The sequence below is a fragment of the Telluria sp. ZB2R32 genome (genome assembly GCF_059685715.1).
The window spans coordinates 56,023-113,142 of the sequence record NZ_JCASIG010000007.1 but is presented as its reverse complement, the minus strand read 5'-3'; the positions used below and the strand labels follow the sequence as shown (position 1 = coordinate 113,142).

The 57,120-nt window shown below is 65.6% G+C and carries 48 protein-coding genes (1 of these 48 only partly in view); 26 read left to right on the top strand and 22 right to left on the bottom strand.

Going from position 1 to position 57,120, the window contains the following annotated elements; all coding sequences use genetic code 11:
- The 5 genes in view from AC56LG_RS19945 to AC56LG_RS19925 are tightly spaced (at most 55 nt apart) and all read left to right on the top strand, a layout consistent with a single transcriptional unit that may run on beyond the window.
- Positions 1–1,059 carry the 3' portion of a TolC family protein gene (locus AC56LG_RS19945; RefSeq protein WP_497167813.1) on the top strand. Its footprint begins 411 nt before the window's first position, so only the last 1,059 of its 1,470 coding nucleotides appear in the window; its start codon lies off the left edge, out of view; the stop codon is at positions 1,057–1,059.
- A gap of 17 nt (positions 1,060–1,076) precedes the next feature.
- A complete protein-coding gene (locus tag AC56LG_RS19940) occupies positions 1,077–1,853 on the top strand; it encodes an efflux RND transporter periplasmic adaptor subunit (protein WP_497167812.1) in 777 nt (258 codons plus the stop codon).
- Between the two features lie 55 nt (positions 1,854–1,908).
- Positions 1,909–8,739 (top strand): tandem-95 repeat protein, encoded by a 6,831-nt coding sequence (locus AC56LG_RS19935; protein WP_497167811.1) that lies wholly within the window; start codon positions 1,909–1,911, stop codon positions 8,737–8,739.
- Between the two features lie 12 nt (positions 8,740–8,751).
- Entirely contained in the window at positions 8,752–10,143 is a 1,392-nt protein-coding gene (locus tag AC56LG_RS19930; RefSeq protein ID WP_497167810.1) for an efflux RND transporter periplasmic adaptor subunit, read from the top strand.
- Positions 10,144–10,145: 2 nt separating this feature from the next.
- Entirely contained in the window at positions 10,146–12,266 is a 2,121-nt protein-coding gene (locus tag AC56LG_RS19925; protein WP_497167809.1) for an efflux RND transporter periplasmic adaptor subunit, read from the top strand.
- 9 nt (positions 12,267–12,275) lie between these two features.
- Here AC56LG_RS19925 and AC56LG_RS19920 read toward each other — a convergent pair whose 3' ends face one another.
- The 6 genes from AC56LG_RS19920 to AC56LG_RS19895 all read right to left on the bottom strand — a co-directional run bounded on the left by AC56LG_RS19920 (position 12,276) and on the right by AC56LG_RS19895 (position 18,547).
- On the bottom strand, positions 12,276–12,608 hold the full coding sequence (locus AC56LG_RS19920; RefSeq protein ID WP_497167808.1) for a zinc ribbon domain-containing protein YjdM: 333 nt from the start codon (positions 12,606–12,608) through the stop codon (positions 12,276–12,278).
- A 169-nt stretch (positions 12,609–12,777) separates the two neighbouring features.
- Entirely contained in the window at positions 12,778–14,385 is a 1,608-nt protein-coding gene (locus AC56LG_RS19915; RefSeq protein WP_497167807.1) for a methyl-accepting chemotaxis protein, read from the bottom strand.
- Positions 14,386–14,607: 222 nt separating this feature from the next.
- A complete protein-coding gene (gene scpC, locus AC56LG_RS19910; RefSeq protein WP_497167806.1) occupies positions 14,608–16,119 on the bottom strand; it encodes a succinyl-CoA:acetate CoA-transferase ScpC in 1,512 nt (503 codons plus the stop codon).
- Between the two features lie 48 nt (positions 16,120–16,167).
- On the bottom strand, positions 16,168–17,100 hold the full coding sequence (locus AC56LG_RS19905; protein ID WP_497167805.1) for a bestrophin family protein: 933 nt from the start codon (positions 17,098–17,100) through the stop codon (positions 16,168–16,170).
- 228 nt (positions 17,101–17,328) lie between these two features.
- A complete protein-coding gene (locus AC56LG_RS19900; RefSeq protein ID WP_497167804.1) occupies positions 17,329–17,907 on the bottom strand; it encodes a lipocalin family protein in 579 nt (192 codons plus the stop codon).
- Between the two features lie 130 nt (positions 17,908–18,037).
- Entirely contained in the window at positions 18,038–18,547 is a 510-nt protein-coding gene (locus AC56LG_RS19895; RefSeq protein ID WP_497167803.1) for a host attachment protein, read from the bottom strand.
- Between the two features lie 400 nt (positions 18,548–18,947).
- Here AC56LG_RS19895 and AC56LG_RS19890 point away from each other — a divergent pair, with 400 nt between their 5' ends.
- The 5 genes from AC56LG_RS19890 to AC56LG_RS19870 all read left to right on the top strand — a co-directional run bounded on the left by AC56LG_RS19890 (position 18,948) and on the right by AC56LG_RS19870 (position 26,426).
- Positions 18,948–19,370 carry a hypothetical protein gene (locus AC56LG_RS19890; RefSeq protein WP_497167802.1) on the top strand — a complete coding sequence of 141 codons (423 nt, stop codon included), beginning with the start codon at positions 18,948–18,950 and terminating at the stop codon, positions 19,368–19,370.
- Positions 19,371–19,398: 28 nt separating this feature from the next.
- Positions 19,399–19,599, top strand: coding sequence for a DUF2905 domain-containing protein (locus AC56LG_RS19885; protein WP_497167801.1), 201 nt, complete (start codon positions 19,399–19,401; stop codon positions 19,597–19,599).
- A 212-nt stretch (positions 19,600–19,811) separates the two neighbouring features.
- Positions 19,812–22,466 (top strand): TonB-dependent receptor, encoded by a 2,655-nt coding sequence (locus AC56LG_RS19880; RefSeq protein ID WP_497167800.1) that lies wholly within the window; start codon positions 19,812–19,814, stop codon positions 22,464–22,466.
- Positions 22,467–22,669: 203 nt separating this feature from the next.
- The gene (locus AC56LG_RS19875) at positions 22,670–25,111 is read left to right on the top strand and encodes a family 20 glycosylhydrolase (protein ID WP_497167799.1); all 2,442 of its coding nucleotides are present in this window, start codon (positions 22,670–22,672) and stop codon (positions 25,109–25,111) included.
- A complete protein-coding gene (locus tag AC56LG_RS19870) occupies positions 25,104–26,426 on the top strand; it encodes an MFS transporter (RefSeq protein WP_497167798.1) in 1,323 nt (440 codons plus the stop codon). The genes AC56LG_RS19875 and AC56LG_RS19870 overlap by 8 nt, the downstream gene beginning before the upstream one ends.
- Here AC56LG_RS19870 and AC56LG_RS19865 read toward each other — a convergent pair.
- The 5 genes from AC56LG_RS19865 to AC56LG_RS19845 all read right to left on the bottom strand — a co-directional run bounded on the left by AC56LG_RS19865 (position 26,413) and on the right by AC56LG_RS19845 (position 29,903).
- Positions 26,413–27,324 (bottom strand): helix-turn-helix domain-containing protein, encoded by a 912-nt coding sequence (locus AC56LG_RS19865; protein WP_497167797.1) that lies wholly within the window; start codon positions 27,322–27,324, stop codon positions 26,413–26,415. The genes AC56LG_RS19870 and AC56LG_RS19865 overlap by 14 nt on opposite strands.
- 544 nt (positions 27,325–27,868) lie before the next feature.
- Positions 27,869–28,732: a CAP domain-containing protein gene (locus AC56LG_RS19860; RefSeq protein WP_497167796.1), complete on the bottom strand. Its 864-nt coding sequence runs from the start codon at positions 28,730–28,732 to the stop codon at positions 27,869–27,871.
- 87 nt (positions 28,733–28,819) lie between these two features.
- Positions 28,820–29,314 (bottom strand): hypothetical protein, encoded by a 495-nt coding sequence (locus tag AC56LG_RS19855; protein ID WP_497167795.1) that lies wholly within the window; start codon positions 29,312–29,314, stop codon positions 28,820–28,822.
- Positions 29,315–29,438: 124 nt separating this feature from the next.
- Positions 29,439–29,570, bottom strand: a complete 132-nt coding sequence (locus AC56LG_RS19850; protein ID WP_497167794.1) for a hypothetical protein — start codon at positions 29,568–29,570, stop codon at positions 29,439–29,441.
- Between the two features lie 18 nt (positions 29,571–29,588).
- On the bottom strand, positions 29,589–29,903 hold the full coding sequence (locus AC56LG_RS19845) for an EthD family reductase (protein ID WP_497167793.1): 315 nt from the start codon (positions 29,901–29,903) through the stop codon (positions 29,589–29,591).
- Positions 29,904–30,111: 208 nt separating this feature from the next.
- Between AC56LG_RS19845 and AC56LG_RS19840 the strand changes: the two genes are divergently transcribed.
- Positions 30,112–30,276: a hypothetical protein gene (locus AC56LG_RS19840; protein ID WP_497167792.1), complete on the top strand. Its 165-nt coding sequence runs from the start codon at positions 30,112–30,114 to the stop codon at positions 30,274–30,276.
- Here AC56LG_RS19840 and AC56LG_RS19835 read toward each other — a convergent pair.
- Complete coding sequence (locus tag AC56LG_RS19835) at positions 30,260–31,246, bottom strand: LysR family transcriptional regulator (RefSeq protein WP_497167791.1); 987 nt, start codon at positions 31,244–31,246, stop codon at positions 30,260–30,262. The genes AC56LG_RS19840 and AC56LG_RS19835 overlap by 17 nt on opposite strands.
- A gap of 168 nt (positions 31,247–31,414) precedes the next feature.
- Between AC56LG_RS19835 and AC56LG_RS19830 the strand changes: the two genes are divergently transcribed.
- The 3 genes from AC56LG_RS19830 (at position 31,415) to AC56LG_RS19820 (ending at position 34,371) form a co-directional block, all read left to right on the top strand.
- Positions 31,415–32,506 carry an alkene reductase gene (locus tag AC56LG_RS19830; RefSeq protein WP_497167790.1) on the top strand — a complete coding sequence of 364 codons (1,092 nt, stop codon included), beginning with the start codon at positions 31,415–31,417 and terminating at the stop codon, positions 32,504–32,506.
- 144 nt (positions 32,507–32,650) lie between these two features.
- On the top strand, positions 32,651–33,082 hold the full coding sequence (locus AC56LG_RS19825; RefSeq protein ID WP_497167789.1) for a DUF2231 domain-containing protein: 432 nt from the start codon (positions 32,651–32,653) through the stop codon (positions 33,080–33,082).
- Complete coding sequence (locus tag AC56LG_RS19820) at positions 33,079–34,371, top strand: PQQ-dependent sugar dehydrogenase (protein WP_497167788.1); 1,293 nt, start codon at positions 33,079–33,081, stop codon at positions 34,369–34,371. Before AC56LG_RS19825 ends, AC56LG_RS19820 begins: the two co-directional genes overlap by 4 nt.
- An 87-nt stretch (positions 34,372–34,458) precedes the next feature.
- On the opposite strand, the gene AC56LG_RS19815 is transcribed toward AC56LG_RS19820, so the two are convergent.
- The gene (locus tag AC56LG_RS19815; RefSeq protein WP_497167787.1) at positions 34,459–34,929 is read right to left on the bottom strand and encodes a hypothetical protein; all 471 of its coding nucleotides are present in this window, start codon (positions 34,927–34,929) and stop codon (positions 34,459–34,461) included.
- Positions 34,930–35,126: 197 nt separating this feature from the next.
- Here AC56LG_RS19815 and AC56LG_RS19810 point away from each other — a divergent pair, with 197 nt between their 5' ends.
- Positions 35,127–36,278, top strand: a complete 1,152-nt coding sequence (locus AC56LG_RS19810) for a branched-chain amino acid ABC transporter substrate-binding protein (RefSeq protein ID WP_497167786.1) — start codon at positions 35,127–35,129, stop codon at positions 36,276–36,278.
- Between the two features lie 151 nt (positions 36,279–36,429).
- Positions 36,430–37,569: a glutathione-independent formaldehyde dehydrogenase gene (locus AC56LG_RS19805; protein ID WP_497167785.1), complete on the top strand. Its 1,140-nt coding sequence runs from the start codon at positions 36,430–36,432 to the stop codon at positions 37,567–37,569.
- Between the two features lie 113 nt (positions 37,570–37,682).
- On the opposite strand, the gene AC56LG_RS19800 is transcribed toward AC56LG_RS19805, so the two are convergent.
- On the bottom strand, positions 37,683–38,255 hold the full coding sequence (locus AC56LG_RS19800; RefSeq protein WP_497167784.1) for a PEP-CTERM sorting domain-containing protein: 573 nt from the start codon (positions 38,253–38,255) through the stop codon (positions 37,683–37,685).
- Between the two features lie 258 nt (positions 38,256–38,513).
- Positions 38,514–39,095, bottom strand: coding sequence for a PEP-CTERM sorting domain-containing protein (locus tag AC56LG_RS19795; protein WP_497167783.1), 582 nt, complete (start codon positions 39,093–39,095; stop codon positions 38,514–38,516).
- 226 nt (positions 39,096–39,321) lie between these two features.
- Here AC56LG_RS19795 and AC56LG_RS19790 point away from each other — a divergent pair, with 226 nt between their 5' ends.
- Positions 39,322–42,618: a DEAD/DEAH box helicase gene (locus tag AC56LG_RS19790; RefSeq protein ID WP_497167782.1), complete on the top strand. Its 3,297-nt coding sequence runs from the start codon at positions 39,322–39,324 to the stop codon at positions 42,616–42,618.
- Between the two features lie 2 nt (positions 42,619–42,620).
- Here the strand turns inward: AC56LG_RS19790 and AC56LG_RS19785 are convergent, their stop codons facing one another.
- Positions 42,621–43,298, bottom strand: a complete 678-nt coding sequence (locus tag AC56LG_RS19785; protein WP_497167781.1) for a type 1 glutamine amidotransferase domain-containing protein — start codon at positions 43,296–43,298, stop codon at positions 42,621–42,623.
- A gap of 142 nt (positions 43,299–43,440) precedes the next feature.
- Between AC56LG_RS19785 and AC56LG_RS19780 the strand changes: the two genes are divergently transcribed.
- Positions 43,441–43,956, top strand: coding sequence for a YgjV family protein (locus AC56LG_RS19780; RefSeq protein WP_497167780.1), 516 nt, complete (start codon positions 43,441–43,443; stop codon positions 43,954–43,956).
- A 40-nt stretch (positions 43,957–43,996) separates the two neighbouring features.
- On the opposite strand, the gene AC56LG_RS19775 is transcribed toward AC56LG_RS19780, so the two are convergent.
- Together AC56LG_RS19775 and AC56LG_RS19770 are read right to left on the bottom strand one after the other, a co-directional pair.
- Complete coding sequence (locus tag AC56LG_RS19775) at positions 43,997–44,227, bottom strand: hypothetical protein (protein ID WP_497167779.1); 231 nt, start codon at positions 44,225–44,227, stop codon at positions 43,997–43,999.
- A 216-nt stretch (positions 44,228–44,443) separates the two neighbouring features.
- On the bottom strand, positions 44,444–45,079 hold the full coding sequence (locus AC56LG_RS19770) for an NAD(P)H-dependent oxidoreductase (RefSeq protein WP_497167778.1): 636 nt from the start codon (positions 45,077–45,079) through the stop codon (positions 44,444–44,446).
- A gap of 95 nt (positions 45,080–45,174) precedes the next feature.
- Here AC56LG_RS19770 and AC56LG_RS19765 point away from each other — a divergent pair, with 95 nt between their 5' ends.
- The gene (locus AC56LG_RS19765) at positions 45,175–46,092 is read left to right on the top strand and encodes a LysR family transcriptional regulator (RefSeq protein WP_497167777.1); all 918 of its coding nucleotides are present in this window, start codon (positions 45,175–45,177) and stop codon (positions 46,090–46,092) included.
- Between the two features lie 266 nt (positions 46,093–46,358).
- Positions 46,359–47,450 (top strand): GGDEF domain-containing protein, encoded by a 1,092-nt coding sequence (locus AC56LG_RS19760; RefSeq protein ID WP_497167943.1) that lies wholly within the window; start codon positions 46,359–46,361, stop codon positions 47,448–47,450.
- 219 nt (positions 47,451–47,669) lie between these two features.
- On the opposite strand, the gene AC56LG_RS19755 is transcribed toward AC56LG_RS19760, so the two are convergent.
- From AC56LG_RS19755 to AC56LG_RS19745, 3 genes are all read right to left on the bottom strand, one after another.
- Entirely contained in the window at positions 47,670–48,662 is a 993-nt protein-coding gene (locus tag AC56LG_RS19755) for a PEP-CTERM sorting domain-containing protein (RefSeq protein ID WP_497167776.1), read from the bottom strand.
- 148 nt (positions 48,663–48,810) lie between these two features.
- Complete coding sequence (locus AC56LG_RS19750) at positions 48,811–49,176, bottom strand: VOC family protein (RefSeq protein ID WP_497167775.1); 366 nt, start codon at positions 49,174–49,176, stop codon at positions 48,811–48,813.
- 34 nt (positions 49,177–49,210) lie between these two features.
- The gene (locus tag AC56LG_RS19745; protein WP_497167774.1) at positions 49,211–49,378 is read right to left on the bottom strand and encodes a DUF2256 domain-containing protein; all 168 of its coding nucleotides are present in this window, start codon (positions 49,376–49,378) and stop codon (positions 49,211–49,213) included.
- A 137-nt stretch (positions 49,379–49,515) separates the two neighbouring features.
- On the opposite strand from AC56LG_RS19745, the gene AC56LG_RS19740 reads away from it, so the two are divergent.
- From AC56LG_RS19740 to AC56LG_RS19720, 5 genes are all read left to right on the top strand, one after another.
- On the top strand, positions 49,516–51,378 hold the full coding sequence (locus tag AC56LG_RS19740; RefSeq protein ID WP_497167773.1) for an ABC transporter ATP-binding protein/permease: 1,863 nt from the start codon (positions 49,516–49,518) through the stop codon (positions 51,376–51,378).
- A gap of 84 nt (positions 51,379–51,462) precedes the next feature.
- Positions 51,463–52,590 (top strand): toxic anion resistance protein, encoded by a 1,128-nt coding sequence (locus tag AC56LG_RS19735; protein WP_497167772.1) that lies wholly within the window; start codon positions 51,463–51,465, stop codon positions 52,588–52,590.
- A 59-nt stretch (positions 52,591–52,649) separates the two neighbouring features.
- The gene (locus AC56LG_RS19730; protein WP_497167771.1) at positions 52,650–53,237 is read left to right on the top strand and encodes a TerD family protein; all 588 of its coding nucleotides are present in this window, start codon (positions 52,650–52,652) and stop codon (positions 53,235–53,237) included.
- A gap of 26 nt (positions 53,238–53,263) precedes the next feature.
- The gene (locus AC56LG_RS19725; protein ID WP_497167770.1) at positions 53,264–54,133 is read left to right on the top strand and encodes a hypothetical protein; all 870 of its coding nucleotides are present in this window, start codon (positions 53,264–53,266) and stop codon (positions 54,131–54,133) included.
- Positions 54,134–54,444: 311 nt separating this feature from the next.
- The gene (locus AC56LG_RS19720; RefSeq protein ID WP_497167769.1) at positions 54,445–55,023 is read left to right on the top strand and encodes a hypothetical protein; all 579 of its coding nucleotides are present in this window, start codon (positions 54,445–54,447) and stop codon (positions 55,021–55,023) included.
- A gap of 60 nt (positions 55,024–55,083) precedes the next feature.
- On the opposite strand, the gene AC56LG_RS19715 is transcribed toward AC56LG_RS19720, so the two are convergent.
- Entirely contained in the window at positions 55,084–56,049 is a 966-nt protein-coding gene (locus AC56LG_RS19715) for a GlxA family transcriptional regulator (protein ID WP_497167768.1), read from the bottom strand.
- Between the two features lie 115 nt (positions 56,050–56,164).
- Here AC56LG_RS19715 and AC56LG_RS19710 point away from each other — a divergent pair, with 115 nt between their 5' ends.
- Complete coding sequence (locus AC56LG_RS19710; protein ID WP_497167767.1) at positions 56,165–57,055, top strand: MBL fold metallo-hydrolase; 891 nt, start codon at positions 56,165–56,167, stop codon at positions 57,053–57,055.
- Positions 57,056–57,120 lie beyond the last annotated feature (65 nt).

Here is a 57,120-nt window from a genome sequence, read left to right as displayed (position 1 = left end):
TACTACGGCGCCAAACAGTCGGCCAGCCGCGTCGGCATCGCCGCCGAACGCCGCCGCAAGGCGATGCACGTGCTGATCCAGGACGTGCGCTCGGCCTTCTGGCGCACGGTCAGCGCGCAGACGCTGCGCGACGACGTGCGCAGCACCATCGCGCTGGCCGAGGCGGCCCTGAGCGACGCGCGCAAGGTCGAAGCCGAACGCCTGCGCTCGCCCGTCGACACGCTGCGCTACCAGCGCCAGCTGCTGGAAAACCTGCGCCTGCTCGAGAGCATCGAACAGGAACTGGCCAGCGGCCGGGTCGAACTGGCCGCGCTGATCAACACGCCCCAGGATGCGCAGTTCGAGGTGCAGGAGCCGGCCGACAGCGCCGACCCGAGCCTGCTCGAAGTGACCGGCCAGCAGCTCGAAGAGATGGCGGTGACGCAGAACGCCGACCTGCGCGAGCATTTCTACAATACCCGCATCGCGCTCGACGAAACCCGGCGCACGATGGCGCGCCTGTTCCCGAACCTGTCGTTCAACTACGACCTGCGCTACGACGCCGACAAGTACCTGATCAACAACCGCTGGAACGAGGCCGGGCTGCACCTCTCGTACAACCTGATGAATTTGTTCACCGGTCCGGCCGCGAAGCGCCTGGCCGAGGCCGGCGTCAAGCTGGCCGACCAGCGCCGCGTCGCCGCCCAGATGACCGTCGTCACCCAGGTGCACCTGTCGCGCCTGCAGTACCAGATCGCCTACCGCCAGTACCTGCGCGCCGACCAGATCTGGCAGGCCGACGCCAAAATCGCCGAGCACGTCAAGAACCGCGAAGCGGCCGAAGCCCAGAGCAAGCTCGAACAGGTGGCCAACAGCACCACCGCGATCCTGTCTCTGCTGCGCCGCTACCAGTCGCTGGCGCAGCTGCAGGGCGCGGGCAGCCGCATGCAGGCGACGATCGGCCTCGAGCCGGCGCTCGGCAGCGTGACCGAACTGTCGCTCGAGCAGCTCACGCGCGAAGTCGGCACCTCGCTGCGCAACTGGAACAAGGCGCTCAACCAGCCGGCCGCCGCCAAATGACCCACCGGGAGAACGCGATGCACCTCATGACCCGCCTGCTCGCGCTCGGCGCGCTGCTGGCCGCCACTGCCACCGTCGGCGCCGCCCCGGCACCGGCGCCGGCGCCGGCCCGTGCGGCCCTGGAAAAGCAGGATATCCGCGCCCAACTGTCGCCGCGCCGCTTCACCACCATCGGCGCCGAGATCGGCGCCAAGGTCAGCCGCGTGACGGTGGCCGAAGGCGCGCGTTTCCGCGCCGGCCAGACCCTGGTCGCCTTTGATTGCTCGCTGCAGCAGGCGCAGCTGCAAAAGGCGAAAGCCGTCCTCTCCGGCGCCGAGCGCACCTTCAGCGCCAACAAGCGCCTCGAGGAGTTGCGTTCGGTCGGCAAGGTCGAACTGGAAGTGTCGGAAGCCGAAGTCGCCAAGGCCAGGGCCGAACTCGCGGCCAACGGCGTACTGCTGTCGAAATGCGCGATCGCCGCGCCGTTCTCCGGCCGCGTGGCCGAACAAAAGGTGCGCGAGCAGCAGTTCGTGCAGCCGGGCCAGGCGCTGCTCGACATCCTCGACGACTCCGTCCTCGAACTCGAATTCATCGTTCCCTCGCGCTGGCTGGCCTGGCTGAAGGCCGGCTATGCCTTCCAGGTCCAGATCGACGAGACCGGCAAGACCTATCCGGCCAGGGTGCAGCGCATCGGCGCGCGCGTCGACCCGGTCAGCCAGTCGGTCAAGCTGTCGGGCGCGATCGCCGGCAGCTTCCCCGAACTGATCGCCGGCATGAGCGGCCGCGTCTTCCTGGCGCCACCAAGCAGCCAGTAGCAGGGCAGACCAACACCATCAGCAGCATCCCAGAACAATTCAATCGTACCGCTTCATGAACAATCCACGCCTGCCCGCCGCCATCCTCGACTCGAACCTTCAGCATGAGGCGGCGCCGCGGCGGCGCCTGCAACGGCGCGCCCCGGCGACGCTGGCGCTGGAACAGCGCGTGATGTTCGACGGCGCGGCGGTCGATGCGGTCGTGCGCGGCGCCGTGGATGCCGGCGCGGCTGCCGCCGGCGCCGACACGGCCACGCGCGGCGGCGAGGACAGCGCCACCCATACGCCGGTGGCGCTGGCCCCGGCCGCGCGCGCCATCCACGCCGATGCGCGCCGCGAGATCGTTTTCGTCGAAGACAACCTGCCCGACTACCTGCGGCTGGCCGCCGGGGCATCCGCCGGCGCCGAAGTCGTCGTGCTCGACCATACCGGCGACGGCCTGCAGCAGATGATCGCGGCCCTGCAGGGACGCGAAGTCGATGTCATCCACCTGGTGACCCACGGCGCCAACGGCCAGATCGACCTCGGCAGCCAGCGCCTGTCGGTGACGAACGTCGACGCCGCCGCCGGCCAGCTGGCGCAGCTGGGGCAATCGCTCGCCGCCGGCGGCGACCTGCTGCTGTACGGTTGCGACGTGGCCGGCGGCGCCGGCGAACAGTTCGTCGCGCGCCTGGCGCAGCTGACCGGCGCCGACGTCGCCGCTTCGACCGACGCCACCGGTTCCGCCGGCTTCGGCAACTGGACGCTGGAAGCGGCCAGCGGCAGCATCGAGACGGACGTACAGCGGCTCGACGCCGCCGGCTGGCAGGGGGCGATGGTCACGACCGTGTTCGATGCCCAGCAGCGCCAGCTGAGCTTCGCGGGCGCAGTCAAGGAGAACCCGGCATCGACCGCCACCGGCGTCAACAGCGGCGACGTGATGCGTTTCACGAACATCATCGAGATCGACGGCCAGAAAATCGATGCGATCGTGACCACCGCCACCGACCGCCTTACCATCGGTACCTACGACTCGCCCAACCAGCCGGGCGCCACGCCGGAAGCGGCCAAGTTCTTCCAGCCGCTTACCACCGTCAACAGCGCCGGCGGCAGCGCCAGCTTCCGTTTCGATTTCGTCCTGTCCGGCACCACGACCCAGGTCACGCTGCAGAATTTCGTCGTCAATTCGTACGACATCGACAGTTCGGGCGACAACAAGGTCGATCGCCAGTTCCAGGAATTCAAGGGTTTCGCGCGCTACGAACTGGCCAAGAGTACCCAGCTCAAGGCCGACGTGCGCGAAGACGGCTCGGTGATCTTCCAATACAACGCGGCCGTCTCCACCAATTACCAGGGCGACCTGTACACCGACCCCTACCGCGTGCAGGTGTACTACGATTCGGCCAGCTCGATCCAGATCCGCAGTGGCGCGAATGGCTATAACAACGGCACGTTCACCAACGCGGCGGCACACTTCTCACTCGAATTTAAGTTCCGCGCCTGGCAAGGGGAAACGAACATCATCGGCAGCCCCGCGCCGGGCCTGCGCTACAGCACGACCACCTTCGCCGAAAGGGCCGCGAACGACGGCGGCATCACGGCCACCTCGACCATTACCCTGGACAACGGCACCTTCAGCGGGGTCGATGGAGAGGCGCTGGCCGGCGTCAGCTTCGCCAGGTTGCCAGCAGGCCTGGGCGCTACCGTCGTGCGGCTCAGCGCCAACACGGCCGAACTGCGTTTCAGCGGCGCCGCACTCGCGCACACGAACGCGGACGACGTCACGAACTTCGGCGTTACGTTCGCCAACGCCGCCTTCGCCAGCAACAACGCCGGCGCGGTCACCGGCGCCGTGCGCGGCGATTTGGTCATCGACTTTGCCGACGACACGACCGCGCCGGTGTTGGGCGCGGGCCAGGCATTCAACTATGCCGAGAACAGCGCCGCCGGTACGCTAATCGGCACCGTCAGCGCCAGCGACGCCCAGGGCGTGACCGGCTTTCGCTTCGTCGGCGGCGCCAACGGCAACAGCGCCGATGGCCGCTTCGCCATCGGCGCGGACGGCGCGATCCGCCTGACGACGACCGGCGCCAGTGGCGCCAGCAACGATTACGAGGTGCAGCCGAATGCCTTTATCTACGGCGTGCAGGCCGGCGACGCCGCCGGCAACTGGTCGACGGCGCAGAACGTCACCCTGAACGTCACCAACCGCGACGACACCGCGCCGGTCTTCACCTCCGGCGCCGGCGCAGCGGTGGCCGAGAACCAGGCCCTCCTGTACACGGCCCAGGCCAACGACAGCGTCGACTACACCGACCGCGTCGTCCACTACGCGCTGCAGGCGGGCGGCGACGCCGGCCTGCTGCACATCGACACCGTCACCGGCGCCGTGCGCCTGGCCACGGGCACCCTCGACTTCGAGACCAAGCGCAGCTACAGCTTTACCGTCGTCGCCACCGATGCCAGCGCCAACGCGCGCCTGCAGGCCGTCACCGTCGCCGTCACCGATCTCGACGAAATCGCGCCGCAGGTGACGATGATTGGCGACCGCACGGCCGTCAAGGCGGGCGAACACGTGGTGCTGTCGTTCGCATTCAGCGAAGACATCGGCGCCAGCTTCACGCTGGACGACATCGTGGCCGACTCGGGCACGCTCGACAACCTGGTGCGCGTGAATGCCACCCATTACACGGCGCGCTATACCCCGGCCGAGAACGTATCCGGCAGCGTGACCGTCGCGTTGCGCGCCGGCGCCGTCAGCGACCTTGCCGGCAATGCCAACGCCGTCGGCGCCGCGCTGAGCCTGAGCGTCGACACCGCGGCGCCCGTCATCACCGGCCCCGGCAGCACCATCAATGTCGCGGAAAACCAGGCGGCGGTGTTCGGCTTCAGCGCCGACCAGCCCGTGACCTGGTCGATCGCCGGCGGCGCCGATGCGGCGCAGTTCCGCATCGATGCGCTCGGCAACCTGCGTTTCGATGCCGCGCCCGATTACGAACAGCCCCGCGATGCCGGCGCCGACAACCTCTATCAGGTGCAGGTGCAAGCCCTCGACAGCGCCGGCAACGCCACGCTGCAGACGGTGAACGTCAGCGTCGCCAATGTCAACGAAGCGCCGACCGCGGCGCCGGCCGCCGTCGTCACGCTGGAGGACACACCGTTCAGCGGCGTCCTGCCGGCCTACGCCGATCCCGACGGCGACAGCGCCACCTATTACCGCGTGGCGCAGCCGCTGCACGGCAGCGTGCAGGTGGCCACCGACGGCAGCTATACCTATACCCCGGCCGCCGACTTCTTCGGCAGCGACCGCTTTACCTATTCGATCGAGGATGGCCACGGCGGCAGCAACCAGTACCGCGTCGACATCACGGTCACGCCCGTGAACGACGCACCGGTCGCCGCCGACCTCACGATCGGCACGGTCGAGGACACGCCGGTCAGCGGCAACTTGCCGACGGCGCGCGACGCCGAAGGCCAGCCGGTCCACTACACGCCTGGCACCGCCCCGGCCCACGGCACCCTGGTGCTCGGCACCGACGGCCGCTACACCTACACCCCGCACGCCGACTTCCACGGCAGCGACAGCTTTACCTATGTCGTCAGCGACGGCGACGCCGGCACGGCCCACACCGTGACGATCGAGGTCGCCGCCAGCAACGACAACCCGGTCGCCGCCGACGCCGCCATCGTGACGGGCGAGGACACGGCCCACGCCGGCCAGCTGCCGGTGGCCATCGATGCCGACGGCGATGCCGTCGCCTATGCGCTGGCCACCGGCCCCGCCCACGGCCAGGTCACGATCGATGCCGACGGAAGTTACGTGTACGCGCCGGGCGCCAATTTCAACGGCGCCGACAGTTTTGTCTACCGCGTCAGCGACGGCCACGGCGGCTCGAACCTGCACACGGTGAACGTCACCGTCACCCCGGTCAACGATGCCCCGACCGCTGCGGACGTGCATGTCACGACGCTCGAGGACGAAGCCGTCAGCGCCAGCCTGCCGCAGGCGCACGACATCGACGGCGATGTGGTCGTCTACACCTTGGACGCCGCGCCGGCGCACGGCAGCGTCGTGATCGAAGCCAACGGCCGCTATACCTACACGCCGGGCGCCAACTACCACGGCGCCGACAGTTTTACTTATCGCGTCGGCGACGGCAACGCCGGCACGACCTATACGGTGACGATCGGCGTCGCGGCAGTCAACGACAACCCGGTTGCCGCCGCTGCGGCCATCGTCACCCTTGAAGACACGGCGTACGCCGGCCAACTGCCCGCTGCCTCCGACGTCGACGGCGATGCGGTCGTCTATGCGCTCGCCACCGGCCCGGCCCACGGCCAGGTCACGATTCGCGCCGACGGAAGTTACCTGTACACGCCGGTCGCCGACTTCAATGGCGCCGACAGCTTCACGTATGAAATCAGCGACGGGCAGGGCGGCGCGAACCTGTACACGGTGCAGGTCACCGTCACGCCGGTCAACGATGCCCCGACCGCTGCCGACACCACGATCGCGACCCGCGAGGATGAAGCCGTCAGCGGCTCGCTGCCGCAGGCAAGCGACATCGACGGCGATACGGTCGGCTATACGCTGGACCTTGCGCCGACCCACGGCAGCGTGCAGATCGAAGCCGATGGCCGTTATACCTACAGGCCGAATACCGATTATCACGGTGCCGACAGCTTTACCTATCGCGTCGGCGACGGCAGCGCCGGCACGACCTACACCGTGACGATCGGCGTCGGGGCGGTCAACGACAACCCGGTTGCCGCCGACACGGCCATCGTCACTGCGGAAGACACGGCGCACGCCGGCCAGTTGCCGGCTGCATCGGACGTCGACGGTGATGCCGTCACCTACGCTTTGGCCACTGGCCCATCGCACGGTCGGGTCGCCATCGCGGCCGACGGCAGTTACGTCTACACGCCGTCCGCCGATTTCATTGGCGCCGACAGCTTCACCTATACCATCGGCGACGGCCAGGGCGGTACCGGCCTGTACACGGTGAACGTGACCGTCACGCCCGTCAACGATGCGCCGACGGCGGCCAACGCCACGGTCGCGACGCGCGAAGATGAAGCCGTCAGCGGCAGCTTGCCGCAGGCGCAGGACATCGACGGCGACGCCGTCGCGTATGCGCTCGCCGACGGACCGGCGCACGGCAGCGTGCGCATCGGCGCCGACGGTGCTTATACCTATACCCCGGACGCCGACTACAATGGCGCCGACCGCTTCGGCTACACCGTGGCCGACGGCAAGGGCGGCAGCAACGCGTATATCGTCGAGGTCACGGTCGCACCGGTGAACGACGCACCGCTCGCCGGCGCTGGCGCCAGCGGCACGGCCACGCTCGGCGAACCGATGGCGCCGCTGGCAGCGGCGCCGTTCGCCGACATCGACAGCGTTGCCATCACCTACACCGCCACGCTGGCCGGTGGCGCCGAACTGCCGGCCTGGCTGCGCTTCGATCCGGCCATACTGACCTTTACCGGCACGCCGCCGGCGGGCAGCCTCGGCCGCCTGGAGATCGTCGTTGCCGGCACCGATGGCGCACTCACGGCCACCACCGGCGTGACGCTCGCCATCGGCAATCCGGCCACCCCTGGCCAGCGCCTGACCATCGACACGATGACGCGCGACAGCGGCAGTTCGGCGAGCGATTTCATCAGCGCCGACGGCGGCGCCGGGCGCAGCGTCAGCGGTATGCTGGCGGCGCCGCTGGGGCGTAATGAAATCGTCGAAGTGTCGTTCGACGGCGGCGCCAGCTGGCAGGCGGCCAGCGTCGACGGCGCCGGCTGGAGCGCGCTGGACGCCAATGCCCACGACAGCGGCTGGACCATCGCCGCGCGCGTCACCAACAGCGTCGCCGGCCTGTCCGGTCCCGAGGCGGCGCGCAGCGTCGTGCTCGACCGCGAAGCGCCGGTTGCGCCGACGGCCGACGACATCAATACCGGCAGCACGGCGCCGGTATTGAGCGGCACCGCAAAGGTGGCGCCGGGCGAGACCTTGCAGGTGAGCGTGAACGGCAAGACCTACACGGTGGCGGCGCAGGATGGCCGCTGGTCGCTCGACCTGGGCGTTGCCGATCCGGGCGCGCCGCTGGTGCCGGGCCAGACCTACGACGTGGTCGCCACCGTCACCGATACCGCCGGCAACAGCCGCAGCGGCGCCAGCGCCGGCCGCGTCAGCGTCAGCGCACCGGTGCTGGCACCGGCCCCGGCCGCGGCGCCCGCGCCTGCGGTGGTGGCGCCTGAACCCGCGCCATTGGCGGCGTCGCCGGTGGCCGCGCCGGCGCCGTTGCCGGCCGTGCGCGAGAGCGTCGTGCCGGGCAGCGTGGTCGGCGGCGATGCGCTGGTGCTGAGCAGCGGCTTCGGCACGCGCGCCGCCGCGCTCGATTTCGCCAACGTGCTGCGCGGCGCCGAATTGTCGGACGTGTACACCCGCTCCGAAGGCTTCCGCACCGTGGTCGCCAAGGCCGACGAACCGGCGCTGGTGCTGTTCCAGGGCGTGCCCGACCAGTTCGTCGACAGCGGCGCGCGCCTGGCGGTGACGATGCCGGCCGACGCCTTCGTGCACACGCAGCCGAAAGCCACGGTGCGCCTGGCCGCCGTGCTGCAGGATGGCCGTCCGCTGCCGGGCTGGGTCACGTTCAACGGCCAGACCGGCCAGTTCAGCGGCGACGTGCCGAAGGGGCTCGCGGGCGAACTCAAGATCAAGCTGATCGCGCGCGACCTGAACGGCCGCGAAGCGGTAGCCTTGTTCCGCCTGAACGTGGGCCAAGTGCGCGGCGCAGCAGGGGAGGGCGAGGGGGGCAAGCCTGTCGCCACCGGCAAGGCCGGCCTGAGCGAACGCCTGGGCCAGGCCGGTCAGGGCGCCAAGTCGGCAGCCCTGCGCGGCCGTCCGTAACGAGAGAAGGGAATGAAGACAGACGTGGATATCGACACCGGCACAGGCAAGGCGCACGACCCGCTCGCGACCCTGCTCGACCTGGCCCAGCGCGCACGCCACGTCGCCGATCCGGTCGAACTCGACTTCCTGGCCGTGAACGGCAGCCACGCGCTGGCGCCGTACCGCCAGGCGGCGCTGTGGTTCGGCGACCGCGGCGTGTGCGCGCTCTCGGGCGTGGTGCAGATCGAAGCGAACGCGCCGTATGTGCAGTGGCTCGAAAAGCTGTGCAAGGCCTTGGGCGATGGCGGCCCGGCGCAGGTGAGCGCGCTCGATGCGCCGGACGGCTTCGGCGCCGAATGGGCCGAGTGGCTGCCGGCGCACGCGCTGTGGCTGCCGCTGGCGGCGGTGGCGGGAGCGCAGGCTGCGGCCGGCGGCTTGCTGCTGGCGCGCGAACAGCCGTGGAGCGACGACGAACAAGCCTTGCTGGCCGAATGGGCCGACATCCTGCGCCACGCCTGGTTGATCCGTCCGCCGGCGCCGCGCTACACGCCGGGCGCGTTGCTGGCGCGCCTGCGCCTGCGCCGCGAGCACGAACGCGCCGCGCGCCTGCCGTGGTGGCGCCGGCGCATGGTGCAGGCCGGCGCGGCGGCCTTGCTGCTGCTGTGCTGCCCGGTGCGCCTGACGATCCTGGCGCCGGGCGAACTGGTGCCGGCCAATCCGGCCGCCGTGCGCGCGCCGCTCGACGGCGTCATCGAACGTTTCCACGTGCGCCCGAACCAGACAGTAAAAGCGGGCGCTCCGCTGTTCGATTTCGACCAGGCGCAACTGGCCAGCCGGGCGGCGGTGGCCGCGCAGGCGCTGGCGACGGCCGAAGCCGAATACCGGCAGGCGCTGCAGCAAGCCCTGAACGACGGCAAATCGAAGGGCATGCTCGCGACCCTGCAGGGCAAGATCGAGGAGCGCCGCGCCGAAACCGGTTTCTTGCGCGGCCAGGAAGAGCGCGCCCGCGTACTGGCGCCGCGTGACGGCATCGCCCTGTTCGACGACCCCAGCGAATGGATCGGCCGCCCGGTCGCCACCGGCGAGCGCGTGATGCGCATCGCCGCGCCGGGCGACGTCGAGATCGAAGCCTGGCTGCCGCTGGGCGACGCCATTCCGCTGGCGCCGGGCGCCGGCGTCACCCTGTACCTGGCCTCGGACCCGCTGGCGCCGGTGACGGCGGCGGTGCGCTACGTAGGCTATGAAGCGCAACAGCGGCCCGACGGCAGTTACGCCTACCGCGTGCGCGCCAAACTGGACGGCGCCGCCGGCGCGCGCGTCGGCCTGAAGGGCACGGCGAAACTGTCCGGCCCCTGGACGCCGATGGCCTACTGGATGCTGCGCCGGCCGCTGGCGGCGATCCGCCAGACGCTCGGCTGGTGACGATGGCGGCACAGCCTCACTCGGTGCTGCCGGCCCTGCGCGAAGAGCTCGGCCTGCACGCCGGTCCCGCGCTCGCCAGCGGCGAACCCAGCTGGACGCTGGAGGACCCGGTGCGCAACCAGTTCTTCCGCATCGACTGGATGACCTTCGAGATCCTGCGCCGCTGGACGCTCGGCACGCCGGATGCCGTGGCGCGCGCGGTGAACGCCGCCACGCCGCTGGACGCGGGCGGCGAGGACGTCGGCGCGGTGCTGCGCTTCCTGCGGGAGAACCAGCTGGTGCGTCCCGATCCGCTGGCCTCGAACCGTGCACTGGCAGCGCGCCACAAGGCCGCCGCCGGCTCGTTCACCACGCGCCTGCTGCACCATTACCTGTTCTTTCGCATCCCGTTAGTGAAACCCGATGCCTGGCTGACGCGCGTAACTCCCTCGTTCGACTGGCTGTTCGGGCGCGGTTTCCTGCGCCTGACGCTGCTGGCGCTGCTGCTGGGCGCGACCCTGGTCTGGCGCCAGTGGGACACGTTCCGCTCCACGTTGGCCGATTCGTTCACGCCGGGCGGCATGCTGGCCTATGCGCTGGCGCTGACCTTCGTAAAATGCGCGCACGAACTCGGGCATGCGCTCACCGCGAAGCGCTTCGGCTGCCGGGTGCCGACCATGGGCCTGGCCTTTCTTGTCCTGTGGCCGGTGCCCTACACCGACACCAACGACGTCTGGCGCCTGGCCGACCGGCGCCGGCGCCTGGCGGTGGCCGCCGCCGGGGTGCGCACCGAACTCTTGATTGCGGTCTGGGCGACGCTGGCCTGGACCCTGCTGCCCGATGGCCTGCTGCGCTCGATGGCGTTTCCATTGGCGACCACGACCTGGATCGCGACGCTGGCGATCAACGCCAGCCCGTTCATGCGCTTCGACGGCTATTTCGTGCTGTCGGACTGGCTCGAGATGCCGAACCTGCATGCGCGCGCGTTTGCGCTGGCGCGCTGGGACTTGCGCGAGCGCCTGTTCGCCCTGGGCGATCCGCCGCCGGAGTATTTTCCGCGCCGCCGCCACTGGGGCCTGATCCTGTTCGCCTGGGCGGTGTGGATCTACCGCCTGGTCCTGTTCCTCGGCATCGCGGTACTCGTGTACCACTTCTTCATTAAACTGGTTGGCATTCTTTTATTCTGTGTCGAAATGAGCTGGTTCGTCCTCCGTCCGATCCGCGCCGAACTGCAAACCTGGCGCAGCCTGGGGCCACGCCTCAAGAACAGCCGCCGTGCGCGCCGCAGCGCCGGCCTGGCCTGCCTGCTGCTGGTGCTGTGCGTCGTGCCCTGGCCGACGCGGGTCCAGTCCGGCGCCATGCTGCGTCCGAGCCAGGTGTTCCCGGTGCACGCGCCAGAACACGCGCAGGTGAGCGCGCTGCCGCTGCGCGAGGGCCAGCGCGTGGCGCCCGGGGCGGCGCTGATCGAGTTCGCGTCGCTGGACATCGGCAGCCGCCGCGAAGCCGTGCAGGCGCAAGCCGAACGGCTGCGCTGGCAGTTGGGCGCGTCCGGATTCGACGCCGAACAGCGCGCCCAGAGCGGGGTGCTGCGCGAGCAGCTGGCCACGCTGGAAGCGCAGCTGGCGCTGTTGACCGAGGAAGAAGCGCGCTACCATCCGCGCGCGCCGTTCGCCGGCGTGCTGCGCGACGTCGAGCCGGAACTGGCGCCCGGTGTCTGGGTCGGCAAGAACGAAAAGGTGGCGGTGCTGGTGGGCGAAGGCGTGCACGAAGGCAGCAGCTACCTGGACGAAGAAGCGGTGCGCCGCGTCGCCGTCGGCGACAGCGCCCGCTTCTATCCCGACGGGCAGTCCGGCCCGGTGCTGCGCCTGCGCGTGAGTGGCATCGACCGCGACGCCACCCGCGTGCTGCCGGGTGGCCAGTGGGCGGCGCCCCAGGGCGGGACGGTGCAGGCGCGCGAGAAGAACGGCGCCTGGTATCCGGAGCAGGCCGTGTACCGCGTCAGTTTCTCGGTCGACGAACCGGCCGGCGCACTGGCCGGACGCGCCTGGCGCGGCAAGGTGGTGATCGATGGGCGCTGGGAAGCGCCGGGCGCGCGCTTCGTGCGCAGCGCCGCGGCACTGTTGCGGCGTGAAGGAGGGTTTTAAAGCGCCGAATCAGACCTTGCGCACGAACTCCGTCTTGAGGCTCATGGCCCCGAAGCCGTCGATCTTGCAATCGATGTCGTGGTCGCTGTCGACCAGGCGGATGTTCTTGACCTTGGTTCCCTGCTTGATGACGCCGCCGGAACCCTTCGGTTTCAGGTCCTTGATGACGGTGACGGTATCGCCGTCCTGCAGGATGGTGCCGGAGGCATCGCGGTAGACGCGCGCCGTCTCGGCGACGGCCGCTTGCGCCGACCATTCGTGGCCGCATTCGGGGCAGACCAGGTTGGCGCCGTCTTCGTAGGTGTAGGTGGAGTGGCAGGTGGGGCAGGGAGGAAGGGACATGGTGGCAGACTCCGACGAAACCGTGAAGTATACCGGTGAAGCGATGGACGGGCCACGATTCGCGGCGCCGTTATTCAACGGGTGAAGGTGGGCATGCCCACCCTGCATCACCCCGGTTTTTGTAGGGTGGGCATGCCCACCTTTACGTCTCTCCGCACACTACCGCAGCTCAAGCCGCGTGCTGCAAGGCCAGATGACGCGCCGCCGGCACCGCCGGACGCACCGCGCGCTCATCGAACCGGAACGTCGACACCACCTGCGCCAGCGCCTGCGCCTGTTCGCGCATCGCATCCGACGCCGCCGCCGCTTCCTCGACCAGGGCCGCGTTCTGCTGGGTCACCTGGTCCATCTGCGCGATCGCGCCATTCACCTGTTCGATGCCGGCCGACTGCTCCTGGCTGGCCAGGGCGATCTGCGCCATGATCGTGGTCACGCGGCCGATGCTGTCGACGATCTCGTGCATCGTCGCGCCGGCGCTGGCGACCAGGCGGCTGCCTTCTTCGACCTTGCCGACCGAGTCGCCGATCAGTTCCTTGATTTCCTTGGCCGCGCCGGCCGAGCGCTGCGCCAGGTTGCGCACTTCGGAGGCGACGACCGCAAAGCCGCGGCCCTGTTCGCCGGCGCGCGCCGCCTCGACCGCCGCGTTCAGGGCCAGGATGTTGGTCTGGAACGCGATGCCGTCGATGACGCCGATGATGTCGGCGATCTTCTTCGACGATTGCGCGATCGCTTCCATCGTGTCGACCACGCGGCCGACGGTGTCGCCGCCGCGGCCGGCGACCTGCGAGGCCGACTGCGCCAGGGCGTTCGCTTCGCGCGCATTGTCGGCGTTCTGGCGCACGGTCGAGGTCAGTTCTTCCATCGACGATGCCGTCTCTTCGAGCGAGCTTGCCTGCTGCTCGGTCCGCGCCGACAGTTCCAGGTTGCCCGCCGAGATCTGGTCGGCCGCTTCGGCGATGGCGCCGGTACCGCCGCGTACCTGGCTAACGATGTCGACCAGGTTGGCGTTCATGTCGCGCAGTGCGCCCATCAGTGCGCCGGTCTCGTTGCTGCCCTGCGCTTCGATGCGGCTGGTGAGGTCGCCGCGGGCGACGGTCTGCGCCACGGCCACCGCGGTCACCAGCGGGGCGCCGATGCGGCGGCCGATCCACCATGCAAAGCCGATGCCGGCGAGCAGGGCGGCCACGGTTAATACCACCTGCAAGCGCTTGCTGGCGGCGAATTCGCCCTGGAGCTGGGTCGCGTCCTTGGCCACGGCGCCTTGCTGGTAGCTCACCATCGCACCGACGGCGTCGTTATAGGACTGGACGCGCGGCACCATCTCGGTGTCGAGGAACTTGCGTACGCCGTCCAGGTCGCCGGCGGTCTTCTTCGCCAACACGGCCTTGCGCGCGCTGCGATAGGCTTCGCGTTGCTGGTTGACGGCTTCGAACAGGGCCATGGCTTGCCGGTCGCCCTCGATGCTCTCCTTGATCGCCTTGTGCAGCACGTCGGACCGCTTGGAAGAGGTGCTGATCGCGTCGAGGAAGAATTTCTCGTCGGCGGGGTCGGCCAGCTTGATGGCGGCCAGGGTGCGCGCGGCATTGGTTTCGATGATTGCCTGCCACTCCTGCAGCATCGAGGCGCGGTGGAAGCTCTCGCTGGTGAGCTTTTCGGTGAGCGCATCCGCCTTGTGCATCTGGCCCAGGCCCAGGGCGACCAGCAATACCATCACCGTCAGGATCATGCCGAAGCCGGCCAGGAGGAGCGTGCGTATCTTGAGGTTATCGAATTTCATGAGTGTAGAAAGTTCTGGAAAAGGACAGCCATGCCGGCAAATGGTATTGCCATGTGGAAATGACTTCATTTTCGCAGAATTTCTGTAGGACAACTCCTATACTTGCATTTCTTCTAAAACCTTTTTAATCATCTGTGGCGCGAGACGCACGGTTTCGGGGATATTGAACAAAGGCGGGCATGGCCTCCCGCTGCCCCGCAGGCAGCAGGAGATGCATGCGCCTTATGCGTCAGTCTCCAGCATCGACCCCGTCTTGCGGTAGCGCGCATGCCAGGCGAACGCCTCTTCCAGCACGTGCGGCGTTTGTCCGCCGCGCTGTTGCGCCTCCTGCACGTAGGCGCGCAGCATGTCCTGGTAGGGTGCGGCCACGCAGTTGGCGATGATGACCTCGGCGCGCTCGCGCGGCGCCAGCGCGCGCAGGTCGGCCAGGCCGTGCTCGGTGACGATGATGTCGACGTCGTGCTCGGTGTGATCGACGTGGCTCACCATCGGCACGATCGACGATACCTTGCCGCCCTTGGCGGTCGACTTGGTGGCGAAGATCGACAAATACGCGTTGCGCGCGAAATCGCCCGAGCCGCCGATGCCGTTCATCATGTGAGTGCCGCTGACATGGGTCGAATTCACGTTGCCGTAGATGTCGGCCTCGAGCGCGGTATTGATGGCGATGATGCCGAGCCGGCGGATGACTTCCGGATGATTCGAGACTTCCTGCGGACGCAGCACCAGGCGCCCCTTGTAGCGGTCGAAATCGCCGAACACCTGCGCGCTCTTTTCGGGCGAGAGGGTGATCGAGGAACCCGAGGCGAAATCGAGCTTGCCGGCGTCGAACAGGTCGAACGTGGAATCCTGCAGCACTTCCGAATACATCGTCAGGCCTTCGAACGGGCTGTCGCAAAAGCCGGCCATGACGGCGTTGGCGATCGTGCCGATGCCTGCCTGCAGCGGCAGCAGGCGCCGCGTCAGGCGGCCGGCCTCGATCTCGGCCTCGAAGAAGCGCACCAGGTGGGCGGCGATGGCGGCGGTGTCTCCGTCCGGCGGCAGGATCGACGACGTGCTGTCGGGCTGGTCGGTGATGACGATGGCGGCGATCTTCTCCGGCGGGATCTCGATGGCAACCGTGCCGACCCGGCCCTCGGCCGACATCAGCGGGATCGGCTCGCGCATCGGGCGCTTCTTCGGAATCCAGATGTCGTGCACGCCCTCGAGCGCGCGCACCTGCGCCAGGTTGATCTCGACGATCACCTTGTCGGCCAGGATGGCGAAGCTGGCGCTGTTGCCGACCGACGTGGTCGGCACGATGGCGCCGGAATCGAGGATGCGCACCGCCTCGATGACGGCGATGTCGACCGGTTTCATGTGGCCGGCGCGCAGCACTTCGACGGTTTCGGACAGGTGCTGGTCGATGTACATCACCTCGCCGCGGTTGATGGCCGCGCGCAGCACCGGGTCGACCTGGAAGGGCATGCGCCGCGCCAGGGCATTGGCTTCGGTGAGCAGCTTGTCGGTGTCGTTGCCGAGCGAGGCGCCGGTGACGAGGGTGATGCGCAGCGGTTCGCGCCGCGCCCGTTCGGCCAGTGCGGCCGGCACCAGCTTGACGTCGCCGGCGCGGGTAAAGCCGCTCATGCCGACGGTCATGCCGTCGCGGATCAGGGAGGCCGCATCGGCGGCGCTGGTGACACGGTCGCGCAGCTGCGCGCAGCCGATGCGGTCCTGGTAGCTTTCAATAGTCATGGGTCGGTTCGCTTCTGTGGGCCGCGTGGGCCCGGGGTTGCGGCCGCGTCAGCGCAGCCAGTAATTCACGGGAAGGAGCGGTGGCGGCAGGTCGGTTTCGCCGAGCGCGTCGCGCAGGTCGATCTCGATGGCGCGGCAGATGGCGTCGAGCGGCAAGTCGTTGGGCGACAGGCCGAACGGTTCCTCGATCTCGTCGCCGAGCGCGTCGAGTCCATAAAAGGTGTAGGCGACGATGGCCACCACCAGCGGCGTCATGAAACCGATCGCATCGACCAGGCCGAACGGCAGCAGGAAGCAGTACAGGTAGGCGGTGCGGTGCAGCAGCAGCGTGTACGAAAACGGAATCGGCGTGTTCTTGATGCGCTCGCAGGACGCGGCGGTGGCGACCATCGCGCACATGGTGTTGTCGAGGGCGGTGGCGCGCATGCTGTCGACCAGGCCGGCCTTGCGGCAGCGCGCCAGGTCGGCGCCCATTTCCAGCATCAGCGCCTGGCTCAGGTTGACGCGGCCCTGCAGCGCGGTCCATTCGGTCGGCTGCAGGTGCGCGCTGACGTCGGCGGCGGCGTCGCTGCGCCGCAGCTGGTGGCGCAGCGCATGCGAAAACGCGATGGCGCGCCGGATCATGCGCGTGCGCAGGTGGTCGGCAGTCGGCGTGGACGGATCGTCGTCGATCAGGCTCAGGCACTGGCGCGCAAAATTCCGGTTGCGCAGCACGAGTTCGCCCCACAGCTTGCGGCCTTCCCAGAAGCGGTCGTAGGCGGAGTTGTTGCGAAAGCCGAGGAAGATCGCCAGCGGCAATCCCATCAAGGTAAACGGGATGATGGTCAGCTGGATCTTGGTATGCCACAGCTGGCCGTGGCTCCAGGTGACGACCACCGCCAGCAGCGTGGTGATGGCGAGGCTTTTCCAGATGCTCGGCAAGACCGAGCCGCGCATCGTGAGGAACAGGCGCAGGCCGTTGGGGCGGTCGCGCACGATCATGACGCGCCTCCGGGTGAGGGGTCAGGAACGCGTGCGATCGGGAAGCTCATGCTGGAAATGGAACTCGGCAGGTAATGAAGCAGCCGCACCGCGGCAGGGATGCCCGGTGCTGGTCTGGCGGCCATTCTGGCGCCTGCATTGAAAAATGCCCAATTCACATTCCCGATTGCGGTTATTAACAATGTGAATACTTATCTATGCGGTAATACCGATATGAATAGTGGAGGCTCATTCCTGCGGCGTACGCACCAGCTTGCGCACGTCGAGTCCCTGGCCCGACAGGCGCGCCACCAGCGCGTCGTAGGCCGGTTTGCTGACCGTCGGCGTGCGCGCCAGGATCCACAGGTATTCGCGGCCCGGTTCGCTGACCGCGGCCAGCCCATAGTCGCGGTCGAGGTCGATGATCCAGTAATCTCCCCAGACCATCGGAATGAAGGACAGCAGCGCCGGCGCGAAGCGCACTTTCAAGCGCGGCGAGGTCGCCGGCCCGACCTGGCGCGCGACGCCGATGACGCTGTCGGTGCTGCCGTCGGCCAGCTTGCAGCGGTTCTCGACCTGCACCCGGCCGTCGGGCAGGGCGGAATAGGTGGCGGTGGTGAAGCCGGCGCACTTGCGCTGGAACCGGTTGGGGAACTTGGCGATCTCGTACCAGGTGCCGAGGTAGCGCGGCAGGTCGAGCGCGGGAATCGTCGCCAGGTCGCTGCGCGGGTTGGCCTCGTTGCTGGCCGCCCAGGCCTTCATGCCCACCAGTACCACGGAAGCCAGCAGCGTTCCCTTGATCAGGGTCGGGGTCAAGCGCTTGTTCATGGGGTGTCCTCGTTCGTCGATACCGTCATGGTAGGGCGCAAGCGCAAATCCAGCCGCACAGATCGCCAGCGCATAAAAAAAACGCCAACCGCGAAGGGTTGGCGTGACGATCAGTGAAGCGAGATGCGTCTTATTCTGCGGACTTGGCCTGCGCCGCCTGCAGCTGTTCGCGCAGCTGGTGAACGGGCACCTGCGTGTAGTCCTTGTTGAGTTCATGCTTGATCGCCGCCTTGACGTGCTGGTCGAGGTTCAGGCGCAGCGTGCCCAGGAATTGCGGCGAGGCCGAGATGACCAGGCTCTGGAAGCGGCCTTCCTGCTGGGCTTTCAACAGGTATTGCGAGATCTCCTTCGCAAACAGTTCGGTCTCGTGCTCGGCCGGCGTCTGGTTCGGTTCGTACTGGCTGTTCGGCTGGCCGGCGCCCGCGTTGTGCGCCGCGGCGACGCCCTGCGTGCCGCCCACGTTGTGGGTGGTCTTGCCGGCGGCGAGGATGCCGTGCTTGTCGGTCTCGGCTTCGTTGGCGCGCAGTCGTGCGCCATTGTTGATCATGTCTTCCATTTCCTGCAGCGGCTCCGATGGACCTTCCTCGGAGAAGAAGCGTGCGCGGCCGGCATTGGCCGTGATAATCCAGGTCGTTGGCATGCTACCCCCTGTCAATAATGAATCGTGGATGATGTGAGATCCCGCAGCCAGGCGATGTTCGGCCCGGCCCGGGCGCAAACGCGAAAGACCGGCGATCGCATACAGATGAGCCTTGTCGGGGTCCGCCGACGCCTGCGCATGCCCGTCCTGGGCACTACGCACACCATCGGCCGGCCGCCGCCGTAAAGGAGGGCGGAACACGGATTCCCAATCAGCGCGACCCGATCCATCTGCATTCGATCGTCGCGTAAATCCAGTATAGCACCGGGGTTCGCTACCCCGACGCACCCCATGAATGCCCCGTGCGTACCCTTTTGCGCGCCGCTTCCGGGCGGCTTTCGGCAGAATGAAGGACCAGGATGCAGTCACTCGGGTCATATCCAACGGAGGGAGAACGAGCATGGCAAACGAACAGGAAAACAAGGCTGGCGCCACGCGCGCCGACACGCTGGCCGAGCAGGGCGCGCAGCCGGTGCAGGGCCAGGAACGGCCGGTGGGCGCCGACATCGCCGGCGCGGCCGGCGGCACCGATGCCGCTGCCGGCGCGCAGATGTCGGGCAGCCGCGGCGGTCCGGGCGGCGAAGGCTTGCGCCAGAAAACCGACACCGAGAATGCGCCCGGCGCCGCCGGCGGCGCACCCGGCGCCGGCGCGATGGCCGCGGGCGGTACCGGCCTCGGGCAAGCCGACACGGCCGACGACACCCGCACCGGCACCGGTTCCTCGACCGGCCAGGGAACCTCGGTCGCGGCCGGCGGCGACCCGAGCGGCGGCAATACGCTGGCCGGCAAACCGGGCAGCGGTACCCAGGGCGGCCAGCACTGAGCCTGCGCCACCGTCCGCCGACGCCGCCATGCAGCGCACGCTGATCGTCCTCGGCCTGGCCATCGCCGCCATCGGCGTGGCCTGGCCCTGGCTGCGCCGGTTGCCGTTCGGCCGCCTGCCGGGCGACATCCACGTCGTGCGCGAAGGCTTCAGCTTCAGCTTTCCGATCGTGACCTGCATCGTGGTGTCGATCGTCATCTCGGTCCTGCTCTGGATCTTCCGGCGCTGAGGCCAGCTCGTGCACAGCGAGACGCCACCTGCGGGTGGCGTTTTTTTTGTGGGCGTGCCGCAAACGCGACGCCTGCCCACGCTCAGCAAGATTTGACAAACATGGCCACAAAAATAACAACACAATGCGCTCCATACGAACAGAGAGGTGCCGCCAGCACCCACGGATTCGAAGCGGGTTTGGCGGGCCCGTCCAACCACAATGGAGACGACATGAACCAATCGATGGCAGGGCAGGGATACCGGGTGACGGCGATTGCCGCCGCGGTGACGATTCTGACGATGACCACGGCGCCCGCCGTGCGCGCCCAGCAGGCCGCGGATGCGGACAACGCCGGCATGCAGCAGGTCGTCGTCACCGGCGTGCGCGCCGCGCTCGAGCAGTCGCTGCGCCAGAAACGGAATGCCGATGCGGTCGTCGAGGTCGTGACCGCCGAAGACATCGGCAAGATGCCCGATAAAAACGTGGCCGACGCCATCCAGCGCCTGCCGGGCGTGAACACGCAATCCTCGGCCGGCGGCGAAGGCGGCTTCGGCGAGAACGACCGCGTCAGCCTGCGCGGCACCAGTCCCAGCCTGCAGCAGACCCTGTTCAACGGCCACGCCATCAGTACCGGCGACTGGTTCCTGCTGAACCAGATCGGCGGCAACGTCGGCCGCTCCAGCAGCTTCTCCCTGCTGCCGTCCGAACTGGTGGGGTCGATCGTGGTCCAGAAAAGCCCGACCGCGGACCTGGTCGAAGGCGGCGTCTCCGGCGCCATCAACGTCATCACGCGCCGCCCGCTCGACTTCCGCCAGGCGCTGACCGTCGAGGGCTCGATCCAGGCCAACTACAACGATTTGTCCGGCAAGACCGAGCCGCATCTGTCCGGCCTGGTGGCCTGGAAGAACCCGGCCAATACGGCCGGCTTCCTGCTGCAGGGCTTTTCCGAAAAGGCGGCCGTGCGCCGCGACGGCCAGGAAATCCTCGGCTACACGCCGATCAATGCCGGCAGCGCCGCGGCCCTGGCCAATCCGGCGCTGGCCGGCGTATTGGTGCCGACCTTCATCGGCGCCACCCTGTTCGAGCAGACCAAGAAGCGCAGCGGCGGCGCCTTCGACGTCGAGCTGCGGCCGATGCGCTCCCTGACCCTCGACCTCAACGGCTTTTATTCCGAACTCAAGGCGCCGCACCAGAACACCAACTGGCTCGCCGCGCCCGCCAATTCGATCAACAGCGCCAACCAGGTGCCGCAAAATCCGGTGGTGCGCAACAACACCCTGGTCGGCGCCGGCTTCGCCGTCAACAACGGCGAAGTGGACAACATCTACCGCCCCAACGCCGGCGGCGAATCCTGGTACCTCGACTTCAACGGCAAGTTCAAGGTGAACGACGACCTTACCGTGTCGGGCAAGCTCGGTAAGACCCATGGCGTCGGCTACGACCGCGACGATGTGTTTTACCAGAACAACGTCGATGGCGGCATGGTGTATGCCCTGAATGGCTTGTCGCCGGCCAGCGTCAGCTACCCCGGCGGTAACACCACCGCGCCCGGCAGCACCGCGTGGGCCGGCGGCGGCGAAGCGCAATCGGTCGACCAGGAAAAGTATGCGCAGGTCGACGCCGACTGGCGCGTGCGCGATGCATTGGTCACCGCATTGCGCTTCGGCGCGCGCTTCACCGACCACCGGCGCACGGCCGAACACCCGCTGGAAACGCGTCCCGGTCCGCTCGGCTTCAGCAATCCCGGCCCGGTGTGGAGCGGCCAGATGTATCCCTCCGACTTCGCCAACGACCTGGGAGGCAACCTGTCGTCGAATTATTTCAAGTACGACGGCGCGGCGCTCGGCGCCTGGGGTGCGCTGCCGGGCAACCGCCTGCTCGACTACACGCTGCGCCACAACTGGATGGACGAATTCCGGGTCGGCGAAAAGACCTCGGCCCTGTACGGCATGATCGAAGCCGGCGGCGAGCGCTGGAGCGGCAACCTCGGTGTGCGCGCGGTGGAAACGCGCCAGACCACGGTGGTGAACCTGCCCGGCGGCCCGAGCCCGATCACCGGCTCCGCCTTCGGCCCCTATACGCCGACCACTTATAAACGCACCTACCGCGATTACCTGCCGAGCGTGAACGTCAAATTCGACGCGCGCGACGACCTGGTGCTGCGCGCCGCGGTGGCGAAGACCATCGCCCGTCCCGACTACTCGGCGCTGGGCGGCTCGGTCTCGCTCAACGACGACGCCTTGAGCGGCAGCGGCGGCAACGTCAATCTCGACCCGGTGCGCTCGACCAACGTCGACGTCTCGGCCGAATGGTATTTCGCCCCCAAGGCACTGCTCTCGGCCGGCCTGTTCTACATGGACCTGCGCTCGATCGTGGCGCAAGGCACCAGCACCGGCACCTACTACAACAACAAGCGCAGCGCCCCGGCCGTCTACCAGATCACCTCGCCCTACAACACCACCGGCAGCAACAAGGGCGTCGAGTTGAGCTGGCAGCAGCCGCTGATGGACAACTTCGGCTTCCTCGCCAACTACACCTTCGCCGACGGCGAACTGGACGACGGCGGCGACTTGCTGAACTCTTCGCAGCGTACCTGGAACCTGACCGGCTACTTCGAGAACGAGCGCTTCAGCGCGCGCCTGGCCTACAACTTCCGCTCGGCCTACAAAGCCGGCGTCGACCGCGGCGCCAGCCAGTTCGTCGACGACATGCCCTCGCTGGCGGCCTCGGTCAACGTCAAGCTCACCGAGCAGCTGACGCTCACTTTCGATGCGCTCAACCTCACCAACGAGACGATCAAGATGTACGCGGAGAACAAGGACCGGCCACGCGCGTTTTACTCGAATGGCCGCACGTTTTATCTGGGCCTGCGCGGCAAGCTATGAGGTAGGGTGGCCGGCTACACCTGGACGCCTGCCTGCCCGCTGCTTGAATGCCGCCCACGCGTTCAACCACACGTCGAAACTTCGCGACGGATCACCGGCCGGTTGAACGCGTGGGCGGCGCACATGCCGCCGTTCCGCAAGCCGAAGCGGTATAGCCGCCCACCTTACAGGTCTGGGCATCTTAAGCGTAACTGAGGACAACGATGCCAGTCGCGATCGAATGGGAATGCCTGGCCAACGGGGTCGGCGACGAACGCTTTGCCGCCAGGCTGGTGCTGCGCAATGTGTCGGATACGGTCATCGCGCCCGGCTGGACGCTGTACTTCAACACCTGCCGCAAGGTCGTGCCGGAGACGGTCAGCGCCGGTTTCGCGATGGCGCATGTGAATGGCGACCTGTTTCGCCTGCGCGCCACAGACGACGCGCCATGGCCGCCGGGCGCAACCTACGAGGTCATGTACCAGTCGCGCTTCTGGGCCATCAGCCGCACCGATGCGCCGCTGGGTTTTTATCTCGTCGCGGCAGGCGGACAGGCGCGCGACCTGGGCGACCCGCACATCCTGCCCTTCACCCGGCCGGCCCAGTTGCAGCGCCGGCGCGACGACCAGGTGCCGCCGATGGATGCGGCGCGCCGCTTTTTCGACAACGGCGCCGTGTTTCCGCTGCCGCCGGAAGCGGTCGGGCGCATCACGCCGCGTCCCCAGGTGGCCAGTTTTGCGCAAGAGCGCTGTCGCATCGGCTGCGACACATCGCTGCATTGCGCGCCCGGCCTCGAGAGCGAAACCAACTTCCTGCGGGCGCTGCTGGCCGCCTTGCCGCCGGCGCACGGGGCCATCACGATCGAACTGGAAACCGGTCCGGTCGACGCCAACACACCGGCCCCCGCTGAAGCCTATCTGCTCGAGATCGATCCGGCACGGGTGCGTTTGCGCGGCGCCTCGGCCCACGGCGTCTTCAACGGCATCCAGACCCTGCGCCAGCTCACGGGACCGGAAGGCAGCCTGCCGTGCGGGCATGTACGCGATGCGCCGCGCTTCGCCTACCGCGGCATGATGCTCGACGCCGCGCGCCATTTCGCCGACGTGGACACGGTGCTGCGCCTGCTCGACTGCATGGCCCTGTACAAGCTGAACCGCTTCCACTTTCATTTGACCGACGACGAAGGCTGGCGCCTGCCGATCACGGCGCTGCCCGAACTGACCGGGGTCGGCGCCCGCCGCGGCGTGCCGGAGGACAGCGATACCTGCCTGCCGCCCTCGTTCGGTTCCGGCGCACGCGCCGAAGGCTCCGCCGGCAGCGGCCATTACAGCCACGACGATTTCATCGCCATCCTGCGCCATGCGCAGGCGCGCCACATCGAGGTGATCCCCGAGTTCAACATGCCGGGCCACGCACGCGCCGCGGTGCGGGCGATGCGGGTGCGCCACGACCGGCTGCTGGCAGCCGGCGACACCGAGGGCGCCGACGCCTGCCGCCTCGACGATCCGGACGACGCCTCGGTCTATGAATCGGTGCAGCTCTGGCACGACAACGTGATCTGCATCGCGCGCGACTCGGTCGACCGCTTCGTCGACACCGTGGTGGCCGAGGTGGCGGCGCTGTTCCGCCAGGCCGGGGTGCTGCTGCGCACGGTCCACCTGGGCGGCGACGAAGTCCCGGCCGGCGCCTGGCTCTGCTCCCCCATCTGCCGCGCACGCATGGCGCAGCATGGCTGGACGAGCGTGCACGAACTGCGCGCCGACTTCACCGCGCGCTGCCGCGCGATCCTGGCGCGCCATGGCCTGGCCTTTGCCGGCTGGGACGACAACGCCCTCGTCGCAAGCGGAGAGGGCGTGCAGGCCGATCCGCGCTTCGTCGGGCCGGGCTTCCAGGTCTACGTCTGGAACAATGCCACCGGCTCCGGCCAGGAGGATTGCGCCTGGCGCCTGGCGAATGCCGGCTACGAGGTCGTGCTGGCGAACGCCGCGCACCTGTACTTCGACCTGGCCCACGCCAAGGACCCGCAGGAACCGGGATATTACTGGGCCGGCTTCATCGACACCCGCAGCGCGTTCACGTTTTGTCCGCTCGACCTGGCGACGGTGCCCGGCCGCGACCAGATGGGCCGTCCGCTGGATGCCGAGGCGTCGGCGCGGCTGGTGCGCCTGAGAGCGCCGGCGCGCATCCTCGGCCTGCAAGGGCAGTTGTGGGGCGAGAATGCGATTTCTCGCGCGCGCATCGAGTATCTCGCCGCGCCGCGCCTGCTGGCGCTGGCGGAGCGGGCCTGGAGCCCGGACCCGGGCTGGTCCGTTATCGCTGACGCCACCGAACGCGCTCGCCGCATCGACGCCGACTGGAACGAATTCGCCAACCGCCTCGGGCGCCATGCGCTGCCCCAGCTCGACCGCGCCCTGGCCTACGGCTACCGCCTGCCGCCGCCGGGCGTGCTGCTGCAGGCCGGGCGCATCCACGCGAACGTGGCGCTGCCCGGCCTGGTGCTGCGCTACCGCTTCGATGGCGCCGCGCCCGACGCCGACAGTCCTCGCTATGGCGCGCCGCTGGCGCTACCATCGGGTGGGGCGATTCTCACCATCGCCAGTTTCGACACGCGCGGGCGCAGCAGCCGCGTGGTCACCCTCGACCCGAAGGATGGAACCGATGCATGATGTCTCCGCTTCTGCGCCCGTCGCCGCCGCGCCGCCCGTCGTCGCGCGCCATCCGCTGGCCTGGGTGCCGACCCTGTACCTGGCGCAGGGATTGCCGTTCTACGCGGTGGCGCTGGTGGCCGGGCTGATGTTCAAGAGCATGGGCGTGCCGAACGAGCAGATCGCGCGCTGGACCGGCGTGCTCGGCCTGGCCTGGGTGTTCAAGGCGCTGTGGAGTCCCTTCCTGGAACTGGCGTCCAGCAAGAAGCGGCTGGTAGTGGTCTTCCAGCTGACCGGCGGCGGCGCGCTGGCGGCGGTCGCGCTGGCGCTGCAACTGCCAGGCTGGTTCGCGCTGGCGATCGCGCTGCTGGCGGTGGTGGCGCTGGCCTCGAGCACGCACGACATCGCCGCCGACGGCCTGTATATCGCCAGCCTGTCGGCGCGCCAGCAGGCGGCCTACGCCGGCTGGCAGGGCGCCTTTTTCAATGCGGCGAAATTCCTCTCGCTCGGCGGCCTGGTGATCCTGGCCGGCTTCCTGGAAGCGCGCATCGGCGCCGCCGGCGCCTGGACCGTGGTATTCGCGCTGCTCGGCGCCGGGCTGGCGGGACTCGGGCTGTACCATGGCTGGGCGTTGCCGGGCACGCTGAACGCCACTGCTACGGAGATGACGGCGCGCAGCGTCGCGCGTACCCTGGCCGACGTGATCAACGCCTTCTTCGCGAAAGAGGGCATCTGGACCGCGATCCTGTTCATCATCCTGTTCCGCGCCGCCGAGGGGCAGATCCAGACCATCGGCCCGCTGTTCCTGCGCGACGCGCGCGCCGTCGGTGGCCTCGGACTCACCACCGCGGAAGTGGGCGCCGTGTACGGCACCGCCGGTACGGTCGCGTTCCTGGCCGGTTCCATCGCCGGCGGCTATTTCACCGCCTGGACTGGCCTGAAGCGCGCGATGCCGCTCCTGATCCTGGCGATGAACCTGCCGAACCTGGTCTTTTACTACCTCAGCGCGGCGCAGCCCGCTTCGCTACCCGTCATCGCCGGCGCGCTCGGCCTCGAGATGTTCGGCTATGGTTTCGGCTTCGTCGGCATCATCCTGTTCATCATGCAGGTGGTCGCCAGCGGCGCCTACCAGACCGCCCACTATGCGCTCGGCACCGGCTTCATGCAGCTTGGCTTCGTGCTGTTCAAGGTGGTCAGCGGGGATATCCAGCAGGCGCTGGGCTACCGCTCCTTCTTCCTGTGGGTGCTGGCCTGCGCGTTGCCGGTGCTGGTGCTGAGCTGCTTCATCCGCATGGAGCGCGCCGCCGTGATGGCAGACCCGGCTAGCGCTTCTTGACCGGCAGCGCCAGCCAGCCGCGCCAGCGTCCGTCCGGCCCGCGTTCGACCATCTGGATGTGCGGGCGCGTGCTGTCGAGGCGCCAGGCGGCCTGGCGGTCGAGCCAATCCTCGTACATCGAGCGAAAGCGCGGCCACTCGCCGCAGAAATCGAGCACGCCATAGGTGCCGGCGGGGAGCAGGCGCACGCCCAGGCCGGGGTCGGGTCTGGCATCGCCGGCAAAGCCGAAGTCGTAGCAGTATTCACGCTCGCCGGTAAAACCCGGGTCTTCGTCGAACACGCCGTACCAGGGCGTGGTGGTATTCGTGTCGCCGCAGCGCTCGCGCTCGCACAGGAACAGGTTGCAGGCGATCGACAGGGCGGCGCCGGACTGGCCGAAGAAGCGCTGGTAGCGCAGGTTCAGCGCCGGCAGCGTTTGCACCCGGATGCGCGCGGCCACGCTGCCGGGGACCGGCGGCGAATAGGGAGCGAGGATCACCGCCAGGTTGTCCGGTTCGGCGACGAAGAAACTGACGTCGCTCTCGCGCCCGACCTGCTGGTCCATGTAGGTGCGCCAGCCGCCCTCGCGCCAGGCCTTGGCCGACATCGCGAACTGCTGCTTGAAGGCCTTGGCGAAGGCGGCGTTCGAAGGAAAACCGCAATCCTGGGCAATGCGCAGGATCGACACGTCCGGCTCGTGGCGCAGCAGGTGGGCGGCGCGGCGCAGGCGCCGCTTTCTCTGGTATTCGACGGCCGAGAAACCGGTGAGTTCGCGGAAGATGCGGTCGAAGTGGAACGACGAATAACTCGCCGAGGCGGCCAGGTTTTTCAGGGCCAGCGGGTCGCCCACCGAGTCGAGCATCAGGTCCATGACTTCGTACAGGCGGGAGACGCGCGAGGTCGGTTTCATGCTCGTCATTATGGCTGAAGTCGCGGTTAGTGGCGACCTGGCTGTCAATACGTCCATCCGGCAGCGGCGCCATTTTCGATAGCGCCTGTACTGAAAGGCGTTGACAAGATGTACCTGAAGCCGGAAGAGCGGGTGATCTTCTGGTAAGGGTGGGTAGGGTGGACGGCTCTGCCGTCCACGCGTGACGTATGCGCCACCTTGGCATTATCGGGTGCCACGTCTGCTCATCGTTGATGCGTGGGCACGTCATTGAGGCCCCCGGCCTCAATGACCCCACCCTACATGCCGATCAGTTAAGCGGATGCATAAACCCGTAAGGTGGGCGGCTATACCTTGGCGCGTGACTGCCCGCTGCGGGGATGCCGCCCACGCGTTCAACCATACTCTGAACCTCGCGACGAATCACCGGCTGGTTGAACGCGTGGGCGGCGCAAACGCCTCCGGTTCGCAAACTGAAGAGGTATAGCCGCACACCTTACAAGGTCTGAGCATTCGTTCTCGGAAAAAATCAACTTAACTGACTGCCATTAGGCCACGGCCTCAATGCCCCACCCTACTTGCGCACCCCGAACACCTGGGTCCAATAAACAAACCCCGGCATGCGCACCCGGCTGATCGCGTAGCCCGCGCCCATCTCGACAAAACTCGGGTTCATCAGGTTGGCGCAGTGACCAGGACTCTCGATCCAGCCATCGACCGCTTCCCGGGCCGAGGTCTGTCCGGCGGCGATGTTCTCGCCGACCAGGCGCCAGTCGTAGCCGGCGCGCGTGGCGCGCGTGCCGACCTGGCTGCCGTCCGATCCCTCGTGCGCCATGTGGCGCCGTGTCGCCATGTCGCGGCTGTGCGCCAGCGCCGCCGCGCCCAGCGCGTCGTTCCAGGCGACCGCCGGCGCGGCGCCGAAGGCTTGCTCGCCGCAGCTGCGCGGGACGGCGCGCGCGGCGTTGACGGCGTCGAGGATCGCGCGCCCCACCACATCCTGCTCGGGCAGGGTGATCGGCAGCAGCCGGCGCGCCAGTACGATGGTCCATTCGTCGCCCTGGCGGCTGGCGCCGATGTCGTCATAGGCGGCGCTGGCCAGCACGCGGCAATAGGGCTGGCGGATCGTTTCCATCACGCTCGCCGCATCCGGCGCGCCGCGCGTATGGATGATCTCGACCTGGGCCGCGTGGTAGCCCACGCGTTCGACTTCGTATTCCGGAAACGAGCCGACGCCGATGCGCACCCGGCCCAGCGCCGCATCTTCCTTCAGGCTCGGCACCGGCGCCGTGCGGGCGCCGCCGCAGACGCCCGGCGCCGCGCGGTAGGCGTTGATCAGGGCGATCAGGCGGCTGTCGTTCTGGGCATGGGCACTGCCGCCAGGGAGCAGGGCGGCAGCGGCGAGTAGGGACGTGAAAGAGAGGCGAAACATCGGCAACATGGCGGAAGGGCGATTCGCACAGCATACCCGTGCGCCGGAACACTTGCTGTCCCGCTTGCCTTTGCTCACAAATTCAGGAACGAGGAATCAGCTTGCCGGCGGCGTCCTGCTCCTTTGCTTTTCCAGTCCGGCTTTTACATAAGCCAGCCACTGGTCGCCCTTGCCGGTAACGCCATTCAAAGGCCCGATCTTTTCGAAACTGCGCCATGTCCATGGCGTGTCGAGAAACACGAGATAGGTACCGCCGATAACGAAGTCCGGGTAAATGGCGCAGTCCGCGCCGTTCATGACCCGTCCTCCGCCACGCTTCCAGAATGCGGGATCGGTATGGTTGTCGAAGCTGGTCTCGTTACTGGCGCCTTTAATGGCTGCCCATTGCAGTAATGGCGTCGCAGCGCTGTCGTCGTCGTGACGGCTCGCCCGCGCGCTGCCCGTCACCGTAAACGTGTTGCCCCCTGTGCCGGCCAGGCGCTCCAGCACGACGAAGTGATATTCGACGAAATCGTCTTGCAGCGGTACCGCATTGACCACCCTGGCCACCGAAACGTCGGACGCCCGCGCGATCTGTTCGTCGACGCCCATTAATTGCTGGCGCGGAGGCGAATAACACGCCCAACTGTTTTGGGTTGCCAGTACCGAGAATAATATTGTCAGGTGCCGCAATGGACGCATGATGTTTCTGGATGATTTGTGGGCCATGACAACACTAAACGCCGGAGCCGTCGCCGAATTCGTCGTCCAGTTGCTTTTCGAGGATCTTGCGATCTTTCGCATTCATGCAGAGCATCCAGCCGAGCAGCAACAGCGTCACGATAGAACAGATGAGGGGAGCGATCATGGCGCGCAATACCGATCTTTATTCGACCAGCACGTCGCTGATCTGGATCACCGGCGTCTGGTTGGTGTAATTGGGAATATCGCCCATGATCTGCTTCGTATGCGGACCGAAGCCGGCCTGGAAGGCATCGACCGAATCGCAGAACAGGTGGCCCATGGCGATATAGGGCGCATTCTTCTCAACCGTGCCGGATGCGATCGCGCGGTCGACCGTGTAGTACTTGCAATGATCGCCCATGAGTTCCTTCACCATCGGCATGTGCCGGTCGCGGTAATACACCTCGTCGAAACGGGCGTCCGGGCCATTCGGATACATCACGCTCACTTTGATCATGGTTGGTCTCCTCGTTATGGTTGGCTTGATCATCCTGCGCCGATGTACGTCGCTTTGCAAGTGCTGTGTTGAGATGCGCCGTGCCTGGCGTGACGATTCGCTGTCATAAGAAATATGTGCATTGCGTGGTTGGGAAGACACATTTTGTTCCATTATCCGATGTTATTATTTCGTTATTGCAAGATTTTCGGATAGCCGGAGTGGAGAATTGAAACCCAAGCTTCAACTCGTGCGTCCCGATGCGGCAGGACACGGTAGCAAGCGCTGGGCGAATAATGTGCGCGCACTGGTGCTGTCGAGCGTGCACTTCAGCGTGATCGTGGCGCTGGTCGGCGTGGCCGCGCTCATTCCGATCTTCAGGCACGGCGGCTAGCGGCGGGCGCATAGCTGCCGCTGAGTTTACCGAGCGCATCGTGCGGCGCGCCGTCCGCCGCCAGCATCGGCGAAATATCCGGATCGCGCGCGAATTCCTCGGCGAAGAAGGACACGAAATGGCTGATCTTTAACGAAGGCCGCCGCGCCGGCTGGAACACGACGTTTAGCGGCAGCGGCGGCAACCGGTAGCGCGTCAGGATCGGCTTTACGCGTCCGGCGCGGATATCGTCGCCATATACCCACTGCGGCGTATAGCAGATGCCCAGGCCCTCGACCACGGCCTGACGGATCGCTTCCGAACTGTTCGACTGCAGATGGCCGCTCACGCGCACCGTGTGCTGGGCGCCATCCCCGTCCTGGAAACTCCACTCGTTGACGTTGGCCAGGCCGGTGTAGACGATGCACTGGTGGTTGCGGAGCTCCTCCGGCGTCTGCGGTTCGCCGTGGCGCGCCAGGTAGGCGGGAGAAGCGAGGGCGGCGCGGTGGGCGGTGCCGATGCGGCGCGCGATCAGGCGGCTGTCCTTGAGTTCGCCGACGCGGAAGGCGACGTCGATGCCGCCCACGACCAGGTCGACGAAACTGTCGTCCAGCTGCAGGTCGATTTTCAGCCGCGGGTAACGCTCGAAAAACGCGTTCAGGCGCGGCACGATATGCAGGCGCCCGAACGATACCGGCGCCGCCACGCGCAGCACGCCGGAAATTTCGTTTTCGGTACGCTGGACTTCGACGCGGGCGTCTTCGATCGTGTCGAGCACCTGGCGGCAGCGTTCGTAATAACGCTTGCCCGCTTCGGTGAGCGCATGGCTGCGCGTCGAGCGCACCAGCAATTTCGCGCCGAGCATGGTTTCCAGCGCCTGCACTTGCTTGCTGATTGCCGATTGCGTGCTGCGTTCCTCGCGCGCAACGGCCGAAAAGTTACCGGTTTCGACTACCCGGACAAAGGTTTCCATCAAGCGCAAGCGGTCCACGTTTTACTTATCCTATTCCTGTCAGGAATAAATCATATCATTCGTGCGGTCTACCCGCGGGTACCAGGAATATCTATAGTAATAATTGTAGCGGCTGCCGGCGATGGCTCTTGAAAGTTCAACGACCGGCGGCCCAATAATTCCAATCTCTACAGAAACGGACCCATCATGACCCACAAACTTTTCGAGCCCACCCGTATCGGCGACATCGAAGTTGCCAACCGCGTCGTGATGGCCCCGCTGACCCGCAGCCGCGCCGACGAGGCCGCCGGCGACATCCCGGGCAGCCCGATGAACGTCGAGTACTATCGCCAGCGCAGCAACGCCGGCCTGATCATCAGCGAAGGCACGCAAGTCTCGCCGCTCGGCAAAGGCTACATGGCCACGCCCGGCATTTATTCCGACGAGCAGGTCGAAGGCTGGAAGCCGATCACCCAGGCCGTGCACGACGCCGGCTCGAAGATCGTCGCCCAGATCTGGCACGTGGGCCGCGTGACGCACCCGCATCTCACCGGCGGCGTGCAGCCGATCGCCCCCTCGGCCGTGACGCCGAAGGTGCTCGCCTACACCCACGCCGGCAAGGTCGAAGCGCCAGAGCCGCGCGCACTCGAACTGGCCGAGATCAAGGACATCGTCGCCGAATATCGCCGCGGCGCCGCGAATGCGATCCGCGCCGGCTTCGACGGTATCGAACTGCATGGCGCCAACGGCTACCTGATCGACCAGTTCCTGCGCGACGGCGCCAACCGGCGCACCGACGAATACGGCGGCTCGATCGAAAACCGCGCCCGCTTCGCACTGGAAGTGGTGGACGCCGTGGTCGCCGAGATCGGCGCAGGCCGCGTCGGCATCCGCCTGTCGCCGGTGACCCCGGCAAATGACCTGGCCGACAGCAATCCGCAAGCCGTATTCGGCTACCTGATCGAAGAACTGAACAAGCGCGGCATCGCCTTCATCCACTTCGTCGAAGGCGCCACCGGCGGCCCGCGCGACGTTCCCGGCTTCGATTTCGCCTGGGCGCGCCAAGCGTTCAAGGGCACGTATATCGCAAATAACGGCTATACCCGCGAAATGGCGCTCGAGGCCGTCGAATCGGGCCGCGCCGATGCGGTCGCCTTTGGCCGCGCCTATATCGCCAACCCGGACCTGGTGCAGCGCCTGAAACTGAATGCGCCGTTCAATACGCCGAACCCGCAGACGTTCTATGTGCCGGGCGCAGCCGGATATATCGATTATCCGACGCTGGACCAGGCGGCTTGAATCGCCTGCGCTGGAATAACGAAAACGCCAACCCGCGGGTTGGCGTTTTTTATGTATTGACGTTGTTCCGCTAAATCAACCATGCGACAAGCCCTGCGGATGGCCGTTATGATTTAAATATCGAATCATCACCAAGGACCTTTCATGTCTTCCGCCACCATTGGCAACCCCACTTACCGAAACCCGCCAGGGCCGCTGCATGCGATTCTGCTTGGCGGCTCCGTTCCCCTGTTCCTCGGCGCCTTGCTGAGCGACATGGCCTATTCCGACTCGTACCAGATCCAGTGGAGCAATTTTGCATCCTGGCTGATCGCCGGCGGTTTACTGTGCAGCGGACTCGCGCTGCTGTTCGCGCTGGTCAACCTGATCCGCGCCCGCCACAAGGCGGGACAGCCGCTGACCTATTTCCTGGCGCTGCTGGTGACCTGGGTGCTGGGCCTGGTCAACGCGTTTCAACATGCAAAGGATGCCTGGGCCGTCATGCCGTCCGGGCTGGTGCTGTCCGCCATCGTGTTCCTGCTGATCTGCCTGTCGGCCTGGGTGGGACTCAGTGGCCGCAAGGGAGGTGTGCAATGAAACGCGCGAGCACATTGGCATTACTGGGCATGACGCTGCTGCTCGGCGCATGCAGCGAAGACGGCGTCGCCATCCAGGCGCGCGGACCCGATCCGAAGCTGCCCGAACCGCAGCGTGGCTTGCTGCCGAGCATGAAGATCGCCGAACCGACGGCCTGGGGCGACCAAAAACCGACCGTCCCCGAGGGCTTCAGCGTCACGGCCATCGCGACCGACCTGAAAATTCCACGCCAGACCCTGGTGCTGCCAAATGGCGACATCCTGGTGGCGGAAGGGCGCGGCGGCAGCGCGGCCAAGCTCAAGCCGAAGGATGTGATCGCCGGCTACATCAAGGCCAAGGGCAATACCAAGGTCAAGGGCGGCAACCGCCTGACCCTGCTGCGCGATGCCGATGGCGACGGCAAGTACGAACTGCAAACGGTGTTCGCCGAGAACCTGAATGCCCCCTACGGCCTGGCATTTGCGAACAATAAACTGTACGTGGCCAACCAGGACGAACTGGTCAGCTTCGACTACCAGGAAGGGCAGACGAAAGCCGCCGCCGCGCCGACCAGCGTCGCCAAACTGCCGTCGGAGATCAATCACCACTGGACCAAGTCGCTGGCCGTCAGTCCCGACGGGCGCTTCCTGTATGTCGGCATCGGCTCGAACAGCAACATCACCGAGCGCGGCATGGAAGCCGAACTGAATCGCGCCGAGGTCTGGCAGATCGACGCGGCCACCGGCGCGCATAAACCCTACGCCACCGGCATCCGCAATCCGACGGCGCTGGCGATGCATCCGCAAACCGGACAGTTGTGGTCGGTGGTCAACGAGCGCGACGAGCTGGGCCCGGACCTGGTGCCCGACTACCTGACCTCGGTGCGCGAAGGCGGCTTCTACGGCTGGCCGTACAGCTACTGGGGCCAGAACGTCGATCCGCGCGTGAAACCGGAGAATCCGAAAAAGGTCGCATCCGCCATCAAGCCCGACTACAGCCTCGGCTCGCACGTCGCCGCGCTCGGGCTGAATTTCTCGCTGCCGGTCATGGGCGACAAGTTTGCCAACGGCGCCTTCGTCGGCGAACACGGCAGCTGGAATCGTTCGAATCCGGTCGGTTATAAAGTGATCTTCGTACCGTTCGCGAATGGGCGTCCTGCCGGGGAGCCGGTCGATTTCGTCACCGGTTTCCGCGATGGCGACGGCAAGACGCGCGGGCGGCCGGTCGGTGTGACCGTCGATCCGCGCGGGGCGCTGATCGTGGCGGATGATCTGGCGAATACGGTGTGGAGGGTGACGCGGAATCGGTGAGTGCTGGGTGATTTAGAAACCGCCTTTCACAACAGTGAAAATGAAAACGCCAACCCGAGGTTGGCGTTTTTTTATATCTTTATATTCTTATTTAGAGCCGCCAGTGACTGGCGCCGCAGATAGCGCCGTTGCCACAGCACTGTTAATGCTGTCGTTCATCATAATCTGCAACAGCGCTGGATAATCATAAGCTGCCCCAGAAGCGGCGTCGACACCGGCACCGATCACGCCACCGAACAGCAAATTACCCGCCATCATGCCCTTGGTCGATGACTTGAAAGTAGCGACACCGGTTGCCACACCGGCCTTGTCGCAGGTGACGTTCATATCACCGTAAGCGCGATGCACCGTAACCGTGCCGGGTGTGGTGACGTAATACACGCCTTTGTCGTTTTGCAGTTTGCAGGTGGCGCCGTCCAGTTTTCCCGAAGGACTGCGGGTTTCGACGGAAACGACCTGGTTGGTGCCGCTGACAATCGAAGCGCAACCGGTCAAGCTTGCCAATAGCACGGTCATTGCCAATACGCCAGCAGTGCGTACGATATTCTTTGTATTCATTCTATCCCCTTGTGAATGCCGGCGGCGCCGACTAATTGTTATAAATAAATTATTGCACAAAAGAATTTAGAAAAAACAGAATATTTTTGACTGCATATTCAGTAACGGGGATCAATTAAATGATGACGCACGATTGCCTGAGAGGACGCGAGCGACTCGGCAGTACAATCGACCGCACCGTCCACGGAAAACCCGCCATGCATCGCTCCGCCATCGCCGCCGCCTCCCTGTTCGCCCTCGCTGCCGCATCCCACGCCCAGCCGCCCGCCAAACTCCTGCAAGTGAAACTCGGCACCGCATCCCCTCTGTCGGGCACCGGCGCCCACCAGGGCAAGGACATCGAGAACGGCGCGCGCATGGCGATCGACGAACTCAACGCGAAGGGGATCGTGCTGGGCGGCCGCAAGGTGCAGTGGGTATTGCAGCCGGAGGACGATGGCGCCGATCCGAAAACCGGCGCGGCGGTGGCGCAAAAGCTGGTCGATGCGAAGGTGGCGGCGGTGGTCGGGCACCTGAATTCGGGCACCACGGTGCCGGCCTCGAAGATTTATTTCAATGCCGGTATTCCGCAAATCTCGCCGGCCGCAACCACGCCGCTGTACACCACCCAGGGTTTCAAGACGGCGTTCCGCGTGGTCGCCAACGACAACCTGGTCGGGCGCGTCATGGCCAGCTATTCAATCGGCACTTTAAAGGCGAAAAAGATCGCGGTGATCGACGACCGTACCGCTTTTGGCCAGGGCCTGGCCGACGAATTCGTCAAGAGCGTGAAAAAGGCGGGGCCGGGCGCCACCGTCGTCAGCCGCCAGTTCACCAATGACAAGGCGACCGATTTCAATGCCATCCTGACCCAGATCCGCGCGAAAGATCCGGACGTGATTTTTTATGGCGGCATGGATGCGGTGGCCGGCCCGATGCTCAAGCAAATGAAGGCGCTCAGGCTGCGTGCCAAACTGGTGTCGGGCGATGGCGTCTGCTCGGAAAAGATGCCGCTGCTGGCCGGCGACGCGCTGGTCGACGACAAGGTGTTTTGCGTGGTGGCGGGCGGCGTCGATGCCGCGCAGGAAGGGGGCCTGAACGCATTCAATCAGCGCTACCAGCAGCGTTTCAAACTGCCGGTGCAGACGTATGCGCCGTATGCCTACGATGCGGTGATGGTGTTTGCCAAGGCGATGCAGGCGGCGAATTCGAGCGATCCGGCGAAGTACCTGCCGGCGCTCGCTGCCGTGAAACATCAGGGCATCACTGGGAGCATCGCCTTCGATCCGAAGGGGGACCTGAAAAATGCCGCCATGACGATCTACACCTATCGCAAGGGAAAAAAGACCAAGCTGGCGGTGCTACGCTAGCAGCAACGACACGGCGGGATTACCCATCATGGTTAGCTGGCGAACAGATGCTGAACGGTGCGCCGCCCAGAGTGGAGAACTTGTCTCATTGTCGATGGCATTTTGCTACCGAGAATGAGTTGTTCCAACCGACTCTGGAGAAACAGCCCCAATGAAAGCACTTGTCTACAACGGACCACGCGACGTCCAGGTCAAGGAGATGCCGGACGCGACGATCGAAAAACCGACCGATGTGCTGGTTCGCATCACGTCGACCAATATCTGCGGCTCCGACCTGCACATGTACGAAGGCCGTACCGAGATGGAAACCGGCCGCATTCTCGGCCACGAGAACATGGGTGAAGTGATCGCCGTCGGTAAGGCGGTCGACCGCGTCAAGGTGGGCGACATGGTCTGCCTGCCGTTCAACATCGGTTGCGGCTTTTGCGAAAACTGCGAGCGCGGCCTGTCGGGCTTTTGCCTGACCTGCAACCCGGGCACGGCCGGCGCGGCCTACGGGTTCGCCGGCATGGGACCGTACAGCGGCGGCCAGGCCGAACTCCTGCGCGTGCCCTACGGCGACTACAACTGCCTGGTGCTGCCCGAGGATGCGCGCGAAAAGGAAAACGACTACGTGATGTTGTCGGACATTTTCCCGACCGGCTACCACGCCACCGAACTGGCGCAGATGAAGGCGGGCGATTCCGTCGTGATCTATGGCGCCGGGCCGGTCGGCCTGATGGCGGCTACCTCGGCGTTCGTCAAAGGCGCGAGCCGCGTGTTCGTCGTCGATTCGCACAAGGACCGGCTGGCGCTGGCCGAGAAGATCGGCGCGATCGCCATCGATGATACCGAGGGCACCGGCGTCGAGCAGATCAAGGAGTTGACCAAAGGGCAGGGCGCCGATTGCGGCTGCGAATGCGTCGGCTACCAGTGCTGCAACATGCACGGCAAGGAAGTGCCGAACCTCACCATGAACAACCTGGTGCAGGCGGTGAAGCCGACCGGCGGCATCGGTGTGGTCGGCGTGTTCCTGCCGCAAGATCCGGGCGCGCAGGACGAACTGGCCAAGGAAGGCAAGCTCGCCTTCGACTTCGGCCAGTTCTGGTTCAAGGGCCAGCGCATCGGTACCGGCCAGGCCAACGTCAAGGCCTATAATCGCCGCCTTGCGAACCTGATCCAGGCCGGCCGCGCCACGCCGTCGATGATCGTCTCGCACGAACTGTCGCTGGATAAGGCGCCGGAAGCCTACGAGAAATTCGACAAGCGCGCAGAAGGCTGGACCAAGGTGATCCTCAAGCCGGGCAAATAAATGAATTCCTAGCAGGTAGATGGAAACGACAACGCCACCGCGAGGTGGCGTTGTCGTTCAAACTAAATCCATCCGAAACCGGAGTTAATATACTCCGATTCTGGAGTTTTCCTTTAGGCGCGCTTGCGGCGGCGCGCCATGGCAGCGCCCAGCGCAGCCAGTGGGAGCAGGGCCAGCGTGCCCGGTTCCGGAACGTCGTTGCTGTCCTCGGCGCCGAGAATGACCTGGCCGCCGCCGCTCACCGTATCGAAGCGTCCGGTATAGCTGCCGAAATCGCCGTTGTAGTATGCGGCAAACACCAGGTAGTACTGGCTGTCTGCTTGCAGTGCCTGGTTGATCAGCGACAGAGCGCCGGTGCCGCCGTCATCGTTAAAGGCCAGCAGGTTGGCCAGTGGCGAGCCTGAATTGAAGGTGCCCTGGTACAGGTAGAGGAAGGTATCGGACCCAGGGGCGTTGAACGATGTCGATTCGATCGAGTAGACGCCGTTAGCGCTCACATGGAAATCGTATACGTCATAGGCTACATCGGTGCCAACGCTGCTGAGCAGGGTTGCCGATAACGGGCGATTGAACCTCGGGTCCGATGCGGTCAGTTCACCGGAAAACGATATCGGTGCTGCAAAGGCGGCCTGAGAAGCGAGCGCGACGCCTGCAATGGCGAATTTCAGGAATTTGGTAGAAAACATGGAACACCCCTCTGTAGTTGTGTTCCAAGATAAGAGCAATTGCTGTGCCAGAGAAATATATTGTTTATTATCAATCCCTTGGCGTCAATACAATTGATTGCGGTGACTTTTTGTAAAGAAAGTCGACATACCGGATTGACTTTGCATCGGGCAGGATCGAAACGACAACGCCACCGCAAGGTGGAATTATCGTTTAACTTTCGATACTCCGGAATCGGAGCTTATTCTATCCGATTTCGGACTGCCTAGCCCCAATGCTCAGGCGCGCTTGCGACGGCGCACCATAGCCGCGCCCAGCGCAGCCAGCGGCATCAGCGCCAGCGTGCCCGGTTCCGGCACTTCGTTGCTGTCCTCGGCGCCGAGCATGACCTGGCCGCCGCCGCTCACCGTATCGAAGCGTCCGGTATAGCTGCCGAACTGGTTGTTGTTATACGAGGTGGACACCAGGAAGTACTGGTTGCCGGCCTCGAGCGCCTGGTTGATCAGCGAGAGCGCGCCGGCGCCGTCGTCGTCATTCAGGTTCAGCAGGTTGGCAAGCGGCGACGCCGCGTCGAAAGCACCACGGTACAAGAGCAGGAAGGTATCCGAACCCGGGACGTTGAACGAGGTCGATTCCATCGAATAGACGCCATCGCTGCTGACACGGAAATCGTAGACGTCGTAGGCTACATCGGTACCGGCGCCGCTGAGCAGGAATGTCGTGAACGGACGGTTGAACCGGCTATCCGAAGCGGTCAGCTCGCCTGAAAACGCTACCGGCGCCGCGAATACGGCCTGGGAGGCAAGCGCGACACCCGCAATCGCCAGTTTCAGGAATTTGGAAGCTTGGAATGAAAACATGGAGCACCCGTTATGATTGTATTTCTAAATAGAAAGCAAATTACGTGCCAGAAAAACATATTGTTTATTATCAATAGCTTGTAATAAGTACGTCTGGACTTGGTGATTTTTTGTAAAGAAAACCGACATGCTAAACCTGGATTTTGTCCTGTGCTCATGGTCTTTCCACGGTATGCGTCTGCGGTTTCCGCGATAATCTGCTATTGACGACTTTTGCTTTTCGACCATGGATTTTGTCTTAGCAGACATTACACGACAGTTTGACGCGGGAACGCTCGCCAAGGGGAGGGCCTATGCCCGCGACGGCATGGTGCTCGATGTCCGTCAGCAAGGCGCCAGGATCGACGGCAGCGTGGCCGGCAGCGGCCGCAGCGTCTACCAGCAGCGCATCCATCTCGTGCCAGGTGCCCAGGGTGTCGGCTTCAATGGCCACTGCAGCTGTCCGATGAGCTACAACTGCAAGCATGTGGTGGCGGTGCTGCTGGATAGCCTGGACCGCGCCGACAACGCGGTGGCGGACGCCCGCGGCGCCCTGTCCGCGCAGGCCGAGCGCTGGCTGCAGAACGTGGCGTCGCTGGCAGGAGGAAGCGCGCCGCGCGCCGCCGACACCGGCTTCGCCTTGCGCTATGCGCTCATACCCGACACGCACGGCGGCTCGCTGCGCCTGCACGCATGCAAGGTACGCCTGCGCAAGGATGGCAGTATCGGTGGTGTCACCACCGTCAACAATGCCGCCAACCTGCTGACATTTCCGCCGGCCTTCGTTGCCCCTTCCGACGAGGAACCGCTGCGCGTCATGTCCGCCCTGCGCGCAGGCATGTACCTCGACGAAGTCCAGCCAGCCGACCGGCTCGGCGCCCGCCTGCTGCAGGAATTGTGTGCAAGCGGGCGGCTGCTGTGGTCAACCACCGTTGCCGACCTGCGCCGCGGCGGTTTCCTCGAACTGCGTCCGGGCGCAGCGCGCAGCGCCGCGCTCGGCTGGCGTGCAGAGGAGGCCGGCAGCGCGTCGGTGATGCTTGGCTGGCAGTTCGACGGCGGCAATCCGGTCGCCCACGTGCTGCCGACCGAACCGGTGTTGTATGTCGATGGCGGTGTGCTGGGCGAATTGATGCTGCCGGCGCCGCTCGCGGCCCTGGCGCCGGCGGCATTGCTGGGCCTGGTGAAGCAGGCGCCGTACTTGCCTCCCGAACAGCGTGGCGAGGTTGCGCGCCGGATGGTCGAAGAGGGCATGGACCGACTCCTGCCCCTGCCGCAGGCGATGAAGACGCAGCGCCGCGCCGGCATTGCGCCCACGCCCTGCCTGCTGCTCGACAGCTACCCGGTGAGCGTGCGCAGCCGCGACAGCCTGCAGTGGCACGATTACGTGGCGCTTTCGTTCGACTACGATGGCATGGAGACCGGCGACAGCGACGAACCGGTGCTGCGCAGGATGGTGGGCAATACGGTCGAACTGGTCGAGCGCGACATGCGCGCGGAAGCGGCGGCGGCGGCCATGCTCGCCGGCCTTGGCTTCACGGCGCCGGCGCCGGGTTCCCCGCTCGACGACTGGGACGATGCGCTGGTATTGCCCGACGAGGCAGCCTGGCTCGTATTTGCGCGTTACGAACTGCCGCGTTTGGAGGCTGCCGGCTGGCGCATCGACAAGGACGGCAACTACCGCTACGACGTCGCCGAGGCCGAGGACTGGTATGCCGAACTGAACGAGGAAGGCGAGGGTGCACATGCCTGGTTCGCGCTCGAGCTCGGCATCCTGGTCGAGGGCCGGCGCCATGCCCTGCTGCCCTTGCTGGTGGAAATGATCCGCACTGCGCCGCAGGATTTCAGCCCGGCCGCGCTGGCCGCGCGTGCCGACGACAGCGAAGTCATTGTCGACTTGCCCGACATGACGCGCGTCGCCTTGCCCTGGCTGCGCATCAAGCCGATCCTTGCCACCCTGGGCGAACTGTATTTCAGTGAACACGATGGCGATGCCTTGCGCCTGCCTGTCACCGACGCCGCGCGCCTGGCCGAGCTGGAACAGGCGGCGCAGCTGCGCTGGATGGGCGGCGAGCGCCTGCGCGCACTGGGCCGCAAACTCGATGGTTTCGCCGGCATCGCGCCGGTGGCGGCGCCGGCCGGCTTGCAGGCCACGCTGCGCGCCTACCAGCAGGACGGGCTGGCGTGGATGCAATTCCTGCGCGAATACGGTTTTGCCGGCATCCTGGCCGACGACATGGGACTCGGCAAGACCGTCCAGACCCTGGCCCACATCCTGGCCGAAAAGGAAGCCGGCCGGCTCGACGGGCCGGCGCTGGTGGTGGCGCCGACCAGCCTGATGGGCAACTGGCAGGCCGAGGCGGCGCGCTTCGCGCCGGATTTGCGCGTACTGCTATTACATGGCAAGGAGCGCGCGGCGCGGTTCGGCGAGATTGCCGGCGCCGACCTGGTGCTGACCAGTTATGCCCTGCTGTGCCGTGATGAAGAAGCGCTGCGCAAGCAGCGGTTCCACTTGCTGATCCTGGACGAAGCGCAGTACATCAAGAACAGCCGCGCCCGGGCGGCGCAGGTGGCGTGTTTGCTCTCCGCCCGCCACCGGCTGTGCCTGACCGGCACCCCGGTGCAAAACCACCTCGGCGAATTGTGGTCGCAATTCCATTTCCTCATGCCGGGGTTGCTGGGCGACGAAAAGGCGTTCAACACGGACTTTCGCAAGCCGATCGAAAAGCGCGGCGACAGCGTGCGCGCCAACCTGCTGACGCGGCGCCTGAAACCGTTCATGTTACGGCGCACCAAGGATAAGGTCGCGACCGAATTGCCGCCCAAGACCGAGATCGTGTTGCCGATCGACCTGGGCGGCACCCAGCGCGACCTCTACGAGACGGTGCGGGTCGCGATGGACCGCAAGGTGCGCGACGAAATCGGCCGCAAGGGCCTCGCTGCCAGCCAGATCGTGATCCTCACTGCCTTGCTCAAGCTGCGCCAGGTATGTTGCGATCCACGCCTGCTGCGCCCGTCCAGCGAAGCCGGCTCGGCCAAGCTGGACACGCTGATGGATCTGCTCGACACCCTGCTCAGCGAGGGACGCAAGGTGCTGGTGTTTTCGCAGTTCACCAGCATGCTGGCGCTGGTCGAAGACGAACTGCGCAAGCGCGGCGTCGACTATGCGCTGCTGACCGGCTCGACGCTCGACCGCGCCGCGCCGGTGGCGGCATTCCAGCAGGGCCAGGTGAGCGTATTCCTGATCAGCCTGAAGGCGGGCGGCGTCGGCCTGAACCTGACGGCGGCCGATACCGTCATCCATTACGATCCATGGTGGAATCCGGCGAGCGAAAACCAGGCCACCGACCGCGCCTGGCGCATCGGCCAGGCGCAGCCCGTGTTCGTCTATAAACTGATCGCGCGCGGCACGCTCGAGGAAAAGATCCAGGAACTGCAGCGCCGCAAGGGCGCCCTGGCCGACGCCTTGCTGGCGCCCGAGGGCGGCCTGGCGGGCACCCTCGATGCGGACGACTTGCAGGCGATCCTCAGTCTTTCATTGTCGTGAGATTAGGCCAGCAGCTTGAGCAGCGCCTGCGCCGCCGCTTCCGACGAAGCCGGATTCTGGCCGGTCACCAGCAAGCCGTCGGTAATGGCATAGGGCTGCCAGTCGTCCACTTTCGAATAGAGACCGCCGCTTTCCTTGAGCACGTCTTCGACCAGGAAGGGAACGACCTGGGTCAATCCCACCGCTTCTTCCTCGGTATTGGTAAAGCCGGTTACGCGCTTGCCATTGACCAGCGGCTTGCCGTCGGCGCCTTTCACGTGGCGCAGCACGCCCGGCGCATGGCAGACGGCCGCAACCGGTTTATTCGCGGCGATCATCGCTTCGATCAGGGCGATCGAGTCGCGGTCCTCGGCCAGGTCCCAGAGCGGGCCGTGGCCGCCTGGATAAAACACGGCGTCGAAGCTGGCGGCGTCGACGTCGGCCAGCTTGCCGGTGGACGCCAGCGCCGCCTGCGCGGCGGGGTCGGTCTTGAAGCGCTGCGTCGCTTCGGTTTGCGCGTCGGGGGCGTCGCTTTTCGGATCGAGCGGCGGCTGGCCGCCCAGGGGAGAGACCAGCGTCAGCTGCGCTCCCGCATCTTTCAGCAAATAGTAGGGCGCGGCGAACTCTTCCAGCCAGAAGCCGGTCTTCTTGCCGGTGTCGCCGAGGCGGTCGTGCGAGGTCAGTACCATCAGGATGTTCATGTCGGGTTCTCCATTGCCAGGTGAGCGGTTACCGGTAACTTTAGCAAAGCTGCGCGTTCCGGAACGCACCGTAGCTGCCGGTATAATTCCCGGCCGATCCACCGAACCCCTGGCTCGCCTGCCTTTTCCCAGAATTGCTTCCATGACGATCGAATGGTTTTCCGCCGCGCAGTGGGCCGGCTACGCCGCCTTCGTGCTCGGCGTCGGCTCCTTCATGCAAAAGGACGACCGCCGTTTCAAGCTGTACATGGCGGCCGAGTGCTTCGCCTACATCGTCCATTTTTACCTGCTCGGGCGGCCGACCGCCGTCGCCAGCTCGACCATGTCGCTGCTGCGCTCGGTGCTGGCCTTGTACACGCGCTCGAAATGGGTAGCCTTGCTCGTCATCGCCGCCAACCTGGCGCTCGGGGCAACCCTGGCGACGCGCGCATCCGACTGGCTGCCCCTGGCCGCGTCCTGCATCGGCACGCTGGCCCTGTTCCTGATGGAAGGCGTGCGCATGCGCCTGGCCATGCTGTGCGGGACCGGGTTGTGGATCGTGAACAATGTGATCGCGGGCTCGGTCGGCGGCACCGCCCTGGAACTGGTGATTGCAATGGTAAACATCGTGACGATCCGGCGCATGATGCGCGATGCGCGGGCGGTGGCGGCGGTATGAGGACGGGCGCGTAGGCCGCCATCACACCGGCCGGGAGCGCTCAGGACTCGCGTTGCACGGTGCCCTGGTCGTACTGGTCGTCATCGGTCTGGCTGGGAGGCATTGCGCCTTGCTGGCTGTCCTGCTGAACGGGCTGCCGGCCGTCTTTGCCCGCGACCGATTCCCCTACAGCGCGGGGATTGCCGGCGCTATCGACACTACCCGTAGCAGCACTAGTGCCGTGGTGATCACCACTTTCATTGGTGTCCTCGCCTTTGTTTTGCATCGACATGCTGGTCCCCTTGTCATGAAATGTGGCTTCATGTTAGTCCCGGGCCTGCCGCGCACGAATAGTCCCATGACGGCCGGCGGTGTAGGACTAAACCATCCATGTGCTGCATGTAATATCGGGTAGGTCGGCCCGCATGGTCGACTGGCGAACGGCAGGGATCAAGGCGCGGCACGTGCGCGACCTCGATCCCGGCCAGTGGATTCCGGCAAACTCGGATCAGTCGATCTCGCTCACGAACTGCCCGAGCGGGCGGCGCACTTTCGGCAGGTCGACCAGCCAGTCCTGCTCGGCCTTGCGGTAGCCCAGCGGCAGCATGACGGCGCTGCGCAGGCCGCGCTCGCCCAGGTTCAGGATGCGGTCGACGGCGGCCGGATCGAAGCCTTCCATCGGCGTGCAATCGACTTCCTCGAAGGCGGCCGCGATGACCGCCGCACCGAAGCCGATATAGGCCTGGCGTGCGGCGTGCTCGAAGTTCACCTGCGCGCCGCGGCCCGGGTAGGTCGCGAGCAATTGCTGGCGATAGGCTTCCCAGCCTTCGTTGCGGAAACCGCGCACCTCGTTGGTGAGGTCGAACATGTGGTTGATGCGCTCCGGCGTGTAGTCGTCCCAGGCGGCGAACACCAGCAGGTGCGAGGCGTCGACGACCTGCGCCTGGTTCCAGGCGACCTCGCGGATCTGGGCGCGCAGCGCCGGATTGTTCACGATCAGGATTTCAAAGGGCTGCAGGCCGGACGAGGTAGGCGCCAGGCGCGCTGCTTCGATGATGCGGTCGAGCTTATCCTGCGGCACTTTGCGCGCCGGGTCCATCGCCTTGGTGGCATAGCGCCATTTCAGTTTGTCGAGCAATTCCATGTGCGTCCTTTCGAATAGAAGGGCGTCATTGTATTTGTTCACGTCCGATCGATAAACTACGATTGTGACAAATGATTTGTTCTTGAGGGAGTAGGATGGGGCGCAAGTTCGATCACCTGGCCGATGTGGAGGTGTTTCTCAACGTCGTCGAGCATGGCTCGTTCAGCGCGGCGGCGGTCGTGCTGTCGACCACGGCGTCGGTGCTGAGCCGGGCCGTGTCGCGGCTCGAGGCGCGGCTTGGCACACAGTTATTGCGCCGGACCACGCGCAGCCTCAGCCTCACCGATGCCGGCCAGCGCTATGCCGACGAGGCACGCGACGCCTTTGCCCGGCTCGGGCAGGCCGAGCAGGCAATGCGCAGCACGACGGCGCAATTGAGCGGCAAGGTACGCATGAGCGTGTCCACCGGCTATGGCCAGCAGCGCCTGCCGCCGGTGCTGGCCGCCTACGCGCGCGCCTATCCGCTGGTCGAACTGGACGTCGACATCACCAACCGCAACGTCGACCTGGTGGCCGAAGGCTTCGACCTGGCCATCCGCTCCGGCCCGCTGCCGAGCAGCACGATGGCGTCGCGCCACCTGGAAGCGTCGCCGCTGTGCCTGCTGGCTGCCCCCGCCTACCTGGAGACGGCCGGACCACTCGCGACGCTGGACGACCTGGCGCGCCAGCAGTGCATCGCCTTCGTCCGGCCAAACACCGGGCGGGTATTTTCATGGCAACTGCGCGATGGCGAACGCGACATCGACTGGATTCCGCCGGCCTCGGTGACGGTATCGACCGAGGCGATGGGCGTCGTCTGGCTGGCCGAGCAGGGCATGGGGATTGCCCTATGTCCGCGCATGTTTGCGGAGGCCAGCCTGGCGGCGGGACGGCTGGTGGAAGTGTTGCCGCAGCTGGGTGGACGCACGCGCCCGTTCTCGGTCGTGTATCCGGCCCACCGTGGCTTGTCGGCGGCGTCGCGCGCGCTGATCGACATGCTGGTGGCGGCGCGGGACGATGCAGGCCGGATGTAGCGCCCGGCACCGCTACGCTCGCGCGGACCAACGGCTTTTGTTGTCGAGCGGTAACGAAAAATCTAAGCCGTTCAATTTCTCTATGTAAATATCTCGACTTGTATATGCCCCTTCGGTAAAGTTTGAGCCGTCCCGTTTGCGACGTTTCCACCAGTCCCGCATGGCTGCGGCCACACTTCGACCACGATGACGTATCCGACTTTTCACACAGCCACGCATGCATTGCTGCAGATGCGCATGCCTTCCGCCGGGGCGTCCGCTTGAGCATGCTGCGGCGGATTGCCGTCCTGCTGTGCGGCACCGACGCCGGCCTGCACCGCATGCTGCGTTACTGGGCCGCGACCTGCGTGCTGTATGTGGTCTGCATCCTGCTGTTGCTGCTGCAGGTAGAGCAGGGCCTGAGCGATTCCGGCGCGGCGCATGGCCTGATCGTGTTCGGCGCCTGCGGCGCTTGCGTGTTTTATGTGCTGATCCGCGCCAACGCGCGCCTCGGCCTGGCGCCCGACCAGCTGGCGGTGGCGCAGGCAGTGTTTTCCCTGATCTGCAGCGTCTGGGCCTACGCCATTGCCGGCCCCTTGCGTGCGGCCATGCTGGCGATGGCGGTGGTGATCATCGTGTTCTGCATGTTCGCCCTGCGTCCGCGCCAGACCCTGATGCTGTCGGCCGCCGCGATCGTCGGCATGGGTGCGGCCATGTGGTGGCTGCAGGCGCACGAGCCGCTGCGCTTTCCGCCGATGACGGAACTGGTGACCTTCGGCTACCTGGCCGGCGCGCTGATGTCGACCGCGCTCCTGAGCGGCGAGATGAACAAGCTGCGCGCGCGCCTGAAGCGCCAGAAGGAAGAATTGTCCGAGGCACTGGCGACCATCCGCGTGCTGGCGACAGTCGACGAACTCACCTCGCTGGTGAACCGCCGCCACATGAACGAAGTCCTCGCGGCCGAGGAGCGCCGCAAGGGCAGCGCCTTTACTACCTGCGTCGCCTTGCTCGACATCGACTTTTTCAAGCAGGTCAACGACGGTTACGGCCACGCCGCCGGCGACGCCGTGCTGCGCTGCTTCTCGGCCGCGGCGCGTGGCTCGCTGCGCAGCAACGACGTGCTGGCGCGCTGGGGCGGCGAGGAATTCCTGTTGCTGCTGCCCGACGCCGCTCCCCACGATGCGCGTGCCGTGCTCGAGCGCATGGCCGAGCGCGTGCATGCCATGGTGGTGCCGGGGCTCGACGGCAAGCGCATCAGTTTCTCGGCCGGGCTGGCCACGCGCCGCGCCGGCGAGCCGTTTACGGAGGTCATCAGCCGCGCCGACCACGCGCTGTACCAGGCCAAGGAAGCGGGGCGCAACCGGATCGTGCTGGCTTAGCGTCGGACGAACTTCGTCCCAGATGATGCATAGACCCTGTAAGGTGGGCGGCTCCACCTCTCCAGTTGCGGATTGGCGGAGTTTGCGCCGCCCACGCGTTCAACCGCCGGTCGTTCGCCGCGAAGTTCAGCGTGTAGTTGAACGCGTGGGCGGCATCCGGGCAGCCAGTATGCATGCGCTCAGGTCCGGCCGCCCACCTTACGGGTCCACCCGTCAGGCTCAGCGCCCGCCAACCATCCCCACCTTGCGGCGGCGCACCGCAAACATCAGCCCGCCAAGCGTCGCGAACATCGCCAGCGTGCCGGGCTCGGGCACTTCCTCGGCCCGCAGTTGCGCGGCGGCGAAGCCTTGCAGGGCGATCGCGGTGGCGGGGTCGATGCCGAGGTCGCGCGCGACGTACTCGTCGCCGCCGAGCGAGCGCGGATCGAGGCCGGTCACGTTGCCGAAGATGGTCAGCGCTTCCAGGTAATAGCCATACACGCTGCCGTGGTAAGAGTCCGGCGCCCACAGGTTGACCTGGCCGGCGCCGATGCCGTCGTACGGGTTGGCGTCGGCCAGGCCGCCCGCGATCGCCAGGTTCCAGGCTTCGCCGACGGGGATGACGTCGCTGATGTTATCCGATGCCGCATCGGCGGCATCGTAGCCGGCACGCACGTCCTGCGCCATCGCGTAGATCGAGTCGCCGTACCACGGGCTGCTGGTATTGCGGTAGGTGAGGTCGGCACGCGACCAGGTGGCGGTCAGGCGCACGTCGACGTTTGGATTCTGGGCGCGGAAAGCGTCGGCCAGCAAACCGGAATACCGGATCAGCGTGGCCGGGTTGCCGGGATTGGCGGCGTCGAGCGTGCTGTAGCTTTGCAGCAGCACCATGTCGAAAGGCTTGACGATGGTGTTGTAGCGGTTGTTGTAGTGGAAATCGAGGCCGGAGCCGCCCTGGGTTTCCAGACTGACGTCATAGTTCAGTCCGGCTTGCAGCGTCATGGCCTTGAACAGGGCCGGCACGCCGCCGATGTTCGAACCGTTCAGGTCGGTGACTGTGTTGGGCCGGTAACTCTGGACGTGGGGCGGCTGGGCGCCGGCGGGGTCGCCGTAGGTGAAGCTGTTGCCGACGAAGAGGATGGTGGTGGCCGAGGCCGGCAAGGCCAGGCCGCCCAGTGCAATGGCAGCGAGGACGGTGGCGCTCGAATGGCGCAAGCTGCGAGGAATGTGCATGTCGTCTCCAGTCTGTTGTGGTGGCATGCAGGCGCGGCCGCGCCTGCCGACATGGACTTAGCAAATCATGTGCCTGAAAATTACATTGTTGAATAATCAGTCAGTTACGCTACCCGGAATGGATGAGCTGTAAAAGGCATCGACAGGTTCAGGACTGCGCGATCAGTTCGATGCGGTTGCCGAATGGGTCTTCGATGCCCGCGCGGCGGCGGCCGGCGACCGGCGCTTCTTCGCGCACCGCGACCTGGCGCGCACGCAACAAGTCGCAGTAGCCGGCGAAATCGTCGATGATGAAAGCGGGGTGCGCTTTCTTTGCGGGCACGAAGTCGGGCTGGCTGCCGATGTGCAGCTGCGTCGCGCCGGTGAGGAACCACATGCCGCCGGACGCGTTCAATGGCGCCGGTTTCGGGATTTCGGCCAGGCCGAGCACGCCACCGTAAAAGGCGCGCGCGGCGTCGTCGGCGCCTGGGGGAATGGCGACCTGCACGTGGTCGAGACCGGCAATATGGGGCATGGCTTCTCCGCGAATTAAGAAGTGTGTCTCGTCATTATTGCACTTCCTCGTTGCCGCTCGGGACCGCTGGCCTGGCCGCGCGCCGGCAGCGTTCCGAGCAGTATTTCACCTGTTCCCAGTCGCGCTCCCATTTCTTACGCCACGTAAAAGGCAGCCTGCAGTGCGCGCACTGTTTCACCGGCAGCTCGGATTTCTTGCGCATTTTCATGCGCCGATTGTAGCGCGGTCCCGCGGCGCGTTCGCCGGCCCATTGCTATGTCTGTTTCCGCACTGAACGGCCCTGTGCCGCGTCGTATGCTCGGGGTGTACGTACTGAACACCGTTTTCCGGGGAATGACCATGACGACCGCCGCCAGCACCAATGCCACCACCAACGCAGTCCCGGCGGAACCTGAAGATAAACCGCGCGCCGCGCCCCTGTCGCTCGCTGCGTGGAAACAATTTGTTAACGTGGCCAAGCCGTACTGGCTGGGAGAAGAAAGGCGGCAAGCCTGGCTGCTGCTGTTGCTCTTGATCGTGCTGATGCTGGCCGAGACCAAGTTCGCCGTCATGCTCAACGACCAGGCCGGCGAGATGACGTCGGCGCTGGCCGGCAAGAATGGCGACCGCTTCTGGACTTCGGTGCGCACTTGCCTGTTCATCCTTGCCTTCGCGGTGCCGATCTACGCCTTTTATTACTACATGCGCGACCGCTTCGCCAACCACTGGCGGCGCTGGCTCACCAGCCGTTTCCTCGACAGTTACCTCAAAGGGCGCAAGTACTACGCGCTCGGCGCCGACAAGGAAATCGACAACCCGGACCAACGCATCAGCGAAGACATCAATACCTTTACGGGCCGGTCGATCCACTTCCTGCTGATCTTTTTGGGCTCGCTGATGCAGCTGGTCGCCTTCAGCGCCGTGCTGTGGTCGATTTCGCACGTCCTGGTTGGGGTGCTGGCGCTGTACGCCTTCATCGGCACCGTGGTCGCCCTCTACGTGTTCGGCAATCCGCTGATCCACCTGAATTTCTGGCAGCTGCGGCTGGAAGCCGATTTCCGTTTCAGCCTGATGCGCCTGCGCGAGAATGCTGAATCGATCGCCTTTTACCGCGGCGAAGGGCAAGAGCGCGCGCACATCGACGGCAAGTTCGCCAAGGTGATCCGCAACTATGCCAAGCTGATCCGCAAGCAGCGCTCGCTGAACCTGTTCCAGCGCACCTTCAGCCAGCTGACGCTGGTGCTGCCGGGCGTGATCCTGGCCGACGGCGTGCTCTCGGGCCAGCTCGAAGTGGGGCGCGCGATCCAGGCGGCCGGCGCATTCACGGCGGTGCTCGGCGCCGTCGGCGTCATCGTCGATAACTTCGAAAGCCTCAGCCGCTTCGTGGCCGGCATCGACCGCCTGCAAGCCTTGTCGACGCTGTTGCTGCCGGACCCGGATGCGCCGCAGGCGGGTGCCGACAGCCAGCCGCCGCGCATCGGGATGCGCCCCGGCGCCCACCTCGCGCTGGAAGCGCTGACCTTGTACCCGCCGCAATCCGAGCGGGTGCTGATCAAGGAGTTGAACCTGGCGCTGCAACCGGGCGACGCGCTGTTGATCACCGGCGACAGCGGCTGCGGGAAGAGTTCGCTGCTGCGCGCGATCGCGGGCTTGTGGGACCGCGGCAGCGGCACGATCCAGCATCCGCCGCTGGAACAGCTCTTCTTCCTGCCGCAGCAACCCTACCTGCAATCCGGCACACTGCGCAGCCAGCTGATCTATCCCAGCGCACAATCAAGCCTGAGCGACGCCGAACTGCTCGACATCCTCGCGCAAGTGCACCTGCCGCGCCTGGCCGAGCGCGTGGGCGGGCTCGATGCCGTACATGACTGGGAAAAGCTGCTGTCGGTCGGCGAGCAGCAGCGTCTCGCTTTCGGACGCGTGCTGGTGCACCAGCCGCCCATCGTCATCCTCGACGAAGCGACCAGCGCGCTCGACAGCGCCAACGAAGCGGCGCTGTATGCGCGCCTGCGCGCGAGCGGCACGACCTTGATCAGCATCGCCCACCGCGCCGCCGTGCTGCGCCACCATACCCACGTGCTGCGCCTGAAGGGCGAGGGAGCCTGGGAGTTGCATGATGCCGACGGCTACCGCTTCGATGGGCCGGCAGCCGGTACCGAGCTCAAGCAGGCGGTTGCGGTGGCCGTGCCGGTGCCGGTGCTGGTCGTGGCGGCTGCGGCCTAGCACTGGCTGAAAGGGGAGCTAGCTCAGCCGAGTTGTCCGGTGGTAAGCTATTCATATTGTCACTTCAACCCTTGAAGGAACCTTATGAAACCGCTGTTCTCCTCCGACGAAGAAGCGAAGGCAACGTCCGCGGCGCCTGCGCCGGCCTTGCCGCCGCTCCTGGATCCAGTCCTGAATCCTGCTTCCACGCAGGGTGCGCTGCCCGCCTTGCGCCCGGAGGCGAGCGTGGCGCCGCAGGTGCGTGTCGATATTTCCGGCATCGACGACAAGGCGATCGAATCCCTCGGCGGCAATACCGGCGCCGGCGTGGCCAAGGTCTCGGCCAAGCTGCTCGGCACCGTGCGCGCTTCGGATGCGGACGTGTTCGGCTCGCAGCTGAACGAATTGATCGCCACCTCCAAGGGCCTGGACCCGGCCAAGCTGCGCTCGGGCGGCTTGATGTCGCGCGTGACCAACATGTTCGGCTCGGTCAAGGAAAAGATGCTGTCGCAGTACCAGGTGGTCGAGTCGCGCATGGATACGCTGGTGGCGGAAATGACGCGCCATGCCAACGTGCACCGGGCGCGCATCCACGATTTCGACGAGATGTACAAGGGCCTGGAAGTCTATTACCAGGGACTGGCCGCCGACGTGCAGAAGGGCGAAGCCTGGGCCGACAAGCTGCGCCAGGCGGTGGCCCAGCAAGCCGCGCCGACGAATGCCTTCGAGGCGCAGCAGTCGACCGAACTCAAGCGCCGTCTCGAGCGTCTTGAAAAGCGCATCGACGATTTGAAACGCGCCATGCTGATGGCCACCCAGATGGTGCCGCAGATCCGCCTGTCGCAAGACAATGCGCGCGCGCTCACCGACACGTTTACCGACATCGTCAACGTCTCGATTCCGGCCTGGCGCAACGTGTTCTCGCTCTACCTGCTGCAACTGGAAGCCAAGCAGAGCGCGGCGGTCGCGAATGCCGCCTACGACGCCACCGACGCCGCCTTCCGCGCCCAGGCCGACATGCTGCTGGAAAATACCGAGACCGTGGCGCGCGCCAAGCAGCGTTCGCTGGTCAGCCTGGAAACCGCCCAGCACGTGCAGACCCAGCTGATCACCGCGTTCGACAAGCTCGAGCAAATCTCGAACGAAGGCCAGCAGCGCCGCAAGGACGAACTGCCGAAGCTGCAGGAACTCGAGCGCGAGCTGATTACGCGGTTTTCGCCCACCATCGCGTAGTCGACCAAAATTCAGCGAAAATAAGCATTCACACCATCGTAAAAAATAAAGGGATAGTCATGGCGACGACGCTGGAAACCGGCCACCGCATCAACCTCGAAAAAACCGCACCGGGCCTGAAACGCGTTCGGATCGGCCTCGGCTGGAAGGTCAACGCGGCCGCGGGCCAGGCCTTCGACCTCGATTCGTCGGTCTTCCTGTGCAAGAAGGATGCGAACGACGATCCGGTCATGCTCAGCAACGCCCACTTCGTCTACTACAACCACACCACGTCCCCGGATGGCGCCGTGGTGCACTCGGGCGACAACCGCACCGGCGACAAGGATGGCGACGACGAAGTCATTACCGTCGACCTGGCCCGGGTCGACCCGACCGTGGTCGAGATGCCGATCGTGGTCACCATCCACGACGCCGAGGTGCGCAAGCAGACCTTTGGCAGCGTGAACGACGCCTACATCAAGGTCTACAACGACGACACCGGCGAAACGCTGGCGGAATACGACCTCGACGCGGATTACTCGGACAAGACCGCGCTGCAGTTCGGCTCGCTGTACCGCCGGGATGGCGAATGGCGCTTCCAGGCCGTCGGCGCCGGTTTCAAGTTGAACCTGGCGACGTTTATCCGCAAGCTCGGCGGCACCGTCTGAGGACCATCCTTGACGCCGGGTGAGCGATGACGCCCAAAGCATTCGACTTCGGCGAAGAGCCGGCACCTGACTCCGCTCCGGCCGGACCTCCGGCCGTGCAGGCGTTCGACTTCGGCGACGTGCAGGATGCGCCGCCCGCTCCCGCCGGTCCGCCCAGGGCGCTGTCGTTCGACGACCTTCCCGCCGCGCCAGCCTCGTCCAGCCTGACCCGCAAGGCTGCGCCCAAGCCGCTGTTCGACAGCGAAGACCATCCAGCGGTGCGCGATGCCTTGGCCACCGTTCGCACCGATTATCCCGAGGTCTTCGCACAGGCGGAGGGGCGCCTGGCTGCGCTGTTTCGCCGCATCCTGCCGGTGCAGCTGTCGCTGGTCACGCAGTGGGGAGAGGAGCCGTTGGCAGAGCACGCCGCGCTGCTCCAGCCGGTGACGGAACTGGTCCTGACATTCGCGCAAATGGCGGTGCCCGCCCAACTCGAAGCCGCGCTCGAGAGCACCCGGACGCCGAGCGGCATGTTCGGTCGGCTGCTGCGCCGCACGGTGGCGCCTTCCCAGTTCAAGCCGGCGCTGACGGCAAGCCGCGCCCGGCTCGTGCAACTGCTGGCCGACAGCGAAGTCGCCATGCGCGAACTGGAAGCATCGGCGCAGCACCTGAACCTGCACCTGGTGGCGCTGGCCGTCGTCTCCAAACTGGCCGGGAATTCCCCGGATGCGGCCTTGCTCGACGCGCTGGTCCAGCGCCGCACGCTGATCCAGCAGGCGGTGCGCCAGGCCGAGCTGTCGATGCTGCAGATGGGGCAAGTGCGCCAGCAGGCCGCCGACCTGATCGGCCAGGTGTCCTCTTTTTTGACGGTGACCTTGCCTGCGCTCGAGATGGCGCACGCACAGGGTGGCAAATAATTTACGCTAAAGCGCTGGCGTGCGGCGGCCGGGACGGCTGGATTGCCACTCCAGGGGCCATAAATGTCGCCATTAGAGGTCCAACTCATCCTTCCAAGGTTCGCCGAAGGAATCCAGGTCTGCGCAAGATCGTGCTTTCTGTGCAAAGTGGTCAATGGGACCTTGATCTTGAGTAAGCACAGCAGCAGCCCTGATTGATAAATCTCAAACCCTGTTCTGAAGCCGCGGCGATGCTGCGCGCCGTGGCTAGACTGAGTCACCGGTCCCCGCAATCGCTTGCGGGGAGTGTTCAGTCTGCTAAGGGGTGAATAATGAACAATCCTTCGAAAACGCAGCGGCGCGTCTTACTGGCGGCGGCGCTGATTGCATCGGTCGCATTGTCCGTGACGGCAGGCGCCGACAGCCTGCGCGATTTCCTCGACAGCGAAAATCCCGTCAAGCGCGGCTATGCCATCGTGCCGCCCGGTGTCGTGTTGAATTTGGAAGGCAAGGATCGCCAGCTGGTGGGCCTGGGAAGCTACGCGATCAACACCAACGGTTGTGCCGACTGCCACAGTCGCCCGACCTATTCGCCTGGCGGCGACCCGTTCCGCGGCGAACCGGAACGACTCAATGCCGAAGAGTACCTGTCCGGCGGTCGCCAGTTCGGGCCGCAAATCACGGCACCGAACATCACCCCGGACAATGCCGGACGGCCGGCGGGGCTGACGCGCAGCGAGTTCATCCAGCTGATGCGTACCGGACGCAATCCCAGGGATCCGAGTGGCGCCATCCTCCAGGTCATGCCCTGGCCGGCGTACGGCAAGAAGACCGAGCTGGAGCTGACCGCCATGTACGAATACCTGCGTGCGATTCCCTCCTTGCCCGACAATCCGAATCCCGGACCCTGAGTCGAAAAGCCTGGGCCAGCATGCAGCGGTCGTTTGAAGGACCCGGCGATGTTAGCCCGGCTACGCCACTGCTTTTTGTCCAAAGGTCCTGCGCCAATCCCTCGGGCTCACCTGAAACCGTTTTTTGAAGTGCTGTCGCAACGACAGCGGCGTCTGGAAGCCGGTCAGTTCCGAGATTCGTTCGATTGGTATCGAGGTTGTTTCAAGCAGTTCGCGGGTTTGCTGCAAGCGCTCGTTCACCAGCCAGTCGACCAGCGTCATGCCCGTCGCTTTGTGAAAATGACGCGTAAATGTGCGTCGGCTCGTTGCTGCTCTCGATGCCAGGTCATCGATGCTGTGCTGCTTGCTGATATTTTCACGCAAGTAGTCGAGCAGCCGATTGACCTGCGAATCCTGCGTGGAGGCGGCCACGGGCTGTTCGATGAACTGCGCCTGACCACCTTCGCGATGGGGTGGAATAACCATGGTTCGCGCAACTTTATTGGCGATCTTCGGCCCATGGTAGGCACGTACCAGATACAAGCAACAATCGAGTCCCGCACCCGTGCCTGCCGAGGTAATCAAGCGGTCTTCGTCGACATACAGCGCGTTCATATCGAGCCGCACGCGCGGAAAACGCAAGGAGAAATCCTTTTCGGCCATCCAATGGGTGGACGCGCGCTTGCCGTCGAGTAATCCCGAATAGGCAAGTACATAGGCGCCGTAGCAAAGTCCGACAACGTGGGCACCCCTCGCATGTGCGCGCATCAGCGCAGCCGCCAGCTCTGGAGCAGGGCGCGCGTCCAGGTCGTGCCATCCTGGGATAACGAGGATATCCGCTGTTTCCGCCAGTTCCAGTCCACCGTCCGGCTGCACCGTCATGGCACGCTCGGCAGTCAGGGGCTGGGCACCTGGAGAGACAATCTTCAGGTCGAATAAACGGCTTTCGGCCATTTCCATGCTGAACACCAGATAGGGCACGGAGAAATGGAATGGGCTGAAATTGGGATACATGATCAGGGCGACAACTGGTGGTTTCGTATTCATGGCTGCAAACTCATGTGGTGGCCCGAAAGCATCGGTATTTGGCATGCGGGTCAATATTACTGCGGGCGCTGCGCCGCCACAATGCTGCTACCAACCACACTCATGGAGCAACAACATGCAACGACCGAAAGCGCTGGTTCTCGTCCTGTCCCTGACCCTGGGGGCAGCAAGCCTGCCGGCCCGTGCGGCCCCCCTGCCCAGTCCAGTGGCAACGAGGCACATGGTCCAGGTTCAACATATCCGCAACGCGACGGCGAAGATTACCTACGCAGGAAAGACGTTTCTCCTTGATCCCTTCCTGGCGAAAAAGGGCACGTATCCAGGCTTTGAGGGGACTTTCAACAGCCAACTGCGCAACCCGCTCATCGAACTACCAATGCCTGCGCAGGAGGTCGTCAAGGGCGTGGATGCGGTGATCGTGAGCCATACCCACCTCGACCATTGGGACGGTGGCGATCATCGCTTCATTCCGAAGGCGATTCCTTTGTTCGTACAGCATGAAGCCGATGCCAAACTCATTCGCGGCCAGGGTTTCACCAATGTCCGGATCATGGATGAGAATACCGTCTTCGAGGGTGTGCAACTGACCCGGACCGGCGGCCAGCACGGTACCGATGAGATGTACGCGAAAAAGCCGTTAGCCGAAGCGCTGGGCAAGGCCATGGGCATCGTCTTCCGGGCACCGGACACGAAAACCATGTACGTCGTCGGTGATACGGTCTGGCGTAGCGACGTCGACCAGGCACTGGCAAAGTTCAAGCCCGACGTCATCATCCTGAATTCCGGCGATGCGCGTATGGTCGGGTACGCAGGTTCCATCATCATGGGAAAGGACGATGTGCTTCACGCATACCAGCTCATGCCGGAGGCGATCATCGTTGCCACGCATATGGATGCCATCAACCATATGACGCTCAGCCGCAAGGAATTGAAGGAGCATGTCAAACAACATGGCATCGGCGATCGCGTACGCATTCCGGCGGATGGAGAAATCCTGAAGTTCTGAACGTTTTTGTGTTGCTTCAATAATCGCGGCCGGCTTTGGCTCCTCAAACTGCTCAAGGTAGGTAT

What these genes read in the sequence shown, in the direction of transcription:
- AC56LG_RS19940 (WP_497167812.1), top strand. Translation starts at nt 1,077, where the DNA reads ATGCACCTCATGACCCGCCTGCTCGCGCTCGGCGCGCTGCTGGCCGCC.
- AC56LG_RS19935 (WP_497167811.1), top strand. Translation starts at nt 1,909, where the DNA reads ATGAACAATCCACGCCTGCCCGCCGCCATCCTCGACTCGAACCTTCAG.
- AC56LG_RS19930 (WP_497167810.1), top strand. Translation starts at nt 8,752, where the DNA reads ATGAAGACAGACGTGGATATCGACACCGGCACAGGCAAGGCGCACGAC.
- AC56LG_RS19925 (WP_497167809.1), top strand. Translation starts at nt 10,146, where the DNA reads ATGGCGGCACAGCCTCACTCGGTGCTGCCGGCCCTGCGCGAAGAGCTC.
- AC56LG_RS19920 (WP_497167808.1), bottom strand. Translation starts at nt 12,608, where the DNA reads ATGTCCCTTCCTCCCTGCCCCACCTGCCACTCCACCTACACCTACGAA.
- AC56LG_RS19915 (WP_497167807.1), bottom strand. Translation starts at nt 14,385, where the DNA reads ATGAAATTCGATAACCTCAAGATACGCACGCTCCTCCTGGCCGGCTTC.
- scpC (WP_497167806.1), bottom strand. Translation starts at nt 16,119, where the DNA reads ATGACTATTGAAAGCTACCAGGACCGCATCGGCTGCGCGCAGCTGCGC.
- AC56LG_RS19905 (WP_497167805.1), bottom strand. Translation starts at nt 17,100, where the DNA reads ATGATCGTGCGCGACCGCCCCAACGGCCTGCGCCTGTTCCTCACGATG.
- AC56LG_RS19900 (WP_497167804.1), bottom strand. Translation starts at nt 17,907, where the DNA reads ATGAACAAGCGCTTGACCCCGACCCTGATCAAGGGAACGCTGCTGGCT.
- AC56LG_RS19895 (WP_497167803.1), bottom strand. Translation starts at nt 18,547, where the DNA reads ATGCCAACGACCTGGATTATCACGGCCAATGCCGGCCGCGCACGCTTC.
- AC56LG_RS19890 (WP_497167802.1), top strand. Translation starts at nt 18,948, where the DNA reads ATGGCAAACGAACAGGAAAACAAGGCTGGCGCCACGCGCGCCGACACG.
- AC56LG_RS19885 (WP_497167801.1), top strand. Translation starts at nt 19,399, where the DNA reads ATGCAGCGCACGCTGATCGTCCTCGGCCTGGCCATCGCCGCCATCGGC.
- AC56LG_RS19880 (WP_497167800.1), top strand. Translation starts at nt 19,812, where the DNA reads ATGAACCAATCGATGGCAGGGCAGGGATACCGGGTGACGGCGATTGCC.
- AC56LG_RS19875 (WP_497167799.1), top strand. Translation starts at nt 22,670, where the DNA reads ATGCCAGTCGCGATCGAATGGGAATGCCTGGCCAACGGGGTCGGCGAC.
- AC56LG_RS19870 (WP_497167798.1), top strand. Translation starts at nt 25,104, where the DNA reads ATGCATGATGTCTCCGCTTCTGCGCCCGTCGCCGCCGCGCCGCCCGTC.
- AC56LG_RS19865 (WP_497167797.1), bottom strand. Translation starts at nt 27,324, where the DNA reads ATGACGAGCATGAAACCGACCTCGCGCGTCTCCCGCCTGTACGAAGTC.
- AC56LG_RS19860 (WP_497167796.1), bottom strand. Translation starts at nt 28,732, where the DNA reads ATGTTGCCGATGTTTCGCCTCTCTTTCACGTCCCTACTCGCCGCTGCC.
- AC56LG_RS19855 (WP_497167795.1), bottom strand. Translation starts at nt 29,314, where the DNA reads ATGGGCGTCGACGAACAGATCGCGCGGGCGTCCGACGTTTCGGTGGCC.
- AC56LG_RS19850 (WP_497167794.1), bottom strand. Translation starts at nt 29,570, where the DNA reads ATGATCGCTCCCCTCATCTGTTCTATCGTGACGCTGTTGCTGCTCGGC.
- AC56LG_RS19845 (WP_497167793.1), bottom strand. Translation starts at nt 29,903, where the DNA reads ATGATCAAAGTGAGCGTGATGTATCCGAATGGCCCGGACGCCCGTTTC.
- AC56LG_RS19830 (WP_497167790.1), top strand. Translation starts at nt 31,415, where the DNA reads ATGACCCACAAACTTTTCGAGCCCACCCGTATCGGCGACATCGAAGTT.
- AC56LG_RS19825 (WP_497167789.1), top strand. Translation starts at nt 32,651, where the DNA reads ATGTCTTCCGCCACCATTGGCAACCCCACTTACCGAAACCCGCCAGGG.
- AC56LG_RS19820 (WP_497167788.1), top strand. Translation starts at nt 33,079, where the DNA reads ATGAAACGCGCGAGCACATTGGCATTACTGGGCATGACGCTGCTGCTC.
- AC56LG_RS19815 (WP_497167787.1), bottom strand. Translation starts at nt 34,929, where the DNA reads ATGAATACAAAGAATATCGTACGCACTGCTGGCGTATTGGCAATGACC.
- AC56LG_RS19810 (WP_497167786.1), top strand. Translation starts at nt 35,127, where the DNA reads ATGCATCGCTCCGCCATCGCCGCCGCCTCCCTGTTCGCCCTCGCTGCC.
- AC56LG_RS19805 (WP_497167785.1), top strand. Translation starts at nt 36,430, where the DNA reads ATGAAAGCACTTGTCTACAACGGACCACGCGACGTCCAGGTCAAGGAG.
- AC56LG_RS19800 (WP_497167784.1), bottom strand. Translation starts at nt 38,255, where the DNA reads ATGTTTTCTACCAAATTCCTGAAATTCGCCATTGCAGGCGTCGCGCTC.
- AC56LG_RS19795 (WP_497167783.1), bottom strand. Translation starts at nt 39,095, where the DNA reads ATGTTTTCATTCCAAGCTTCCAAATTCCTGAAACTGGCGATTGCGGGT.
- AC56LG_RS19790 (WP_497167782.1), top strand. Translation starts at nt 39,322, where the DNA reads ATGGATTTTGTCTTAGCAGACATTACACGACAGTTTGACGCGGGAACG.
- AC56LG_RS19785 (WP_497167781.1), bottom strand. Translation starts at nt 43,298, where the DNA reads ATGAACATCCTGATGGTACTGACCTCGCACGACCGCCTCGGCGACACC.
- AC56LG_RS19780 (WP_497167780.1), top strand. Translation starts at nt 43,441, where the DNA reads ATGACGATCGAATGGTTTTCCGCCGCGCAGTGGGCCGGCTACGCCGCC.
- AC56LG_RS19775 (WP_497167779.1), bottom strand. Translation starts at nt 44,227, where the DNA reads ATGTCGATGCAAAACAAAGGCGAGGACACCAATGAAAGTGGTGATCAC.
- AC56LG_RS19770 (WP_497167778.1), bottom strand. Translation starts at nt 45,079, where the DNA reads ATGGAATTGCTCGACAAACTGAAATGGCGCTATGCCACCAAGGCGATG.
- AC56LG_RS19765 (WP_497167777.1), top strand. Translation starts at nt 45,175, where the DNA reads ATGGGGCGCAAGTTCGATCACCTGGCCGATGTGGAGGTGTTTCTCAAC.
- AC56LG_RS19760 (WP_497167943.1), top strand. Translation starts at nt 46,359, where the DNA reads ATGCTGCGGCGGATTGCCGTCCTGCTGTGCGGCACCGACGCCGGCCTG.
- AC56LG_RS19755 (WP_497167776.1), bottom strand. Translation starts at nt 48,662, where the DNA reads ATGCACATTCCTCGCAGCTTGCGCCATTCGAGCGCCACCGTCCTCGCT.
- AC56LG_RS19750 (WP_497167775.1), bottom strand. Translation starts at nt 49,176, where the DNA reads ATGCCCCATATTGCCGGTCTCGACCACGTGCAGGTCGCCATTCCCCCA.
- AC56LG_RS19745 (WP_497167774.1), bottom strand. Translation starts at nt 49,378, where the DNA reads ATGCGCAAGAAATCCGAGCTGCCGGTGAAACAGTGCGCGCACTGCAGG.
- AC56LG_RS19740 (WP_497167773.1), top strand. Translation starts at nt 49,516, where the DNA reads ATGACGACCGCCGCCAGCACCAATGCCACCACCAACGCAGTCCCGGCG.
- AC56LG_RS19735 (WP_497167772.1), top strand. Translation starts at nt 51,463, where the DNA reads ATGAAACCGCTGTTCTCCTCCGACGAAGAAGCGAAGGCAACGTCCGCG.
- AC56LG_RS19730 (WP_497167771.1), top strand. Translation starts at nt 52,650, where the DNA reads ATGGCGACGACGCTGGAAACCGGCCACCGCATCAACCTCGAAAAAACC.
- AC56LG_RS19725 (WP_497167770.1), top strand. Translation starts at nt 53,264, where the DNA reads ATGACGCCCAAAGCATTCGACTTCGGCGAAGAGCCGGCACCTGACTCC.
- AC56LG_RS19720 (WP_497167769.1), top strand. Translation starts at nt 54,445, where the DNA reads ATGAACAATCCTTCGAAAACGCAGCGGCGCGTCTTACTGGCGGCGGCG.
- AC56LG_RS19715 (WP_497167768.1), bottom strand. Translation starts at nt 56,049, where the DNA reads ATGAATACGAAACCACCAGTTGTCGCCCTGATCATGTATCCCAATTTC.
- AC56LG_RS19710 (WP_497167767.1), top strand. Translation starts at nt 56,165, where the DNA reads ATGCAACGACCGAAAGCGCTGGTTCTCGTCCTGTCCCTGACCCTGGGG.